Annotated in this window: 50 protein-coding genes (2 of these 50 cut by a window edge); 24 read left to right on the forward strand and 26 right to left on the reverse strand. The window is 67.6% G+C overall.

What is annotated here, in order from left to right:
- On the forward strand, positions 1–30 hold the 3' end of the coding sequence (locus tag AC4LGL_RS32150) for a suppressor of fused domain protein (protein ID WP_491842287.1). 582 nt of this gene lie to the left of the window's left edge; 30 of the gene's 612 nt are visible here — the last part of the coding sequence; the start codon falls outside the window, past its left edge; it ends in the stop codon at positions 28–30.
- Here AC4LGL_RS32150 and corA read toward each other — a convergent pair.
- The gene (corA, locus tag AC4LGL_RS32155; RefSeq protein WP_491842288.1) at positions 27–1130 is read right to left on the reverse strand and encodes a magnesium/cobalt transporter CorA; all 1104 of its coding nucleotides are present in this window, start codon (positions 1128–1130) and stop codon (positions 27–29) included. The two genes, AC4LGL_RS32150 and corA, sit on opposite strands and share 4 nt — an antisense overlap.
- A gap of 134 nt (positions 1131–1264) precedes the next feature.
- On the opposite strand from corA, the gene AC4LGL_RS32160 reads away from it, so the two are divergent.
- Entirely contained in the window at positions 1265–2476 is a 1212-nt protein-coding gene (locus AC4LGL_RS32160; protein WP_491842289.1) for an NAD(P)-dependent malic enzyme, read from the forward strand.
- Positions 2477–2484: 8 nt separating this feature from the next.
- Positions 2485–3327 carry a glycine betaine ABC transporter substrate-binding protein gene (locus tag AC4LGL_RS32165; RefSeq protein WP_491842290.1) on the forward strand — a complete coding sequence of 281 codons (843 nt, stop codon included), beginning with the start codon at positions 2485–2487 and terminating at the stop codon, positions 3325–3327.
- A gap of 20 nt (positions 3328–3347) precedes the next feature.
- Here the strand turns inward: AC4LGL_RS32165 and AC4LGL_RS32170 are convergent, their stop codons facing one another.
- Genes AC4LGL_RS32170 through AC4LGL_RS32180 form a run of 3 tightly spaced genes read right to left on the reverse strand, consistent with a single transcriptional unit; the run spans position 3348 to position 5278 of the window.
- Complete coding sequence (locus AC4LGL_RS32170) at positions 3348–4172, reverse strand: SDR family NAD(P)-dependent oxidoreductase (protein WP_064960400.1); 825 nt, start codon at positions 4170–4172, stop codon at positions 3348–3350.
- 36 nt (positions 4173–4208) lie between these two features.
- Complete coding sequence (locus tag AC4LGL_RS32175; RefSeq protein WP_491842291.1) at positions 4209–4979, reverse strand: class I SAM-dependent methyltransferase; 771 nt, start codon at positions 4977–4979, stop codon at positions 4209–4211.
- A gap of 38 nt (positions 4980–5017) precedes the next feature.
- Positions 5018–5278 (reverse strand): helix-turn-helix domain-containing protein, encoded by a 261-nt coding sequence (locus AC4LGL_RS32180; RefSeq protein ID WP_491842292.1) that lies wholly within the window; start codon positions 5276–5278, stop codon positions 5018–5020.
- Positions 5279–5347: 69 nt separating this feature from the next.
- On the opposite strand from AC4LGL_RS32180, the gene map reads away from it, so the two are divergent.
- The gene (map, locus tag AC4LGL_RS32185; protein WP_491842293.1) at positions 5348–6109 is read left to right on the forward strand and encodes a type I methionyl aminopeptidase; all 762 of its coding nucleotides are present in this window, start codon (positions 5348–5350) and stop codon (positions 6107–6109) included.
- An 18-nt stretch (positions 6110–6127) separates the two neighbouring features.
- On the opposite strand, the gene AC4LGL_RS32190 is transcribed toward map, so the two are convergent.
- The 3 genes from AC4LGL_RS32190 to AC4LGL_RS32200 all read right to left on the reverse strand — a co-directional run bounded on the left by AC4LGL_RS32190 (position 6128) and on the right by AC4LGL_RS32200 (position 12138).
- Positions 6128–7438: an MFS transporter gene (locus AC4LGL_RS32190; RefSeq protein WP_491842294.1), complete on the reverse strand. Its 1311-nt coding sequence runs from the start codon at positions 7436–7438 to the stop codon at positions 6128–6130.
- Between the two features lie 66 nt (positions 7439–7504).
- On the reverse strand, positions 7505–11227 hold the full coding sequence (locus AC4LGL_RS32195; protein WP_491842295.1) for a multifunctional oxoglutarate decarboxylase/oxoglutarate dehydrogenase thiamine pyrophosphate-binding subunit/dihydrolipoyllysine-residue succinyltransferase subunit: 3723 nt from the start codon (positions 11225–11227) through the stop codon (positions 7505–7507).
- A gap of 143 nt (positions 11228–11370) precedes the next feature.
- Complete coding sequence (locus AC4LGL_RS32200) at positions 11371–12138, reverse strand: hypothetical protein (RefSeq protein WP_491842296.1); 768 nt, start codon at positions 12136–12138, stop codon at positions 11371–11373.
- 122 nt (positions 12139–12260) lie between these two features.
- Here AC4LGL_RS32200 and AC4LGL_RS32205 point away from each other — a divergent pair, with 122 nt between their 5' ends.
- Together AC4LGL_RS32205 and AC4LGL_RS32210 are read left to right on the forward strand one after the other, a co-directional pair.
- Complete coding sequence (locus tag AC4LGL_RS32205; RefSeq protein WP_491842297.1) at positions 12261–13544, forward strand: multidrug effflux MFS transporter; 1284 nt, start codon at positions 12261–12263, stop codon at positions 13542–13544.
- 78 nt (positions 13545–13622) lie between these two features.
- Complete coding sequence (locus AC4LGL_RS32210) at positions 13623–15311, forward strand: DHA2 family efflux MFS transporter permease subunit (RefSeq protein WP_491842298.1); 1689 nt, start codon at positions 13623–13625, stop codon at positions 15309–15311.
- On the opposite strand, the gene AC4LGL_RS32215 is transcribed toward AC4LGL_RS32210, so the two are convergent.
- A complete protein-coding gene (locus tag AC4LGL_RS32215) occupies positions 15289–16656 on the reverse strand; it encodes an FAD-binding oxidoreductase (RefSeq protein ID WP_491842299.1) in 1368 nt (455 codons plus the stop codon). The two genes, AC4LGL_RS32210 and AC4LGL_RS32215, sit on opposite strands and share 23 nt — an antisense overlap.
- Before the next feature lie 225 nt (positions 16657–16881).
- Here AC4LGL_RS32215 and AC4LGL_RS32220 point away from each other — a divergent pair, with 225 nt between their 5' ends.
- The gene (locus AC4LGL_RS32220) at positions 16882–17859 is read left to right on the forward strand and encodes an amidohydrolase family protein (protein WP_491842300.1); all 978 of its coding nucleotides are present in this window, start codon (positions 16882–16884) and stop codon (positions 17857–17859) included.
- A gap of 3 nt (positions 17860–17862) precedes the next feature.
- Here AC4LGL_RS32220 and AC4LGL_RS32225 read toward each other — a convergent pair whose 3' ends face one another.
- On the reverse strand, positions 17863–21264 hold the full coding sequence (locus AC4LGL_RS32225) for a TM0106 family RecB-like putative nuclease (RefSeq protein WP_491842301.1): 3402 nt from the start codon (positions 21262–21264) through the stop codon (positions 17863–17865).
- 40 nt (positions 21265–21304) lie between these two features.
- On the reverse strand, positions 21305–21841 hold the full coding sequence (locus AC4LGL_RS32230) for an LppP/LprE family lipoprotein (RefSeq protein ID WP_491842481.1): 537 nt from the start codon (positions 21839–21841) through the stop codon (positions 21305–21307).
- A gap of 111 nt (positions 21842–21952) precedes the next feature.
- Here AC4LGL_RS32230 and AC4LGL_RS32235 point away from each other — a divergent pair, with 111 nt between their 5' ends.
- The 3 genes from AC4LGL_RS32235 to AC4LGL_RS32245 are packed head-to-tail and all read left to right on the forward strand — an operon-like array spanning position 21953 to position 25656.
- Positions 21953–23728, forward strand: coding sequence for a DEAD/DEAH box helicase (locus AC4LGL_RS32235; protein WP_491842302.1), 1776 nt, complete (start codon positions 21953–21955; stop codon positions 23726–23728).
- A complete protein-coding gene (locus AC4LGL_RS32240) occupies positions 23725–24894 on the forward strand; it encodes an acyltransferase family protein (protein WP_491842303.1) in 1170 nt (389 codons plus the stop codon). The genes AC4LGL_RS32235 and AC4LGL_RS32240 overlap by 4 nt, the downstream gene beginning before the upstream one ends.
- Before the next feature lie 51 nt (positions 24895–24945).
- Positions 24946–25656, forward strand: coding sequence for a siderophore-interacting protein (locus AC4LGL_RS32245; RefSeq protein ID WP_491842304.1), 711 nt, complete (start codon positions 24946–24948; stop codon positions 25654–25656).
- Positions 25657–25663: 7 nt separating this feature from the next.
- Here the strand turns inward: AC4LGL_RS32245 and AC4LGL_RS32250 are convergent, their stop codons facing one another.
- Genes AC4LGL_RS32250 through AC4LGL_RS32260 form a run of 3 tightly spaced genes read right to left on the reverse strand, consistent with a single transcriptional unit; the run spans position 25664 to position 28374 of the window.
- Positions 25664–26500 (reverse strand): DUF5995 family protein, encoded by an 837-nt coding sequence (locus tag AC4LGL_RS32250; RefSeq protein WP_491842305.1) that lies wholly within the window; start codon positions 26498–26500, stop codon positions 25664–25666.
- 45 nt (positions 26501–26545) lie between these two features.
- Positions 26546–27136 (reverse strand): TetR/AcrR family transcriptional regulator, encoded by a 591-nt coding sequence (locus tag AC4LGL_RS32255; protein ID WP_491842306.1) that lies wholly within the window; start codon positions 27134–27136, stop codon positions 26546–26548.
- Positions 27136–28374, reverse strand: coding sequence for a cytochrome P450 (locus AC4LGL_RS32260; RefSeq protein ID WP_491842307.1), 1239 nt, complete (start codon positions 28372–28374; stop codon positions 27136–27138). The genes AC4LGL_RS32255 and AC4LGL_RS32260 overlap by 1 nt, the downstream gene beginning before the upstream one ends.
- A 65-nt stretch (positions 28375–28439) precedes the next feature.
- Here AC4LGL_RS32260 and AC4LGL_RS32265 point away from each other — a divergent pair, with 65 nt between their 5' ends.
- Positions 28440–29315: a rhomboid family intramembrane serine protease gene (locus AC4LGL_RS32265; protein WP_491842308.1), complete on the forward strand. Its 876-nt coding sequence runs from the start codon at positions 28440–28442 to the stop codon at positions 29313–29315.
- A 7-nt stretch (positions 29316–29322) separates the two neighbouring features.
- Here AC4LGL_RS32265 and AC4LGL_RS32270 read toward each other — a convergent pair whose 3' ends face one another.
- Both AC4LGL_RS32270 and tap read right to left on the reverse strand, forming a co-directional pair.
- Positions 29323–30687, reverse strand: coding sequence for an FAD-binding oxidoreductase (locus AC4LGL_RS32270; RefSeq protein ID WP_491842309.1), 1365 nt, complete (start codon positions 30685–30687; stop codon positions 29323–29325).
- A gap of 77 nt (positions 30688–30764) precedes the next feature.
- Positions 30765–31994, reverse strand: a complete 1230-nt coding sequence (tap, locus tag AC4LGL_RS32275; protein ID WP_491842310.1) for a multidrug efflux MFS transporter Tap — start codon at positions 31992–31994, stop codon at positions 30765–30767.
- Positions 31995–32063: 69 nt separating this feature from the next.
- Between tap and AC4LGL_RS32280 the strand changes: the two genes are divergently transcribed.
- The gene (locus AC4LGL_RS32280) at positions 32064–32912 is read left to right on the forward strand and encodes a uracil-DNA glycosylase (RefSeq protein WP_491842311.1); all 849 of its coding nucleotides are present in this window, start codon (positions 32064–32066) and stop codon (positions 32910–32912) included.
- 13 nt (positions 32913–32925) lie between these two features.
- Positions 32926–33975, forward strand: a complete 1050-nt coding sequence (locus AC4LGL_RS32285; RefSeq protein ID WP_491842312.1) for an LLM class flavin-dependent oxidoreductase — start codon at positions 32926–32928, stop codon at positions 33973–33975.
- Positions 33976–33998: 23 nt separating this feature from the next.
- Here the strand turns inward: AC4LGL_RS32285 and AC4LGL_RS32290 are convergent, their stop codons facing one another.
- The 3 genes from AC4LGL_RS32290 to AC4LGL_RS32300 are packed head-to-tail and all read right to left on the reverse strand — an operon-like array spanning position 33999 to position 35370.
- The gene (locus tag AC4LGL_RS32290; protein ID WP_491842482.1) at positions 33999–34442 is read right to left on the reverse strand and encodes a nitroreductase family deazaflavin-dependent oxidoreductase; all 444 of its coding nucleotides are present in this window, start codon (positions 34440–34442) and stop codon (positions 33999–34001) included.
- A 10-nt stretch (positions 34443–34452) separates the two neighbouring features.
- Positions 34453–34890 carry an HIT family protein gene (locus AC4LGL_RS32295; protein WP_491842313.1) on the reverse strand — a complete coding sequence of 146 codons (438 nt, stop codon included), beginning with the start codon at positions 34888–34890 and terminating at the stop codon, positions 34453–34455.
- Positions 34891–34899: 9 nt separating this feature from the next.
- Positions 34900–35370 carry a VOC family protein gene (locus tag AC4LGL_RS32300; RefSeq protein WP_491842314.1) on the reverse strand — a complete coding sequence of 157 codons (471 nt, stop codon included), beginning with the start codon at positions 35368–35370 and terminating at the stop codon, positions 34900–34902.
- 27 nt (positions 35371–35397) lie between these two features.
- Between AC4LGL_RS32300 and AC4LGL_RS32305 the strand changes: the two genes are divergently transcribed.
- Positions 35398–36210 carry an AraC family transcriptional regulator gene (locus tag AC4LGL_RS32305; protein ID WP_491842315.1) on the forward strand — a complete coding sequence of 271 codons (813 nt, stop codon included), beginning with the start codon at positions 35398–35400 and terminating at the stop codon, positions 36208–36210.
- Positions 36211–36249: 39 nt separating this feature from the next.
- On the opposite strand, the gene AC4LGL_RS32310 is transcribed toward AC4LGL_RS32305, so the two are convergent.
- The 5 genes from AC4LGL_RS32310 to AC4LGL_RS32330 form a co-directional block, all read right to left on the reverse strand.
- Complete coding sequence (locus AC4LGL_RS32310; RefSeq protein ID WP_491842316.1) at positions 36250–37812, reverse strand: HNH endonuclease signature motif containing protein; 1563 nt, start codon at positions 37810–37812, stop codon at positions 36250–36252.
- 107 nt (positions 37813–37919) lie between these two features.
- Complete coding sequence (locus tag AC4LGL_RS32315) at positions 37920–41087, reverse strand: ATP-binding protein (RefSeq protein WP_491842317.1); 3168 nt, start codon at positions 41085–41087, stop codon at positions 37920–37922.
- A 150-nt stretch (positions 41088–41237) separates the two neighbouring features.
- Positions 41238–42086 (reverse strand): sensor domain-containing protein, encoded by an 849-nt coding sequence (locus AC4LGL_RS32320; protein WP_491842318.1) that lies wholly within the window; start codon positions 42084–42086, stop codon positions 41238–41240.
- Between the two features lie 58 nt (positions 42087–42144).
- Complete coding sequence (locus tag AC4LGL_RS32325; protein WP_491842319.1) at positions 42145–42636, reverse strand: DNA-deoxyinosine glycosylase; 492 nt, start codon at positions 42634–42636, stop codon at positions 42145–42147.
- 82 nt (positions 42637–42718) lie between these two features.
- Entirely contained in the window at positions 42719–44548 is a 1830-nt protein-coding gene (locus AC4LGL_RS32330) for a flavin-containing monooxygenase (protein ID WP_491842320.1), read from the reverse strand.
- 153 nt (positions 44549–44701) lie between these two features.
- On the opposite strand from AC4LGL_RS32330, the gene AC4LGL_RS32335 reads away from it, so the two are divergent.
- The 4 genes from AC4LGL_RS32335 (at position 44702) to AC4LGL_RS32350 (ending at position 49013) form a co-directional block, all read left to right on the forward strand.
- Positions 44702–45757, forward strand: a complete 1056-nt coding sequence (locus tag AC4LGL_RS32335; protein ID WP_491842321.1) for a 2,3-butanediol dehydrogenase — start codon at positions 44702–44704, stop codon at positions 45755–45757.
- Between the two features lie 150 nt (positions 45758–45907).
- A complete protein-coding gene (locus AC4LGL_RS32340) occupies positions 45908–47188 on the forward strand; it encodes a GAF domain-containing protein (RefSeq protein ID WP_491842322.1) in 1281 nt (426 codons plus the stop codon).
- A 4-nt stretch (positions 47189–47192) separates the two neighbouring features.
- Positions 47193–48290 (forward strand): adenylate/guanylate cyclase domain-containing protein, encoded by a 1098-nt coding sequence (locus AC4LGL_RS32345; RefSeq protein ID WP_491842323.1) that lies wholly within the window; start codon positions 47193–47195, stop codon positions 48288–48290.
- Positions 48291–48353: 63 nt separating this feature from the next.
- A complete protein-coding gene (locus AC4LGL_RS32350) occupies positions 48354–49013 on the forward strand; it encodes a DUF305 domain-containing protein (RefSeq protein ID WP_491842324.1) in 660 nt (219 codons plus the stop codon).
- On the opposite strand, the gene AC4LGL_RS32355 is transcribed toward AC4LGL_RS32350, so the two are convergent.
- Both AC4LGL_RS32355 and AC4LGL_RS32360 read right to left on the reverse strand, forming a co-directional pair.
- Complete coding sequence (locus AC4LGL_RS32355) at positions 49010–50113, reverse strand: HAMP domain-containing sensor histidine kinase (RefSeq protein WP_491842325.1); 1104 nt, start codon at positions 50111–50113, stop codon at positions 49010–49012. The genes AC4LGL_RS32350 and AC4LGL_RS32355 overlap by 4 nt on opposite strands.
- Positions 50110–50826, reverse strand: a complete 717-nt coding sequence (locus AC4LGL_RS32360; RefSeq protein WP_491842326.1) for a response regulator — start codon at positions 50824–50826, stop codon at positions 50110–50112. Before AC4LGL_RS32360 ends, AC4LGL_RS32355 begins: the two co-directional genes overlap by 4 nt.
- 98 nt (positions 50827–50924) lie before the next feature.
- On the opposite strand from AC4LGL_RS32360, the gene AC4LGL_RS32365 reads away from it, so the two are divergent.
- From AC4LGL_RS32365 to AC4LGL_RS32390, 6 genes are all read left to right on the forward strand, one after another.
- On the forward strand, positions 50925–51131 hold the full coding sequence (locus AC4LGL_RS32365) for a heavy-metal-associated domain-containing protein (protein WP_491842327.1): 207 nt from the start codon (positions 50925–50927) through the stop codon (positions 51129–51131).
- A gap of 14 nt (positions 51132–51145) precedes the next feature.
- Entirely contained in the window at positions 51146–51961 is an 816-nt protein-coding gene (locus tag AC4LGL_RS32370; protein ID WP_491842328.1) for a DUF8832 domain-containing protein, read from the forward strand.
- Positions 51958–54174, forward strand: a complete 2217-nt coding sequence (locus AC4LGL_RS32375; RefSeq protein WP_491842329.1) for a heavy metal translocating P-type ATPase — start codon at positions 51958–51960, stop codon at positions 54172–54174. The genes AC4LGL_RS32370 and AC4LGL_RS32375 overlap by 4 nt, the downstream gene beginning before the upstream one ends.
- Positions 54171–54554, forward strand: a complete 384-nt coding sequence (lpqS, locus tag AC4LGL_RS32380; protein ID WP_491842330.1) for a putative copper homeostasis (lipo)protein LpqS — start codon at positions 54171–54173, stop codon at positions 54552–54554. The genes AC4LGL_RS32375 and lpqS overlap by 4 nt, the downstream gene beginning before the upstream one ends.
- Positions 54555–54625: 71 nt before the next feature.
- Positions 54626–55714 (forward strand): PLP-dependent cysteine synthase family protein, encoded by a 1089-nt coding sequence (locus AC4LGL_RS32385; protein WP_491842331.1) that lies wholly within the window; start codon positions 54626–54628, stop codon positions 55712–55714.
- On the forward strand, positions 55711–56970 hold the full coding sequence (locus AC4LGL_RS32390; RefSeq protein ID WP_491842332.1) for an MFS transporter: 1260 nt from the start codon (positions 55711–55713) through the stop codon (positions 56968–56970). Before AC4LGL_RS32385 ends, AC4LGL_RS32390 begins: the two co-directional genes overlap by 4 nt.
- On the opposite strand, the gene AC4LGL_RS32395 is transcribed toward AC4LGL_RS32390, so the two are convergent.
- Positions 56951–57128, reverse strand: the 3' portion of a protein-coding gene (locus tag AC4LGL_RS32395; RefSeq protein ID WP_491842333.1) for an AIM24 family protein. It continues 707 nt past the right edge of the window; the window shows 178 of its 885 coding nt (coding positions 708–885); the start codon falls outside the window, past its right edge; the stop codon is at positions 56951–56953. The genes AC4LGL_RS32390 and AC4LGL_RS32395 overlap by 20 nt on opposite strands.

Genomic DNA, 57128 nt, shown 5'->3' on the forward strand with positions numbered 1-57128 from the left:
CCGACCAGGAGGGCAGCAAGCCCCAGCTAGAGCCAGTCGTTGTGGCGGAACGTGCGATACAACGCGAAGCAGATCAGCGCCATGGCCAGTAGCACGGCGGGATAGCCCCAGGTCCACTGCAATTCGGGCATGTGCTCGAAGTTCATCCCGTAGATCCCGGCCATCGCGGTCGGCACCGCGGCGATCGCCACCCACGCGGAGATCTTGCGCATGTCCACGTTCTGCTGCATGGCCACCTTGCCGAGCGCGGCCTGCACCAGCGAGCTGAGCATCTCGTCGTAGCTCGTGACGCGATCGGAGGCCTGCACATTGTGGTCGTGAACGTCGCGCATGTACCGGCGCACCTCGACCGAGATCAGGTCGTTGTGGTCGGTGAGCAGGCGGGCCAGGGCCAGGGTCAACGGGGCCACCGCGCGGCGCATCTCGACGACTTCCCGCTTGAGCAGGTAGATGCTTTCGATGTTGGTGTGCGTGCCGGGGGAGAAGATGTCCTCCTCCATCGCGTCGATGTCGGTTTCCATCAGATCGGTCACGTCGAGGTAGCTGTCCACCACATGGTCGGCGATCGCGTGCATGACCGCGAACGGTCCGAGTTTCAGGGTGGCAGGCGAGGATTCGAGCCGCTTACGTACGCCGGCCAGTCCGCCGTGCTCGCCGTGGCGGACGGTGACGACGAAGTCCGGCCCGACGAAGATCATGATCTCGCCGGTCTCGACGATCTCGCGGGCCAGCGCGACCGACTCGTGCTCGACATAGTTGATGGTCTTGAGCACCAGGAACAAGGTCTTGTCGTACCGCTCGAGCTTGGGGCGCTGGTGGGCGTGCACCGCGTCCTCGACCGCCAGCTCGTGCAATCCGAAAACGTCTGCGACCGACTGCATCTGGAATTGGTCGGGTTCGTGCAGCCCGATCCAGACGAATGCCTTCTGACCCGCGTTCTGCAACTCGCGGACCTTGTTCAGCGCTGCGGCGTGGGTGTACTTGCCGGGCAGCCGGTCACCGCCGCAGTAGACACCGCAGTCCACCATCGCCCGGGCCACCGGGACATGGATCGTCTTGGCGTCGGGATCGGCGGGGCGGGTCCTTGCGGTCGCGCGCAGGGCCGGCGGCAAGGCGCGGAATGAGGGCATGATCTGCGACCTTCCTGCGCGGTGTTGCGGCAACCTGATCAGCACACCGAATGCTACGCGCAGTTACTGTTAAGTAACGCTCACCAGCGGGGAACCGGGCCCTGTGAGATTTGGCATTGAAGTACCCTTGCGCCGTGTCGGAAAGTACAGTCGCCTCCTCGTCCGAGCGCTCGTCAGCGGAGCGCACCCCGCAAGTTGTCATCGAAGACGCCGAGATCTTCGATGCTCATGAAGGCGGAAAGCTCTCGGTCGAGTTGAAGGAGCCGCTGGACACCCAGCGTGCACTGTCGATCGCCTATACCCCCGGTGTCGCCCAGGTGAGCCGGGCGATCGCCACGGATCACACGCTCGCCGCCAAGTACACCTGGGCCAACCGCCTGGTCGCGGTGGTCAGCGACGGCACCGCGGTGCTGGGTCTCGGCGATATCGGCCCCGCCGCGTCGCTGCCGGTCATGGAGGGCAAGAGCGCGCTGTTCAAGTCCTTCGGCGGGCTGAACTCGATCCCGATCGTGCTGGACACCAAGGATCCCGACGAGATCGTCGAGACCCTGATCCGGCTGCGTCCGACCTTCGGCGCGGTGAACCTGGAGGACATCTCGGCGCCGCGGTGCTTCGAGATCGAGCGCCGGGTCATCGAGGCGCTGGACTGCCCGGTCATGCACGACGACCAGCACGGCACCGCCATCGTGGTGCTGGCCGCGCTGCTGGGCGCCACCAAGGTCCTCGAGCGTGACATCCATGCACTGCGCGTGGTCATCTCGGGCGCCGGTGCAGCGGGTGTGGCGTGTGCCAACATCCTGCTGAACAAGGGCATCACCGACGTCGTCGTGCTCGATTCGCAGGGCATCGTGCACTCGGGCCGGGACAACCTCAATTCCTTCAAGGCCGAGCTGGCCGGGCGCACCAACCCGCGCAAGCTCACCGGCGGGGTCGCCGAGGCGCTCGAGGGCGCCGACGTGTTCCTCGGGGTGTCGGCCGGCGTCGTGCCCGAGGAGCTCATCGCGACGATGGCCCCCAACTCCATCGTCTTCGCGCTGTCCAACCCGGACCCGGAGATCCACCCGGACGCGGCCCGCAAGTACGCCGCAGTGGTGGCGACCGGACGCAGCGACTTCCCGAACCAGATCAACAACGTGTTGGCCTTCCCGGGCGTGTTCCGCGGGGCGCTCGACGCCGGGGCCCGCCGGATCACCGAGAAGATGAAGGTGGCGGCTGCCGAGGCGATCTTCTCGGTCGTGGGCGACGATCTCGCGGTCGACCACATCGTGCCCAGTGCGCTCGATCCGCGGGTCGGTCCCGCGGTTGCGGCCGCGGTCGCGGCGGCGGCTGACACCGCAGAATCCTGAGTTCGCGAATGCGCCGCACGTGGGCGTTGGCGCTGTTGGTGCTGTTCGTTTTGGTGTCTGCCGGTTGCGGTGGCCACTCGGCCCCGGCCGCTCTCACGGTCGGGGCGGGGCCGGCGCCCGAGTCTGCACTGCTCGGTCATCTGTACGCCGCGGCACTGCGCTATTACGGCACGCCGGCCGTGGTCACCGAGACCGACGGCACCCCCGGGGTGTTGGATTCGGGATCGGTGACCGTGCAGCCGGGGTTCACCGGCCGGTTCCTGACGCGGCTGGATCCGGCCGCCACCGCCCGCGCGGATGAGCAGGTCTACCGGGACCTGGTCTCGGCGCTGCCCGAAGGCGTCGCGGCCGGCGACTACACCATGTCGGCACAGGACAAGCCCGCGCTGGTGGTCACCGAGGCCACCGCCACGGCGTGGGGCGGGACCGATCTGAGCGCGTTGCGCCGTAATTGCGTCCAGGCCCGGCCGGGTGCGGTGGGCAAGGGGCAGGTGCCCAAGGCCGTCGGCACGTGCACGCTGCCCAAGGCCGTCACATTCCCCGACGACAAGAGCCTGTTCGCGGCACTGCGCGACGGGAAGGTCAATGCGGCGTGGTCGACGACGGCCGATCCGGCCATCCCGTCGGACCTGACCGTGCTGGCCGACAAGACTTCGCTGATCCGCGGTGAGAACGTGGTGCCGCTGTATCGCCGCAACACACTCAACGAACGCCAGGTCCTGGCGCTCAACGAGATCGCCGGTGTCCTGGACACCGGATCGCTGGCCGACATGCGCAGGCAGGTCGCCGAGGGCAAGGATCCCGGCGCGGTGGCCGACGAATTTCTCCAGTCCAACCCGCTGGGCCACTAGCCCCTCGGCAACCCTCGGCGTCAGCGGGGGAGCATCCGCCCCATCGCGCCTGCGAACAGCTTCTGGTACGCCGAGCCGGTGATCCGCACGATGACGTCGAGGACCTTGGCGTCGGCACCGACGAGCACTCGTGCCCGGTCCTTGCGCACCGCTTCGAGGATGATCGTGGCCGCGCGCTGCGGGGTGGTGTTGGCGAGCTTCCGGTCGAAGGTCTCGGCGAGGGCCTTCTGATCCAGTCCCTCGGCGGCGGTGGCGTTGCGGGCGATGGCGGTCTTGATCCCGCCGGGGTGCACACAGGTCACCTTGACCGGATGCTTGGCCAGGGCCATCTCCTGACGGAGGGCCTCGGTGAAGCCGCGCACCGCGAACTTGGCCGAGTTGTAGGCGGCCTGACCCGGAACCGAGAAGATGCCGAACAGGCTGGAGACGTTGATGACGTGTCCGTCGCCGGACTCGATCAGGTGCGGCAGGAAGGCCTTGGTGCCGTTGACGACGCCCCAGAAGTCCACGTCCATCACCCGCTCGATGTCCTTGAACTGACTGATCTCGACGTCGCCGGTGAACGCGATGCCTGCGTTGTTGTAGATCTGGTTGACCTTGCCGAAGTGTTCCTTGACCGCGTCGGCGTAGAGCAGGAAGGCCTCGCGCTCGGTGACGTCGATCCGGTCGGTCTTCACCTCGGCGCCGATCGCCTTGAGGCGCTCCTCCGTGACCGCGAGGCCCTCGGTATCGACGTCGCAGATCGCCACCTTGGCCCCGGAACGTCCGAGTTCGATGGCCAGCGCCTGTCCGATGCCTGATCCGGCGCCGGTCACGACGGCGACCTTTCCGGCGAAGCCCTCCATAGAACACTCCCTTGTGTCGTTCGACTTGCGTCGAGATTACCCGGTACCCGCGGTCCCGGTTGTGTCGGCCGGCTTGGTCGCTGTCACCAGGTGGGTTCCGACGTAGGGGCCGCCCCACCACATCCGCCAGCCGAGATTCTGTCGCTGCACATGCTGCCAGCCCTTGGCGCGCAGACGCTCGGAATGGCGCCGAGTTTCCCAGATATCGGCGATGGCCAGCCGCCCGCCCGGGCGCAGCACCCTGGCGGCTTCGTCGAGGGCGCGGGACCGCCCGGCCCGATCGGGGATGTTGTGGATGGCCAGGCTGCTGACGATGACGTCGACACTGGCATCGTCGAAGGGCAGGGCGGTCATGTCACCGGTGTGCACCTCGACCCGATCGGCGACGCCCTCGGCCGCGGCGTTGGCCAGCGTCTGTTCCGGCGAGTTGCCGGTCTGATCGGCGCGCCACAGATCGACGCCGAGGGCGCGTCCCCGTGGCAGTCGTTTGGCCGCGGCATGCAGCACCGCGCCGCGGCCGCAGCCGAGATCGAGCAGCGTCTCATCGCCGCGCAGGGCCAGGCCATCGAGGATGTCGCGCCACACTGCGAACTTGCCGCGACGGGTGGTGTGCACGAACGACGAAACGGTGCTCGCCAGAAGTGCAGCGGAAGCGCCTGTGACACAGGCGGTTCGGCGTCGACCACGGGCGATGTTGACGATCGTCGTGACCAGCAGGGCGGTGAATGCACCGCCGGCGATCGCGGCCTGGGCGGGCGCGGACACCGCGTTGTAATCGCCGTCGAATCCGTAGTCGGGGGAGTCCATTTCTCCCACGGTAGCCAGGTCGGCTGGGAGTGGGTGGGCTACGACGCGGCCGCGCGCACCGGCCGCCAGACTTCCGCCAGGGCTTCCAGCGGAATTCCCAGGGCATCGCTCAGTCCGACGACCGTGCCGAACGCCGGGGAGGGTAGCCGGCCGGTCTCGATCTTGCGCAACGTCTCCGGGGAGATGCCGGCGTGCGTGGCGACCTCGTCGAGCGGGCGGGCGCCCCGGGCGGTACGCAGGGTCTCGCCGAGCCGGCGACCGGCTGCGATCTGTGCGGGGGTGAGCGGGGTGCGGACCACGCCACCACGGTAGCGCCGGTATTTATATACCGCTAGTGTTGGTATTTAAATACCGAGGAGAGTGTGGACATGATCGAGCTGAAGACCGCCGCCGAGATCGAGAAGATGCGCGTCACCGGACGGTTCGTGGCCCAGGTGCTCGCCGAGTTGAGCGGGCTCGCGGATATCGGGGTCAACCTGCTCGACCTCGAGCTGCACGCCCGCGACATGGTCAAGCGCCGCGGTGCCGAATCGTGTTACTGGGACTACGACCCGTCATTCGGTCGCGGCCCGTTTCGCAACGTCATCTGCCTCTCGGTCAACGATGCTGTGCTGCACGGGCTTCCGCATGACTACCGGCTGGCCGACGGCGACGTGCTCACCATGGACTTCGCGGTGTCCATCGACGGCTGGGTCGCCGACGCGGCCCGCACCGTGATCGTCGGGACTCCGGCAGCAGCCGATGCACGGTTGGTTCGGGCCACCGAGGAGGCGCTGGAGGCCGGCACCGCCGCTGCGCGTCCAGGGAATCGGCTCGGTGACATCTCGTCCGCCATCGGCGCCGTCGCCGCCGATTACGGATATCCGGTCAACCTCGAATTCGGTGGGCACGGGCTGGGCCGGACCATGCACGAGGACCCGCATGTCCCGAACCGCGGCAAGCCCGGCCGCGGCATGAAGCTGCGGGCGGGAATGACGCTGGCGCTGGAGCCGTGGCTCGCCGCGGGCACCGACCGCATCGTCTTCGACCGTGACGGCTGGACCATCCGATCCGCCGATGGTTCCCGCACCGCGCATACCGAGAACACCGTGGCGATCACCGAATCGGGCCCGGTGGTACTCACGTGTTGAGTCGTGCTGGCCTCTTGCTCAATGCTGCGGGCGCAACAGCAGCGTGGCGATGACGCTGATCACCGCGGTGGCCACCAGATACCCGCACGCCAGCCAGGGCGCTCCGCCACCGGCGGCGATCAGCGCGGTGAGGATCAGTGGGGTCAGGCCCGAGGAGTAGACGCCGGAGAGCTGATACACCGTCGACAGCCCGGTGTAGCGGGTCCGCGTCGGGAACAACGAGGCGTACAGCGTGCCCTGCGCGCCGTAGAACCACGCGTGAATGACACCGAACGCCAACAACATTCCCACTGCATAGGCCGTGATGCTGCCGGTGTTGAACAGGGCGAACGCCGGGAAGACGACGACGGCGTAGGCGGCGATTCCCGATGCGTAGACCGCTTTCGGACTGAACCGGTCGGCGAGTAGACCCGACACCGGCAGCAGCGCCGCCATCACCAGCGCCGCCGCGGTCACCACGATCAGGACCGGCACCTTGCCGAGATGCAGCGTCGTCGTGGCGTACGCGATGGTGAACACGCCCCAGGTGTTGAACGCGGCGCCCTCGCCCCAGCGCGACAGCAGGCCCAGCACGGTCGAACGCAACACCGGGGGCCGGAAGATCTCCTTCACGGGGACCGCCGAGCGTTCGTCATCGTCGCGCAGCTTCTCGAACGCCGGGGTCTCGGCCACCCGGAACCGCACCACGACACCGAAGATCACCAGCACGACGCTGAACAGGAACGCGATCCGCCAGCCGTAGGTCTGGAACGCCTCGGCAGACAGCCACAACTGCAGCAGCACGAACACCCCGGTGCCCAGTGCCAGCCCCAGAGCCAGTCCGACCTGGGGGATGCTGCCGAACAGTCCGCGGCGATGCCGGGGACTGTGCTCGACGGCCAAGAGCACCGCGCCGGCCCACTCGCCGCCGAGAGCGAATCCCTGGACCACGCGCAACACCAGCAGCAGGATCGGGGCCAGCACACCGATCTGCGCCGCCGTGGGCAGCACTCCCATCAGTGCGGTCGCCGCGCCCATCAGCAGCATGGTCAGGGCGAGCGTCCGTTTGCGGCCGATCCGGTCGCCGATGTGGCCGAACACGAATCCGCCGATGGGCCGGACGACGAACCCGACCGCGAACGTGGCGAATGCCAGCATCGTGCCGACGAACGAGCTCTGGTCCGGGAAGAAGGTGTGGTTGAACACCAGGCTGGCGGCCGTGGCGTAGAGGAAGAAGTCGTACCACTCGATCGTCGTCCCGAGCACACTGGCCAGCACCGCCGTGCGCACCGTGTTTCCCGAGGCGGGCGTCGCCGTGGAGGCGGTGGGCGGGGCGGCTGCGATAGTCACCCTAGTTGTCTAGTGACCGCCCGACGCTCCGCCCACCGTTGCGCGCACCCTGATCGAAACCCGCGCCTACCCGAAGGCCAGGTCGATGATCTCCTGCTGTTCGACGGCATGCACCTTCGACGATCCCGATGACGGAGCCGACATCGCGCGCCGCGAGATCCGGGTGATCGGGTTGAAGTAGTCCGGCAGCACCTCGGGCAGGGTCAGGCCGAGTGACGGCCAGGCGCCCTGGTTGGCCGGCTCCTCCTGTACCCAGAACTTCTCGGTGACATTCGGGTAGCGGTCCAGCGTCTCGGCCAACCGGCGCCGCGGCAGCGGGGCGAGCTGTTCGAGCCGAACGATCGCCACGTCTTCGCGGTTGTCCTTGGCCTTGCGGGCCGCCAGGTCGTAGTAGATCTTGCCGCTGCACAGCAGGACGCGGGTGACCTTGCTGCGGTCGCCCTCGCCGTCGGTGTAGACGGGCTCCTCCAGCACCGAACGGAACTTGTTCTCGGTGAAGTCGCGGATATCGCTGACCGCGGCCTTGTTACGCAGCATCGACTTCGGGGTGAAGACGATCAGCGGACGCTGGATGCCGTCCATGCCGTGCCGGCGCAACAGGTGGAAGTAGTTCGCCGGGGTGGACGGCACCGAGATCGTCATCGAGCCCTCGGCCCACAGCTGCAGGAAGCGCTCGATGCGGCCCGAGGTGTGGTCGGGACCCTGACCCTCGTGGCCGTGCGGCAGCAGCAGCACGACGTCGGAGAGCTGGCCCCACTTGGCCTCACCGGAGCTGATGAACTCGTCGATGATCGATTGGGCGCCGTTGACGAAGTCGCCGAACTGCGCCTCCCACAACACCATTGCGTCGGGATTGCCCACCGAGTAGCCGTACTCGAAGCCCACCGCGGCGTATTCCGACAGCGCAGAGTTGTACACCAGGAACTTGCCGCCGGTGGGGGTGCCGTCGGTGCTGGTGGCCAGCAGCTGCAGCGGGGTGAACTCCTCGCCGGTCTTACGGTCGACGATCACCGAGTGGCGCTGGGTGAACGTGCCGCGCTGGGTGTCCTGGCCGGAGATCCGGACCAGCTTGCCCTCCGAGACCAGCGACCCGAGCGCGAGCAACTCGGCGAACGCCCAGTCGACCTTGCCCTCGTAGGCCATCTCGCGGCGCCGCTCCAGCACCGGCTTGACGCGCGGGTGCACGGTGAACCCGTCCGGCAGGGCCAGATGGGCGTCGCCGATACGGGCGAGCAGGGACTTGTCCACCGCAGTGGCGAGCCGCTGCGGGATCTGCTGGTCGGCCTCGACCGATTCGCTGGGCTCGGCCGCGTGCTTCTCCAGCTCGCGGACCTCGTTGAACACCCGCTCCAGCTGACCCTGGTAGTCGCGCAGGGCGTCCTCGGCCTCTTTCATCGAGATGTCGCCACGGCCGATCAGTGATTCGGTGTAGGCCTTGCGGGAGCCGCGCTTCGTGTCGATGAGGTCGTACATGTACGGCTGAGTCATCGACGGATCGTCGCCCTCGTTGTGTCCGCGGCGGCGGTAGCACAGCATGTCGATGACGACGTCCTTCTTGAACGCCTGGCGGAAGTCCACTGCCAGCCGCGCCACCCAGGCACACGCCTCGGGGTCGTCGCCGTTGACGTGGAAGATCGGTGCGCCGATCATCTTGGCGACGTCGGTGCAGTACTCGCTGGAGCGCGAATCCGTTGGCGCCGTGGTGAACCCGATCTGGTTGTTCACCACGATGTGGATGGTGCCGCCGGTGCGGTAACCGTCCAGCAGGGCCAGGTTCAGCGTCTCGGCGACCACGCCCTGGCCGGCGAACGCGGCGTCGCCGTGCAGCATCAGCGGGACGACGGGGTACTCGCCGGAGACGTCGGCGTCCTTGCTGCCGTCCAGCAGATCCTGCTTGGCCCGTACCAGACCCTCGAGCACCGGGTCGACGGCTTCCAGATGCGAGGGGTTGGCGGTCAGCGACACCTCGATGTCGTTCTCGCCGAACATCTGGATGTAGGTGCCGGTGGCGCCGAGGTGGTACTTCACGTCGCCGGAGCCGTGGGCCTGGCTCGGGTTGAGGTTGCCCTCGAACTCGGTGAAGATCTGGCTGTAGGGCTTGCCGACGATGTTGGCCAGCACGTTGAGGCGGCCGCGGTGCGGCATGCCGATGACCACCTCGTCGAGCGCGTGCTCGGCGCACTGGTCGATCACGGCGTCCATCATCGGGATGACGGTCTCCGCGCCTTCCAGCGAGAAGCGCTTCTGCCCAACGTATTTGGTCTGCAGAAAGGTCTCGAATGCCTCGGCCGCATTGAGCTTGCTCAGGATGTACTTCTGCTCGGCGACGGTGGGCTTGTCGTGCTTGACCTCGACGCGTTCCTGGATCCAGCGTTGCTGCTCGGGTTCGAGGATGTGTGTGTACTCCACGCCGATGTGGCGGCAGTAGGCGTCACGCAGCACCGAGAGCACGTCGCGCAGTTTCATGTACTGCTTGCCGGCGAACCCGTCGACCTTGAACTCGCGGTCCAGGTCCCACAGCGTCAAGCCATGGGTGTTGACGTCGAGATCGGGGTGACTGCGGAAGCGGGTGTTGTCCAGCCGCAGCGGGTCGATGTCGGCCATCAGGTGGCCGCGGTTGCGGTAGGCCGCGATCAGCTCGATGACACGGGCGTTCTTGTCGGCGATCGAGTCCGGGTTGTCGGTGCGCCAGCGCACCGGCTCATACGGGATGCCGAGTTCGCGGAAGATCTCGTCGTAGAACTCGTCGTCGAGCAGCAGGGTGTGGATGGTGCGCAGGAAGTCGCCCGACTCGGCGCCCTGGATGATGCGGTGGTCGTAGGTCGATGTCAGGGTGATCAGCTTGCCGATGCCCAGGTCGGCGATGCGTTCCTCGCTGGCGCCCTGGAACTCGGCCGGGTACTCCATGGCGCCCGCGCCGATGATGGCGCCCTGGCCCTGCATGAGCCGCGGCACCGAGTGCACGGTGCCGATCGTGCCCGGGTTGGTCAGCGAGATGGTCACGCCGGAGAAGTCCTCGGCGGTCAGCTTGCCGTCGCGGGCCCGGCGCACGATGTCCTCGTAGGCGGCGATGAACTGGCCGAAATGCATTGTCTCGCAACGCTTGATCGCAGCAACGACCAGTGACCGGTTGCCATCCTTACCGGGCAGGTCGATGGCCAGGCCGAGGTTGGTGTGGGCCGGGGTGACCGCAGCCGGCTTGCCGTTGGCCTCGGCGAAGTACCGGTTCATGTTCGGGAACTTCTTGACCGCCTGCACGATCGCGTAGCCGAGCAGATGGGTGAAGCTGACCTTGCCGCCACGGGTGCGCTTGAGGTGGTTGTTGATGACGATGCGGTTGTCGATCATCGCCTTGGCCGGGATGGCCCGCACGCTGGTCGCGGTGGGCACCTCCAGCGACGCGTTCATGTTCTTGACCACGGCCGCCGCGGCGCCACGCAGCACCTGGGACTCGTCGCCCTCGGCGGGGGTGGGGCCCGGCTTCGCCGGCTTGGCCGGTGCAGCAGCCTTGGCCGGTGCGGCCTTGGCGGGCGCCGCTGCCGGAGCGGGTGCCGCAGGCGGAGCGGGTGCCGCAGGCGCGGCGGGAGTTGCTGGCGGTGCGGCGGCAGGCGCTGCCTGCGCCGCCGGCTGACCGTTGGCGACGGTGTTGTCGGTGGTGGGTTCAGGGGAGTAGTCGACCAGAAATTCGTGCCAACTCGGATCCACCGAAGAGGGATCCTCGCGGAACTTGCGATACATCTCCTCGACCAACCACTCGTTCTGCCCGAATGGTGAAGGTGAACTGCTCACGGCAGACACTCGCCTCGATTCTTGTGTCCGGCTAGCCGTCACATGCAGGCTTGCCGCTTGTGTTCTTCTGTGGGCGGTCGACCCCTCTGGACCGCCGCATAAAGGCTATCGCCTTTCAGCGCCGCCTGAGGTCAGCATGGTCCTCAGGGGTTGGCGGACGGCAGCACATGCAACGTTGCGGGCCACCGCGGCGGGGGTGCGCCGAACGCCTGGCGGGCGTTGGCGACGATCTTCTTACCCATCAGCCGGTTGCCGACCCCGCCGATGACAGCGCCGATGCCCACCGGCAGCATCTTGCCGAAAGCCATCGCGCCGCGCTTGAGCGTATACCGCTTGACGAAGTACTTGACCAGCCGGGAGTTGAGCTGAGAGACCGCGGGCAACGGCAGCGTCGCCGCACCGTCGGACAGCCACGCACCGCTGGTCCGTCCGGTGCCCAGCAGGTCGGCCATGGCGTGCTTGCTGTCTTCGCCGACGAGGACCGAAAGCACCAGTGCACGGCGCCGTTCGCGATGGTCGGCCGGGATGCCGTGCACCTCGGCGACGGCGAGGACGAACACCGACGTGGCTTCCAGGAACACGACCGTCTCGCCGGCGACGGCCGACAGCGCCGCCAGGGTTCCGATGCCCGGGAAGGCGGCGGCCGAACCGACGGCGGCGCCGCTGGCCATCACCGCGGCCAGGTAGTGCTTCTCCAGCCGGGTCACGATCTCGGCCGGGGTGGCATCGGGCTGATGGCTGCGCAACCGGTCCACGTAGGCCTTGACGGCCGGGGCCTGGACGCGCGAGCTGCGCTCGATGATGGCCGAGAGCACCTTCGCCGCCGTGCTGGGATCTTCGGTCTCTTCGATCTTCGCAGGCAGGGCTTTGGACCGCGCACGCACTTCGGGGCCTCCCAGGTGTGAACCCATCGTTGACTGCCAGGCTATCGCTTGACCTGACGTCGGGAGAACGAACGGCCACCCGTTGCCGGTGCCCGAGGGTGACAGCGGTCACGGGAACAAAAAACTGAAATGCGGGGCTGTTCACCTTCATGGCATCATCGCCCGACGTGGACCAGACGACATTGCCGGCCGCGCCGAGCCGAATCCGGATGATTCTCGTCCTGGGTGCCCTGGTGGCGCTGGGTCCACTGACCATCGACATGTATCTGCCGGCCCTACCTCGGATCGCCGAGGAACTCTCGGTCTCGTCCTCGGTGTCGCAGTTGACGCTCACCGGAACCCTGGCCGGTCTGGCCCTCGGCCAGCTGATCGTCGGCCCGCTGTCGGATTCGCTGGGACGCAGGCGCCCGTTGATGGCGGGCATCGTGCTGCACATGGTGGCCTCGGTGCTGTGCGTGCTGGCACCCAACATCACCGTCCTCGGGCTGGCGCGCGGTCTGCAGGGCATGGGTGCGGCGGCGGCCTCGGTGGTGGCCATCGCCGTGGTCGGCGACCTGTTCAGCGGCACGGTGGCGGCCACGGTGATGTCGCGCTTGATGCTGGTGCTGGGAGTGGCCCCGGTGCTGGCCCCGTCCTTGGGGGCGGCCGTGCTGTTGCACGGGTCCTGGCACTGGGTCTTCGTCGCGCTGGTGGTGGTGGCCGGGGGATTGTTGGCGATGGCCGCGCTCGCCCTGCCCGAGACGCTGCCGGTCGCCCACCGGCGCCCGCTCGCGGTGAGCGGCATCGTCAGCACGTATATCGAGCTGCTGCGTGACTCCCGATTCGTGATCCTGGTGCTGGTCGCCGCGCTGGGTATGTCCGGGTTGTTCGCCTATATCTCGGCGGCGCCGTTCGTCCTGCAGGGCCACTACGGTCTCGACCAGCAGGCCTTCGCGCTGGTGTTCGCCGCGGGCGCGATCGCGCTGATCGGCTCCACCCAGTTCAACGTCGTGCTGCTGCGCCGGTTCTCGCCGCAGGCCATCACGGTGGCGGCGTTGAGTTGGTCGACGCTTGCCGGGGTGGTGTTCGTGGTGCTGACCGTCGCGCACGTCGGTGGGCTGTCCGCGTTCGTGGCGCCGGTACTGGCGATCCTGGCCGGTATGGGCCTGGTGCTGCCCAACGCCCCGGCCCTCGCACTGTCGCGGCATCCCGACGCTGCCGGAACCGCGGCCGCGCTGCTGGGCGCGGCGCAGTTCGGGCTCGGCGCCGCGGTGGCGCCCGCGATCGGGGCCCTTGGCAACGGTGCGCTGGCGTTGTCGTGGGTGATGACGGCCGGCATGGCGATCGCCCTGACGGCGCTGCTGCTGGTCGGTCGGCGTAACGACGATGCCGGGCCGAGCGAATACCCGGGCGACACGCTCGTCGTTTCCGAGGCGGTTGTCGAGCCCGTCTGACGCGCTCCCGGGTAGCGTCGGCTGGGCCCGCCAACAACCCAACTGAGCCGGACCCGAGGCCCAACACACCGCATCGCCATGTCTCCAGCGCTGAACGCCCGCACCCCGAGCCCGCAGGGCACGGCGCCCGCGCGTGCGGACAACCCGTGGAACGCACTGTGGGCCATGATGGTCGGCTTCTTCATGATCCTGGTCGACGCCACGATCGTCGCAGTCGCCAATCCGACCATCATGGAAGAGCTCGGCGCCGATTACGACGGCGTGATCTGGGTGACCAGTGCTTACCTGTTGGCCTACGCTGTGCCGCTGCTCGTCGCGGGCCGGTTGGGCGATGTCTACGGCCCCAAGAACCTCTACCTCGCCGGCCTCGCCGTGTTCACCGCGGCCTCGCTGTGGTGCGGTCTGGCCGGCAGCATCGGGATGCTGATCGCGGCCCGTGTGGTGCAGGGCATCGGGGCGGCCCTGCTGACGCCGCAGACGTTGTCCACGATCACCCGCATCTTCCCGCCCGAGCGGCGCGGCGTGGCAATGAGTGTGTGGGGCGCGACGGCCGGGGTGGCCACGCTGGTCGGTCCGCTGGCCGGTGGCGTGCTGGTCGGGGGACTGGGCTGGCAGTGGATCTTCTTCGTCAACGTGCCGATCGGGGTTGTGGGCTTCGCCCTGGCGGTCTGGCTGGTGCCCGTGCTGCCCACCCAGGCCCACCGGTTCGACGTGCTGGGCGTGGTGTTGTCCGGTGTCGGCATGTTCCTGATCGTGTTCGCACTGCAGGAGGGGCAGTCGCGCGACTGGGCGCCGTGGGTGTGGGCCACCGGCGCGGTCGGCATTGCCGTGATGGTCGCGTTCGTGTGCTGGCAGGCGGTCAACACCGCCGAGCCGCTGATCCCGCTACGGATCTTCAAAGATCGCGACTTCAGCCTGGCCAACGTCGGCGTCGCCACGATCGGGTTCGCGGTGACCGCGATGATCCTGCCGTTGATGTTCTACGCCCAGACGGTGTGCGGACTGTCGCCGATCCGGTCGGCACTCTTGACCGCTCCGACGGCGATCGCCAGCGGTGTGCTGGCGCCGGTCGTCGGCCGCATCGTCGACCGGGCGCATCCGACGCCGGTGATCGGTTTCGGTTTCTCGGCCATGGCGATCGGGCTGACCTGGCTGGCGATGGAGATGACCCCGACGACGCCGATCTGGCGGCTGCTGCTGCCGCAGTTGGTGATGGGCGTCGGCATGGCGTTCATCTGGTCCCCGTTGGCAGCGACCGCGACGCGCAACCTGCCGCCGGATCTGGCCGGGGCCGGATCCGGCGTGTACAACGCCACCCGCCAGGTCGGTTCGGTGCTGGGCAGCGCGGGGATCGCGGCGTACATGACGTCGCGCATCGGCGCCGAGATGCCGGGGGCGGCCGCTGCGGCGCCCCGCGGTGAGGGCGCGGTCGCCGAGTTGCCGGAGTTCCTGCACGCGCCGTTCGCCGCGGCGATGTCGCAGTCCATGCTCCTGCCGGCGTTCATCGCGCTGTTCGGGGTGGTGGCGGCGCTCTTCCTGCTCGGCTTCGATGCCGAGCCGGTCTTCGCGTCCGACCCGGATCCCTACCTGGACCCCCGCGACGACGATGACGACGACTACGTCGAGTTCACGGTGAGCCATCACCACAACGATGGAGACGGCGCGGCGGACGCGGTGACCGACTCGTTCCGGGTGCTGCCGCTGGCCGAGGACCCCGAGAAATGGGAGAACATCTACGCCGAGTTCATGGCCGAGCGCGAGGATTGAACAGCACGGCGCGATTGAGGTATCCGTCCGGATCGAATGCGGCCTTGATCGTGTGCATGGCCGCGATGTCGGCCTCGGTGCGTGACATCGCCACATAGTCGCGCTTACGCGATCCGACGCCGTGCTCGGAGCTGACGTTGCCGCCGCAGTCGGCGATCAACGTCATCATCGCGGCATACAACCCCGCTTCGGCGTGGGTGGAGCACCGCAGCACGTTCAGGTGCAGATTGCCCTCCCCGATGTGGCCGAACAGCACCGGAATGGCGTCCGCGGTATGGCTGGCGATCAGTTCGGTGGCGTCGGCAGCGAAGTCCTGGATCGCCGAAAGCGGCAGCGAGACATCGAATTTCAATGGCGGTCCGAACAATCCGAGCACCTCGGCCACCGACTCCCGTACCTGCCACAGCCGCTGCTGGGCGGTTGTGTCGATGCCGACGGCCGGCTCACCACAGAGGTCGGCCCCGTCCAGCGCGTCGGCCAGCCGTTCGGTCTGGTCGCTGTCGCCGGCCAGTTCGATCAGCAACTGCCAGGCGCCGTCGACCGGGGCGGGGACGCCGAGATGCTCGGCGGTCAGCGCACTGGCCCGGGCGTCGATCAGCTCCAGGGCCGCGATGCCATCGAGGTCGCGGAAGAGGCGGCCGGTGCGGGTCAGCGCTTCCAGATCGGCGAACCCACAGATCGCGGTGACCCGGTGGGTGGGGGTGGGATGCAGGCGCAGATCCAGCGCGGTGATCACGCCGAGCGTCCCCTCGGCGCCGACGAACAGCGAGGCCAGGTCGTAGCCGGTGTTGTCGCGGCGGACCTGACTGTGCCGGTGTACCACCGAACCGTCGGGCAGTGCGATGTCCAGGCCCAGCACCTGCTCGCCCATGTTGCCGTAACGAACGGTGCGCAGACCGCCGGCGTTGGTGGAGGCCATCCCGCCGACAGTGGCCGATTCGCGCGCGGCCAGGTCCACCCCGAACACCAATCCGGCTGCGGTGGCGGCGCGTTGCACCGCTGCCAGGGGAGTCCCGGCGCCGGCGCTGACACGGCGCTCGACGGTGTCGACGACGCCGATCTCGGTGAGGCGCTCGGTCGACAGCAGGATGTCGTCGTTCTCGGGCACCGTCCCTGCCACCAGCGAGGTGCGGCCGCCTTGCACCGTGACACACGCTCCCGCATCGCGGCAGGCGCGCAGCACCGCGGCTACTTCGTTGGCGGTGCCGGGCCGGACCAGAGCTGCCGCTTGTCCGCGATACCGCCCGGTGTGGTCGACGCACCGGCCGTCCAGCACGTCGGGATCGGTGGTGACGTAGCCGGCACCGACGATTCCGGCAAGGGTTCCGGTAAGCGTTTCAGTCACCGGTTGGGTGTATCACATCCGATGCGCCGGCCGTTCCGGCGCGGCGTGCGGGCAGCGGGTTCGGTCGTGCTGGCTACCATCGCAGCCATGGCCGTCAACGAGACATCGATCTGATTGTCGATCAACCGGAGGGGTCTGCTCGTCGGGTCGGCGGCAACGGTCGTCGGTGCCGGCCTGGTGAGCTCGGCATGTGGTTCCGCGGCTCGGGAAGGAGCTGGACAGGAGATGACAGATCCCTCGGCGCCGGGTGCCAACCGCGCCGTCGATACTCATGCGCACGTGTACCCGGCATCGATCCTGGACCGGCTGGAGTCCATCGGGGTGGATCCGCAGTCGACCGAGATCGCCCGCGGGATAAGGGCGAGCGACTCGGACGCGGACATGGCGGCTCGCCTCAAGATGATGGACGATGCGGGCGTGGCTACCCAGATCCTTTCCGCCACACCGCAAGTACCGATGGTCGATGACGTTCGGGCCGCTGCCGCGGTGGCCCGCGAACTCAACACCATCTACCGCAATCTGCTGCAGCGGTATCCCGGGCGCTTCGCAGCATATGGGACGGCGGTGCTTCCGCACGTCACGGAGTCCATCGCCGAAACCGCCTACTGTCTCGATGAACTCGGATTCGTCGGCATGGCGGTGAACACGTTCCTGCCCGGCGGCCGCTCGTTGGCGGACCCGCAGTTCGACCCGTTCTACGCCGAGCTGGATCGGCGCGGCGCGATCCTCTACATCCACCCGACCGGCTGCGGCGCCTTCAGCCGCCCGATCAACGACCATGGCCTGGCCTGGGTCAACGGCGCACCGGTGGAGGACGCGACCGCTGTCCTGCAACTGATGAAGGCCGATATCCCGCACCGCTTTCCGAACATCATCTGGCATGTCGCGCACCTCGGTGGCGACCTGCCCTTCCTCGCCCGCCGTATCGAGGACAACTTCGAGGACTGGCACGCGTTTGCGCACAGCCCTATGGAGATCATGCGATCGATGTACTTCGACGCGGCGAACTTCCACGAACCGTCACTGCGTCTGGCCGTGGAAACTTTCGGTGCTTCTCAGATCATGTGTGGCAGCGACTACCCGTACTTCCAGGACGCCAAATACACCCGCGCGGTGAGCTACATTCGCGACTCGTCGCTCGACCAGCAGGACAAGGATGCGATCCTGAGTTCCAACGCGCGGCGGCTGTTCGGTCTGGATTGACCGTCATTCGGTCAGGGCCAGGAATGCGCCCAGCGCGATCAGACTGTCCGGCTGACCGGGCAGATAGTCGGTGAGCTGTGGTGAACGCACGATGAAGGCGACGTATTTGGCCCGGCTGATCGCCACGTTGAGCCGGTTGCGGTTCAACAGGAATCCGATGCCCCGGGGCACGTCGGCGGCCGAGGACGCCGTCATCGACACGAACACCACGGGCGCCTGTCTGCCCTGGAATTTGTCCACCGTGCCGGCCTGCACCTCGGTGAGTCCCGCTGCGTCGAGGGCGCACCGCACCATGGTCACCTGGGCGTTGTAGGGCGTGACGACCAGGAAGTGCTCCTGCCCCAGCGGGGTGCTGCCGTTCTCGTCGGTCCAGGTGGTGCCCAGCAGGCCGGTGATGGCGGTGACGATCGCGGCGGACTCTTCCGGACTGTCGGTCGAATTGCCGAGGTGCGCCACCTCGAGCGTCCGGACGCCGGGTTCGATACCGTCGAGTCTGCGTGCGGCACTGACCTTTTCGTGCGACTGCAGCCTGCCGTCATAGGACAGTCGCGACACCGGGCCGCACACCGCCGGATGCATCCGGAAAGAGTGATCCAGGAAGTAGCCGCGCTCGGCCGGCAGCGTATGCGCCCCGTCGACGAGCCATCCCAGCGCGGAATCGTCCACCGGTGCCGGGTGCGTTCCCTGACAGACCTGGGGGAGCTGTTGCGGGTCGCCGAGCAGCAGCAGATTCCGCGCGGCGGGGGCCACCGCGATGGTGTTGGCGAGGTTGAACTGCCCGGCCTCCTCGATCACGAGCAGATCGAGGCATTGCCGTGGCACCCGCGTCTCGTTCGCGAAATCCCATGCCGTGCCGCCGATCACGCAGCCGGGGTGGTCGGCGATGAACGACGCGTAGTGGTTCTCGCCGATCTCGGTCCACCGCGGGTCGGCGCCCTTGCGCTTCTTGGCCACCTGCGCCGCGTCCACTCCGGCGTCGAGTACCTGCTCGAGCAGATGCTCGATCACCGCATGCGACTGCGCGACAATCCCGATGCGCCAACCGTGTTGGTTGACCAGTCCGGCGATGATCCGCGCCGAGGTGTGGGTTTTCCCGGTGCCGGGCGGTCCGTGCACCGCGATGTACGAGCAGTCCAGATCCAACAGAGCCGCGCTGACGTCGGCGGCGGTGTCACCGTTGCGGGGTAGCGGACGGCCGCTGACGGTGCGTGGCGGACGACGTAACAGGACATCGGTCATCGCATCCGCGGGCAGGTTCGGCAGACCGGCGGCGACGGTGATGGCGGTGCTGTCGATGGATGCCTGCAGGGGCTTGGTGTTGATCGGCGGGCCAGGGGTGAGTGCGAACGGCACCTGGGTGAACGCTTCACCGTCCTTGGGTTGGCGTTCGGTGATCAGCACTTCGGTGGGTGCCTCCGGGTTGTCGCAGTTGACGACGGTCGCGCTGCCGAAGCCGCGCCGGTCTGGGTCGTCGGACAGGCCCGCCGGAGCGGGCGGGCTGTACAGCGCATACACCTCGGTGCCCAGCTCACCGGCATCGATGGCGCCGGTCAGCAGGACCTGTCGTTGCGGTTTGCGGGCGCGTGGCGGGGTGTGCCAGTCGGCGACCACCTGTGCTTTTTCGGCGACGAAAACACCTGTGCCGTCGGCCCATTCGTCGACCGGATTGTTGAGCCGGTCGAAATGGCTCCACCAGAACGGCTTGGCCTCACGCTTGTGGAAACCCCGGGCTGCCGCGATCATCGCGACCGCCTGCTGCTCGTCGGAGCGCGGGTCGACCCCGTCGCCGGCGAACTTCAGCAGCTTGCGGTCGGTGGCGTCGGCCTTCTCGATCGGCCCTCCGTCACGCACCGGTTGCGGACCGCGCGGTGGAACCTCGGCTTCGAACGCCCGGTTGATCAACCAGTCCCGCAGCCGGTGGGTGGATCGGCAGTCGTACCGGTTGTAGTCCTCGATCTCCTTGAGCACCGTGGCAGCCTCGTCGTGCTCACCGGCCTCCCGCAGTGCGCAGTAGCGCGCGTACTCGGTGATCGAATCGGTGGCCTTGGTGACCTCACCGTCGCGAAGCTCGTTGCCCATGTAGAGCGGCTCCAGCGACTTGATGCTGTAGTTCTCGGTGCCGACGCGAATGCTCTTGCGGACCATCGGCAGAAGGTCGACGAGGATGCCGTTGCGCAGCAGGTCGTCGACGTCGTTCTCGCCGACTCCGTAGCGGCCGGCCAGCCGCAGCAGGGTACTGCGCTCGTACGGCGCGTAGTGGTAGATGTGCATCTTGGGAAAACGCTTGCGGCGCTTGCGGACCAGGTCCAGGAAGTCGATGAGCACCTGACGTTCGCTGGCCCGGTCATGGGCCCAGAGCGGTTGGAAGTTGCCCTCCGCGCCGAGAACGCCCCACAGGTATTCCAGGCCCCACTCGTGACCGTTGACCGTCCACAGCGGGTCGCCCTCGTAGTCGAAGAACAGGTCACCTTTGTCCGGGTCGGGCAGCAGCATCAGCGGTTGCGGATCGACGACCTCGTACGGCGGCTTGGCGTCCACCCGCGGCGCCACCTGCAACCGGGCCTGGCCGGTCAGCGCCGTCACCACCCGCTGGGCCAGCCCGGGCACGGCGCCGGTGTGCCCGGCCAGCTGATGCGTGGTGGTGATGCCCGCGTCGATGAGACGAGCGCGCTGGGTCGCCCGCATTCCGGCGACCAGGAAGAGGTCGTCGGTGGTGCGGATCTGCTGCTGGCATTCATCGCAGCCGAAGCAGGCCCGCACCGTCTCGTCGGACCACGACACCGCGGTGCCGGCGGTAAGGTGGCCGTCGAGCAGTGTCTGCAACGCACCGCGCCGTGGCCGGTACACCGCCAGCAGTTCGTCGACGCGGTAGCTGGATACCGCGCCGTCGCCCAGGATCAGGTCGACCTCGTCGGCCACCGGCACGCCGGCGCGGGCCAGCACATCGGCGTAGGCGGCCAGCTGCAGCAAGGCCTCCACCTTCACCGAGCGCGAGAGCTTGGTGTCCCGCAGGCGGTACCGGTCGCCGTCCCAGATCAGGAAGTCGGCGAACCCGGCGAACCGCCCGTCGAACATCGCGGCCTGGTAGATCACCGGGGCCCGGCGTTGCACTGCTTCGAGAGTGGCCTGGGCGGCCGTCGTCAGCCCGGCCACCGTGTAGGCAGGCCGGCCGATCACCGTCACCTCAGAGTTGGCGCGCAGTTCGTCGAGGTGGCGCTGCTCGTGCTCGTCGCCGAGTTCTGCTGTGCGGGCCAGCAATTCGTCGTCGGACGACACCGCCGGGCCGCGGCCCAACCGCGCGTCGAACGAGCGCAGCAGGGCATATTCACAGCGGGCGGCCGCAGCCAGGTCCGACGCGCTGTAGATGACCGTCGGCCCCGACGCGCCTTCGTCGGTGACGAACACGCTGCCACTGTAGGTGAGCGCACCGACATCGGGCCGGAGGCTAGGTGTTGCCCATCAACTCCACGCCGCCGCCGTTCCAGCGGAACTTCACGGTGCTGGCCAGTCCGTGGAATCCGCCGGAGTATTGCAGCGCCACGGTGTCACCGGTGCTGGCCGTCTTGTCGATGGCGTTGAAGCCGTAGGTGTCGGGCACGCCGGTCGGGATGAACTTGCCGAGGTGGAACAGCACGGCCCGGGTGTTGGGGTGTTCGGAGTTGGTGTTGGCTTTGACGATCACCGCCGACAGCTGAGCGCACTCGTTGTAGTTGCCCGCCACCGGCTCGGGGCTCCAGGCCTGGTTGCTGCGCGGGTCACGGGGTAATTCGGAGACGGCCTTCGCGATCTCGGGGGCGGCCAGGTTGACCGAGCACGGGTCGGTCTGCGGCGCCGCCGGTGTGGGGGCGGCCTTGGGGGCCGGTTTCGACGCCGGGGCCGGTGCCGGATTGGCGCTGGCCTCGGGGGTTTTCGAGACCGTGGAATCCCCCGATCCGCACCCCGCGAGCGTGAGCACGGCCGCCACGACGACCCCGGGGGCCATGGCGAACACTGCGACCCGTTTCACAGTTGGGCAACCTACCGTGACCCCGCTGCGGGGTTGTGCAGGCGCGCGGCCGGGAATCCGGCCGATTGGCACTAGACTTCTGAACCGATGACCTCGCCAGACCCGGATTCGGGGGATACCGCCCCAACGTTTGCCGACCTGCAGATCGACCCTGCGGTGTTGAAGGCTGTTACTGATGTCGGCTACGAGTCGCCTTCGGCGATCCAGGCCGCGACCATTCCGGCGATGCTCGCCGGCTCCGACGTGGTCGGGCTGGCTCAGACCGGCACCGGCAAGACGGCTGCCTTCGCCATCCCGATCCTGTCCAAGATCGACACCACGAGCCGCAACACCCAGGCGCTGGTGCTGGCACCGACCCGTGAGCTGGCCCTGCAGGTCGCCGAGGCGTTCGGCCGCTACGGCGCGCACCTGCCCCAGATCAACGTGCTGCCGATCTACGGCGGTGCGTCCTACACCGTCCAGCTGTCCGGACTGCGCCGCGGCGCCCAGGTGGTGGTGGGCACCCCGGGCCGCGTGATCGACCACCTCGAGCGCGGCACGCTGGATCTGTCCAACCTGGACTACCTGGTGCTCGACGAGGCCGACGAGATGCTCACGATGGGCTTCGCCGAAGAGGTCGAGCGGATCCTCGCCGACACCCCGGAGTACAAGCAGGTGGCGCTGTTCTCGGCCACCATGCCGCCGGCCATCCGCAAGATCACCACCAAGTACCTGCACGATCCGGTCGAGGTCACGGTCAAGGCCAAGACCGCCACCGCCGAGAACATCACCCAGCGGTTCATCCAGGTGGCGGGTGCGCGCAAGCTGGATGCGCTGACGCGGGTGCTCGAGGTCGAAGAGGGCGACGCGATGATCGTGTTCGTCCGCACCAAGCAGGCCACCGAGGAGGTCGCCGAGCGGCTCAAGGCCCGCGGTTTCGCCGCTGCCGCCATCAACGGTGACATCAACCAGGCCCAGCGCGAACGCACCATCACCGCGCTCAAGGACGGCACGATCGACATCCTGGTCGCCACCGATGTCGCCGCGCGCGGTCTGGACGTCGAGCGCATCTCCCATGTCGTCAACTACGACATCCCGCATGACACCGAGTCGTACGTGCACCGCATCGGCCGCACCGGCCGGGCCGGCCGCTCGGGGCACGCCCTGTTGTTCGTCACCCCGCGCGAACGGCACCTGCTCAAGTCGATCGAGAAGCACACCCGGTCGAAGGTCATCGAGGCCGAGCTGCCCAGTGTCGACGACGTCAACGCGCAGCGCGTGGCCAAGTTCCGCGACTCGATCACCGACTCGCTCAACGGCGACGGCCTCGAACTGTTCCGCAGGCTGATCGAGGACTACGAGCGCGAGAACGACGTGCCGATGGCCGATATCGCCGCGGCGCTGGCACTGCAGTCACGCAACGGCGAAGAGTTCCTGATGACCGAGCCTCCGCCGGAGAAGCGGCGGGAGCGCGACCGCGATCGGGACGATCGGGGCGAGCGGTCCCCGCGCAAGGAGCGTCCGCCGCGCGAAGGCCTTGCGACCTACCGGATCTCGGTGGGCAAGCGCCACAAGGTGGGCCCCGGCCACATCGTCGGCGCGATCGCCAACGAGGGCGGCCTGCACCGCAACGAGTTCGGCCACATCACCATCCGCGGCGACTACTCGCTGGTGGAACTGCCGGAGAAGCTGCCGAGCAAGACGCTCAAAGCCCTGGAGAACACCCGGATCTCGGGCATGCTCATCAATCTGGAGCGGGAGCATGGTGAGCGCGCCGACCGGGGTGACCGCGGGCCGCGCCGCGAATACAAGGGCCGTTCGGAGTACAAGGGCCGATCCGAGAACAAAGACCGCTCGGGGAAGCCGCACCGGAAGAGCAAGTGACGGTCTCCAGAAGCGTGGAGGGGCCGTCGGATCAGGGTGGTCTCGAGTCGGTAGACACGGTGGTCTCCGGCGCTTCTGGGTCCACGCGGGTGGCGTCGCTGACCGGAATCCGGGCGGTGGCCGCCATTCTGGTGGTGCTGACGCACGCGGCGTACACCACCGGCAAGTACGGGCAGGGCTATCTCGGGCTGGTGTATTCGCGGGCCGAGATCGGTGTGCCGATCTTCTTCGTGCTCAGTGGTTTCCTGCTGTTCCGGCCTTGGGTGAAGGCTGCTGCGACGGAGGGACGCGCGCCGTCGGTGCGGCGCTACGCCTGGCACCGGGTGCGACGGATCATGCCGGCCTACGTGGTCACGGTGCTGATCGCTTACCTGCTCTACCACTTCCGTACTGCGGGACCGAATCCCGGCCACACGTGGATGGGCCTGTTCCGCAATCTGACGCTGTCCCAGATCTATACCGACAACTACCTGTTCTCCTATCTGCATCAGGGGTTGACCCAGATGTGGAGCCTGGCGGTGGAGGCGGCGTTCTACGTCGTGTTGCCGCTGGTCGCCTATCTGCTGCTGGTGGTGTTGTGCCGACGGCGCTGGCGGCCGGGGTTGTTGTTCTTCGGCCTGGCGGTGCTGGCCGCGGTCTCGCCGCTGTGGCTGACGATCGTGCACGATTCCACGGGCCTGCCCGACGGTGCGCGGTTGTGGCTGCCCACATACATGGCCTGGTTCGTGGCGGGTATGGCGCTGACCGTGCTGGGCCAGCTCAAGGTGCGGGGCTATGGCATGGTGTGCGTGCCGTTGGCGGTGGTGTGTTACTTCATCGCGTCGACGCCGCTGGCGGGGGAGCCCACCACCTCGCCGGCCAAGTTGAGCGAGGCGTTGGTCAAGACGTTCTCCTATGCGGTGATCGCGGCTCTGCTGGTGGCGCCGCCGGCCCTGGGCGACCGCGGTTGGTACAGCCGGTTCCTGGCGTCGCGCCCGATGGTCTTCCTCGGTGAGATCTCCTATGAGATCTTCCTGATCCACCTGATGATCATGGAGTTGGTGATGGTCGAGGTGATGCGCGATCCGGTCTACACGGGGTCGATGTTCAACCTGTTCGTGCTCACGATGGTGTTCACCATCCCGGCCGCTTGGCTGCTGCACCGGTTCACGCGCGTCCGCTCCTGATCTTTTAGTTAGGGTACGCTTACCTAACAAGAAGGTTCACGGGAGGTACGCATGGCCGAGCAGAAGGCGTCGCGCGGGCTCGAGGGAGCCCTGGTCAAACTCTGGCGGGGCGGTGACTACGAGCTGACGGTCTCGGGCCGAACCGAGCTCACGCCGAACTACCTGCGGCTTCACTTCAAAGCGGACAAACTGCTCGCCGAACACCGGGTACACCCGACGATGTGGGTGCGGGGTTGGTTTCCCGACGACGGCAAGGCCCATCAGCGGGGCTACACCCTGGTCAACGCCGATCCGCAGGCCGGCACCGTGGACATCGATTTCGCCATGCACGACGGCATCGCCACCCGCTGGGCCCGTGCGGCCCAGCCTGGCGACGTCCTGGACGTGACGGTCCTCGGCAGCAACTTCACGCTGCCCGAGCCGGCACCGGCCGGCTATGTGATCGTCGGTGACACCGCGTCGCTTCCGGCCATCAACTCACTGCTGGACGCGATCGGGGATACCCCGGCCTGGGTCTTCCTGGAGGCCGGGTACGACGACGACCGCGAGCTCCCGGTCACCGGCGGCGCGGAGATCATCTGGGTGGACCGGGCGGAAGAGGATCTGCTGGCGACCGTCAGCGCATCGGCCTTCGACGCCTCGGACCATTTCGGTTGGGTCGCATGCAACAACCGCACCACCCGGGCCGTGGCACGGGTCTTCCGCGAGGAGTACGGGATCCCGCGCAAGTCCATCAAGGCGCAGGCCTACTGGGTGGCCTGACGCCGCTTTACAACGCCGTCTGGATCGGTGCGGGCGTCTCGGCGATCTGGTCGAGCACCCGAACATTGTGGGCCACATCGCGACTCTCGCGTGCGGCGATCTCCTTGATCGCCAGATCGAAGGCGCCGACCAGGCTGGGTGGGTCGAACACCGCCTGCGCCTGCCGGCTCACCTGCAGGTCTCGTGCCCAGATCGTCGGTGGCCGGGCGAATCCGGGTTCCAACGCCAGCACCGTGGCGAACCGCCATGCGCTGTCACGCAGGGAGCGGATCGCCTCGTTCAGGACGAAGATCTGATGCTGTTGGAGCACGGCATAGATGTCGGCCAGCGCCGGTGACAGCTCGTTGATGTCGTTGACCACCCCGGCGATCTGGCTCGCCAGCACGGCGTTGATGGTGTCGAAATCCTTGTGCAGCGAAGGCAGCCGGCCCGCGCCCACGAGACCCTGCACCGCGATGCCGAGGTCCAGGACGATGTGGGCGGTGACGCCGGCGAGCATGTGCTGCACCAGGATCGGTGCGGGTTTGTCGGCCCACTCGAAGCTGGCCCGCCAGGACCGGGTGGGTTTCGGGTACCGGTCCGGGTGGAAGTAGCCGTTGAGCGCATCGAAGTAGCGCTGTGCGAACGCCGAGTCGAGCCGGTCCATCCGCGGACCGTCCTCGAATGCGCCGGCCTCGACCGCGGTACCTACGGCGATGGTGATCCGCTTGTACAGGGCGGCGAAATAGCCCAGGCGACTTGATGTTTCCACGGCCCAGTCGGTGACCGTGTCGATGACCGAGACAACCTCGGCAATGCTGGTGACCGCCGGGAGCGGCGGCAGTGGCGTCGGGTCGCTGGCCATACTCGAAAGTATGGGGCAGGTTCGCCCTGCGCGCCCGGCAATTGGCTACTGTGCGCGCAGCTTTGCCGGGATCACCAGCGGGGCGACGAACTCGGCCAGCATGGTCCGCTCGTCCGCCTCGTCGACGCCGGGGAAGACCAGCAGCGACACCATGACGCGCACCAGCCATCTGGCGCGGCGGCCCACGGCGTCGTCGCTCTGCCCCGTTTCGCCGGCAAGCGAACGCACGAAGCCTTCCACCAACGCGCGGATCACCTCGGAGTGTTCGGCCATCTCGCCGCCGATCGGCGGTTGAGCGGTGGCGAACCACGACGACAGTGCCGGGCTGACACGCACCGCCCGCAGCGCGGTGATCACGCCCTCGATCAGGCGTTGCGCCGGATCGGTGACCGTGGCCACCTGTTCGCTGACCTCTTCGTACAGTCGACGTGCCTCGCGGTGCACGTAGGCGGTGTAGAGCGCCTCGCGGTTCTCGAAATAGCGGTACAGCGTGGCGCGGGAACAACCTGCGGCGGCGGCGATCTCGTGCATACCGACGGTCGCCGCGTTCTGCTGGGTGAACAGCGAGTCGGCGGCGTCGAGGATGTGGTCGGCGGCCACTTCGGACCGCCGGGCCGACAACCAGTCGCGGGGCATCAGGCCCCGGCTCGGAACGGCACGGAGAACGGCCGTCGCACATAGCTGCCGCCGGCCCAGGTCACCGAATCCAGATCGACCTCGAAATCGGGGTAGCGCGAGAGCAATTCGGTCAGTGCCACCCGGGACTGCATCCGGGCGGCGGCCGCGCCCAGGCAGAAGTGCGCACCGTGACTGAAGGTCAGGATGTTGCGCGGCGCGCGTCGCACATCGAGTTCGGCTGCGTTGTCGCCGAATTCACGCTCGTCGCGGTTGCCCGAGCCGTACAGCAGCAGCGTCTTGCGCCCGGCCGGGATGGTGGTGTCGCCGATGGTGACGTCGCGGGTGGTGGTGCGGGCCAGGCCCTGCACCGGGGAGGTCAGCCGCAGGAACTCGTCGACCGCTTCCGGGATCAGCTCGGGGTCGTCGATCAGAAGTTGACGCTGATCAGGCCGTTGCTGTAGGAGTTGCACTGCGCCGCCCAACATTCCGGTGGTGGTGTCGTTACCGCCGGTGACCATGGTGAACGTAAAGGCCAGGATCGACAGCACGCCGGCGATGTCGCCGTCGGCGCCGACACCCGCGGCTACCAGGTGCGAGATCGTGTCGTCGCCGGGCTCGCGGCGGCGACGTTCGATGAGCTCGGAGAAGTAGCCCATCATCGAGGCCACTGCAGCACCGGCGGTGCCCATCGCCGCCGTGATACCGCCGGCCGAGCTGTTGGCCGCGACGATGGCGTCTGTCCAGCCGTCGAACTGGTCCCGGTCGGCCTCGGGCACCCCGAGGTAGTGCGCGACGACCATCGAGGGCAGCGGCTTGAACAACTCGGCGGCGATATCCCCGCCGCCATTCGAGCGCAACCCCTCGAGGCGCTCGACGACGAATTCCCGCACCTTCGGCTCCACCGCTTCCACCTGGCGCGGGGTGAACCCGCGCGAGACCAGCTTGCGGAACTCGGTGTGCACCGGTGGGTCCTGCATGACGAACGGCGGGTTGTCGGCCAGCCCGATCATGTCCAGCTCTCCGTAGGTGACCGTCAGGCCCTGCGCCGAGGAGAAGGTCTCGTGGTCCCGTGCGGCCGCCCAGATGTCGGCGTGCCGGGAGAGCACGTAGTAGTCGTGCTCCGGCGACTCCTCGGGCACGACGTGGTGCACCGGGTCGTGGTCGCGCAGAGCGGCGTACATCGGCCACGGATTGGGCCAGGTGTCGGCGTCGGCGGGAACGAACCGGGCGGAGCTGTGAGACAAAGTCGCTGCCATGTCTTATTCGTACGACAGTCGTGGCATCTGTGTCAATAGTCGGACCGGCATTAGGCTCGGGCGTGATGAACACCCCTGGCACGCCGCAGCTACCTGCCCAGACGCCGACGTGTTACCGGCATCCGGACCGTCCCACCTATGTGAGCTGCACGCGTTGTGGGCGTCCCGTCTGCCCCGAGTGCATGCGCTCGGCGGCCGTCGGCCATCAATGTGTGGAGTGCGTCAACGAGGGCGCCAGGTCGGTGCGGGCCGAGCGCACGCAGTTCGGCGGGGTAGCCCGTAGCGGGGCGCCGATCCTGACCTACGCGCTGATCGCGGTGAATGTCGTGATGTTCGTGCTGCAGATGGCCTCGGGGGACCGGGTGACCGAGGAGCTGACGTTGTGGGCCCCTGGGATCGCGGCGTACGACCAGTACTACCGCCTCGTGACTTCGGCCTTTCTGCACTACGGCCTCATGCACCTGTTGTTCAACATGTGGGCGCTCTACGTGGTGGGTCCGCCGCTCGAACAGTGGCTGGGCCGGCTGCGATTCGGGGCGTTGTATGCGCTGAGCGCCGTGGGCGGTTCGGTGTTGGTGTATCTGCTCACGCCGGTCAACGTCCCGACCGCCGGCGCATCCGGGGCGATCTTCGGTCTGTTCGGTGCGATCTTCGTCGTCGCCCGCAAACTCAATCTCGACGTCCGGATGATCGCCGCGGTCGTCGTCATCAACCTGGTGTTCACGTTCGCCGGGCCCGCACTGGGAACCGGGGCGATCAGCTGGCAGGGTCACGTCGGCGGCCTGATCACCGGCGCGGGGATCGCTGCGGCCTACGTGTATGCCCCGAGCGCGCGTCGAAATGCCGTCCAGGCCGGCGTCTCGGTGGCGGTGCTACTGGTATTCCTTGCGTTGATCGCCTGGCGCACAAGCCATCTGCTGACCATGTTCGCAGCGGCCTGAGTCCGGGCTAGATCGCTGCGCCCGGGTTGAGGATGTTGTGTGGGTCCAGGGCCCGCTTGATCCGGTGATTGAGTTCCACGGCGTCCGGGCCGATCTGGCCGGCCAGCCACGGCTGTTTGAGCCGGCCCACGCCGTGCTCGCCGGTGATGGTGCCGCCCAGGCCGACGGCGAGGTCCATGATCTCGCCGAAGGCAAGTTGGGCACGTTGCGCCTCATCCGTGTCGGAGGGGTCGAACACGATCAGCGGATGGGTGTTCCCGTCACCGGCATGGGCGATCACCGAGATGAGCAGTTGCCGCTGGTCGGCGATCTTCGCCACCCCCGTCACCAACTCGGCCAGCGCGGGTAGCGGGACCCCGACATCCTCTAGCAACAATGACCCTTTGGCCTCCACCGCCGGGATGGCGAAGCGGCGGGCTGCCACGAACGCTTCACCCTCGTCCGGGTCAGACGTGGAAAACACCTCGGTGGCACCGCATTCGGTGAACACCTCGGCCATGAACGCCACGTCGTCGGCACCCGCGGCGCCGCGATCGTCAGAGGCGGCCACCATCATCGCCGCGGCGTTGCGATCCAGGCCCATCTTCAGCTTGTCCTCGACAGCGTTGATGGCCACCGAGTCCATGAACTCCAGCATGGACGGCCGGATCCTGCCGGTGATCTTGACGACCGAATTCGAGGCAGCCTCCACCGAATCGAACGTGGCCACCACGGTGCACGGCGCGTGCTGGGGTGGCAGCAACCGGAGTGTTGCTTCGGTGACCACGCCCAGGGTGCCCTCGCTGCCGACGAACAGTTTGGTCAGGCTCAGTCCTGCAACGTCTTTCAACCGTGGGCCGCCGAGGCGTACCGCGGTTCCGTCGGCCAGCACCACCTGGAGGCCCAGCACGTAGTCGGTGGTCACGCCGTACTTGACGCAGCACAGCCCGCCCGCGTTGGTGGCGACATTGCCGCCGATGCTGCAGATCTCGAACGACGACGGGTCGGGCGGGTACCACAGTCCATGTGCGGCAACGGCTTTCTTCACCTCGGCGTTGAGCAGTCCGGGCTGCACGACGGCGGTGCGGGTGACCGGGTCGACGGTGATGTCGCGCATCTTCTCGGTGGACAGCACGATGCCGCCGTCGAGTGCCGTCGCTCCGCCGGACAGGCCGGTGCCCGCGCCGCGTGGCACGACGGCCACCCGGTGCTCGCCGGCCCAGCGCAGCACGGTCTGGACTTCCTCGGTGCGGGTCGGCCGAACCACCGCCAGCGGGGTACCTGCCGCTGGATCGGTTGCCCGGTCCTGGCGGTAGGAGGCCAGGATGTCGGGGTCGGTGACCACGACCCCCTCGGGCAGTTCGGCGATCAACCTCGACAGCGCGGATTCCACACCGGAATCGTAGTTCGGACCGTTGACTCTGCGGCGAGGGCGCTGATCACCCGCAGTTTCTCACCGTGGGCGCGGAGTCAGTGCTGACGAGCGGAGTCCAAGGCGCGCAGCGCCGGCAGGAAGACCGCGACGAGGCCCAGCACCAGCATCGGCAGGGACAGGGCTAGGAACGTCGCGTGCAGGCCGGCGGCGTCGGCCAGCGGCCCGGCCAGGATCAGCCCGAGCGGGCCGGCGGCGTAGGCCAGTGAACCCATCACGCCGACCACGCGGCCGCGCAGGTGCTGCGGGGCGGTGGTCTGCATGACGTAGTTGTAGATGGGCGCGATCGGACCGTAGACGAACCCGACGATCGCGCACAGCACCAGGATCAGTGGAAGCGGTGGCAGGAACGCGATGACCGTCATCGCCACGCCGAGCGTGATCACCGCGGTCAGCATGGTGGCCCGTCGGCTCATGTACTTCGACATCACCGCGTAGCCCAGCGCGCCCAGCAGCCCGCCGATGCTCAGCGCCATCAGCACCCAGCCCAGCTCGGCCGGCTCGTTGCGGTCGGTGAAGTATTTCGGGAAAAGGACCGACTCCATCGGCATGTACAGCCCGGTGGCCACCAGGTCGACGATCGCCAGGGTGCGCAATACCGGTGTGCGCCAGACGAATCGAAGCCCTTCGATGATGCCGGCGACGACGCCGTCGGTCAGCATGGAGCGGTCCGGGGTGCCCGCGCCTTCGAGTCGCAGGATCGAGATGGCCAGGATCGAACAGCAGAACGCCCCGGCGGTCACCCACATGGTGTTGATCCCGCCGAGGGTGGCGATCAACAGGCCGCCGATGCCCGGGCCGACGATGTAGGCCAGGTTGAACACCGCCTCGTACACGGAGTTGGCGTGGTCCAACGTCCACCCCGCGCGGCCGGCGGCCTCGGGCAGCATGGTCTCGCGGGCCGTCATCCCGGCCGGATCGAAGAAGGCACCCAGGCCGGCCAGAGCTGCCAGCACCGCGACATTCACCGCGTCCACCCCGAAGGTCAGGGCCAGCGTCGGAACCGCCGCCACGGACAGGGCCGACAGGAGATCGGAGATCATCGAGACCCGTCGACGGCCCAGATAGTCCACGGCGGCCCCGGCGATCAGCGTGGCGACCAGCAACGGCAGGGTCCCGGCCATCGCGACGATCGATGCGTCGAGCGCGGAACCGTTGCGCTGCAACACCAGCCAGGGGAACGCGACGATCGTGATGCCATTGCCCGCCCCGGCCATCAGCGCGGCGAACAGGATCAGCAGCAGTGGGCCGCGCTTGGTGTCGGTCATGGGCTATCGCGGCCGAATCTAGCAGCGTGCCCGCACCCGTCGCGACGGAATTTCGGGCACAGTGAGTTGATGGAGCTCGCTCATCCAAGGACCGGAGAACTGTTCACGTCCCCGGTACCGCCAGGCTCGGGCTGGCCCGGTGATCCGGCCACCCCTTCCACTCCGGTGGCGAAGACCGCCGCGCAGGTGCGGCGGCTGGCGGCCGGGGCCGGGTCGATGGACGAGTTGGACGCGCTGATCTCCGTGTGCCGGGCCTGCCCCAGATTGGTCACCTGGCGCGAAGAGGTGGCGATCGCCAAACGGAAATCCTTTGCCGATCAACCTTATTGGGGTCGGCCGGCGACGGGGTTCGGTTCGGAGCAGCCGCGGATCTTCATCGTCGGCCTGGCGCCGGCCGCGCAGGGCGCCAACCGCACCGGCCGCGTGTTCACGGGCGACCGTTCGGGGGATTTCCTGTTCGCCGCGCTGCACCGGACAGGATTGGCGAACCAGGCCGAGAGTGTCGACGCGGCCGACGGCCTGCAGTTGGCCGGCACCCGGATGGCGGCCGCGGTGCGCTGCGCTCCTCCGGCGAACGCGCCCACTCCGGCCGAGCGGGCCACCTGCGCGCCATGGCTGCAGGCCGAATGGCGGCTGGCCGGACCGTCGGTCCGCGTGGTCATCGCATTGGGAGGCTTTGCCTGGCGGGCGGCGCTGGAGTTGATCGGGGACCGCCCCAAACCCGCCCCGAAGTTCGGCCATGGTGCAACGGCGTCGCTGACCTCGGCGTACGGCCCGATCACGCTGCTCGGGTGCTTCCACCCCAGCCAGCAGAACACCTTCACCGGCCGGCTCACGCCTGCCATGCTCGACGACATCTTCGTCACAGCCGAGCACCTGGTGACCGAGGCGGACGGGAACGAACCGGGCCGCTCGTGACGTTGACGCTGTCATGCGGCTTTCTGTCCTCGACCTCGTCCCGGTTCGCACCGACCAGTCCACCGCCGATGCCCTGACGGCCACGACACACCTGGCGCAGACCGCTGACCGGCTCGGATACACCCGCTACTGGCTCGCGGAGCACCACAACATGCCCGCCGTGGCCGCCACCAGCCCGCCGGTGCTGATCGCGCATCTCGCCGCACACACCACGCAGCTGCGGCTGGGGTCTGGCGGGGTGATGCTGCCCAACCACGCCCCGCTGGCGGTGGCCGAACAGTTCGCGCTGCTGGAGGCCGCCAATCCGGGCCGCATCGACCTCGGCATCGGACGCGCGCCGGGATCGGACCCGGTCACCTCGCTGGCGCTGCGCGGCGCCGCCGGGCGCGACGATCGCGACATCGAGGCGTTCCCGCAGTACCTCGACGACGTGGTGGCCTTGATGGGTACGCGCGGTGTCCGGGTGCCGTTGCCGCGCGACCTGATGCGGGAGAATTACGTGCTCAAGGCGACGCCCGCCGCGGTCACCGAACCGCGGATGTGGCTGCTCGGCTCGTCGATGTACTCAGCGCACCTGGCCGCGGCCAAGGGGCTGCCGTACGTCTTCGCCCACCATTTCTCCGGGCACGGCACCGCCGAGGCGCTGGCCGTCTACCGCGACGAGTTCCAGCCCAGCGATCTGGCGTCCGAGCCGGTGACCTTCCTGACCGTCAACGCCTCGGTGGCCGAGACGAGCGAAGAGGCCAGGGCCCTGCTTCTCCCGCAGTTGCAGATGATGGGCCGGCTCCGCACCGGCCAGCCGCTCGGCGCCCTCGATCTCGTCGAGGATGCCGAGGCGACGACCATGACCCCGCAGGCGCAGGCCGTTGTGGCCTCCGGGCTTGCGCGCGCCGTGGTCGGTTCACCTACCGAGGCGGCAGAGCAGGTCCGGGCCTTGGCCGAGGAATTCGACGTCGACGAGGTGATGGTCAACCCCGTGGGCTCGGCTCGCCGCGGCGCCGATCCGGCGACCGCGACTGCCCGTGACACAACCCTGGAACTGCTGGCCAAGGAGTTGTTCTAGACGCCGCTGAGGCGTCAGCGCGACTAGGGCGTCAGCACGACCACCGGAATCGGGCGCGTCGTCCGCTTCTGGTAGCCGATGTAGCGGTTCTTGTTGCCCTTCATGTCGTTCACGATGTCCCACAGACGCGGGTAGTCGGGGTCGCCGGGCAACACAGGTTTGGCGGTGACGCCGAATCGCTTGGGGCCGACGTTGATCTCGACCTGCGGTTTGGCCTTCAGGTTGTGGTACCAGCCCGGAGCCGTGGGCTCGCCGCCTTTGGATGCCACCACGAGGTAGTCGGCGCCGTCCTTCGCATAGGCCAGCGAATTCGCGCGCTGCTGGCCGGTTTTGGCTCCGACGGTATGCAGGATCAGCGTCGACGGGCCACCCGGAATCGTGTGCCCGATCCGGCCGTCGGTGGCTTTGTAGATCTTGTCGTGCAACATCAACATCGGGAGGCCGATGTACCGCTCCCACCAGGGCATGCTCATGGGCTCAATCCTGCGCGGATTCGTCGAGCTCCGCCAGCGCCGCACGTAACAGGCGTCCCGACTCCTCGCGGTCCGGGTCGCGGCGCACCATCATGCCCTTGACGAAGGACAGCTTGTCGCCGGTTTGGCGCGGCACGACGTGCAGATGGATGTGGAAGACGCTCTGGAAGGCGGCTTTGCCGTCATTGATCACGATGTTGTTGCCGTCGGCGTGCAGCCCGGATCGGCGGGCTGCACGCGCGATGCGTTGACCGATGCGGGCCATCTCAGCCACGGTCTCGGCCGGCGTATCGGTCAGGTCGACGCTGTGGCGCTTCGGGATCACCAGGGTGTGTCCGCGGGTGAACGGCCTGATGTCGAGGATGCCCAGGTAGTCGTCGTCCTCGTAGATGCGGATGGCGGGGGCATCACCTGCGACGATGGCGCAGAACACGCAAGACATCCCGCCACGTTAGCCGCCGGCGGTGGCCGCCCATTCGGCGACGCGTCGTTCGCGTTCGGCCGGCGTGAGGTTTTCGACGCGGGTCATGACGGTCCAGCGCAGACCGAACGGGTCGAGGACCGACGCGAACCGGTCACCGGTGACGAACGTCTGCGCAGGCTCGCGAATGGTCGCCCCGGCCTTCTCTGCGCGGGCCACCACCTCGTCGACGTCGGGGCAGTACAGCCCCATCGAATACGTCGCTGGGGCACCCTGCGGGGGAGCGGCGATCTGAAACGCCTCCTGTGGGTCGCCGAGTTGCAGCCGGCCGTTGCCGAAATCCAGTTCGGCGTGCGAAACGGTGCCGTCAGCGCCGTCCATCCGCTCGATGACCGTGGCACCGAACACGTTCTGGTAGAACGCGATCGCGTCGGCAGCGCCGTCGACGCAGATGAACGGGGTCAGGCTGGTGTAGCCCTCGGGAATCGGTGTGACACTCATGTCGACCAGTTTCGTAGGCTGGGGTTGATGCCGGCTTGGAAAAACGCGTCACAGCAGAACGCGCCGATGCGCGGCGTGGTCGGCCGTGCGGGCAGTGCCTCGGCATTCGACCTCCAGCGTTGGGCGCCATCGGAGGCGGCCGCCCGCTTCGTCGAGCACTTCTGGTCGGTGACTTGGGACCGGCATGAGGCAGGTCCGTTCGAGAGCACGGTGATCACCTTCCCTGCCATGCATCTCACCCGCGAGTGGGGCGATGATGTTGTGCGTCATGGTCATCGGCTGCCCGCCACGTTGTTGCACGGGGTGGTACCCGAGGTTTTCCGCATCACGATCAGCGGTCGGGGCGGCGTGGTGGGGGCGCGATTTCGTCCCGGTGGTTTCGTTGGCCGTTTCGGTGGGGATGCTGCCGCGATGACCGGCCGCGTGGTGCCGGTGGACGACGGATTGTTGGGCGCACCGGATCTCGACGAGGCGATCGGTGCGATGGCCGGTGAGCCAGACCCGACCTATCGCGCGCTCTGCCCGCTGATCGACCGGATGCGTGACGACGCGACATTGCAGCGCGTGGAGCAGGTCATGGAGCTCTCGCCGTGGAGTACGCGAACCACGCAGCGGGTGTTCCGGCGCTATGTAGGGGTGACGATCAAATGGGTACTGTGCCGATATCGGTTGCAGCAGGCGGCTTTGGAGATCGAGACCGTGCCCGGAGTCGACTTCGCTGATCTCGCAGTGCGACTCGGCTGGTATGACCAGGCCCATTTCATCAACGACTTCCGGTCCATGCTCGGCAGCACACCGGGGGAGTACGCCGCCCGGCACACACATGTCGCAGATGAGTGACAGTGGCCCCTGCGCCAACAAGGACAGAGCGCATCCCGCTCAGAAGGGTGGGGGTGGTCCGTATTCTTCGGCGAGCCAGGCTTGGTAGGCGCGTTCGTTTTCGAGGTCCTTGTTGAATTCGGCGCGTAGCGCTCGTTCTTCGGCGATGCGGTCTTGGCGGTCTTGTTCGCGGGTTTGTGTGCGTTTGGGCATCCTCGCCGCCCGGTTGGGGCTCGATTTCGGGTGCGGATCCTGAGGTTCGGGAAGATTCAGGTCCCCGGTCGGCCGGCCCAGGTCCGGGAACATTCCGGCGCCGTGGGGTTCGGTGGTGTAGGTGTGCCCGGCCGGTGTGGTGATTTCGACTGTGCCATCGGGGAATTGACGATCCGACCACCCCGGGCAAAACGTCTTCACCAAATGGTGTGCCCTGCAATACAATTTGGTGTTCGACGGGTGCGTGGGGCCGGCGGGCCAGGGTGCGCTGTGGTCGATATCGCAGCGATCCACCGGCGCATCACAACCTGGGAACCGACAGGTCAGGTCACGCCAGCGGATGAACTCCGAGAGCGCCACCGACGGGCGATAACCCGGCTCGCCAGTGTTGGCCGTGTCGGTCGTGGCCTCCGCGCCGGCAGGGTCCTCGCCTTCCACATCCCCGGCAGCGTCAGTGCTGGCCGTCGCTGCGGTGCCCGTCGCTTCAGTGTCCGAGGTGTCGGCGGTGTTCTCCGGCGTCGGCACCACCACCGGCTTGATCTTCGCCGAACCCGCCAAGTCCCGCACACTCTCGGCGGGCAGGATCCCGTACCCGGGCATATACCCCGGATCATTCGACGTGCCATCCACAGTGGCTCGATTGGCCAACACATGAAGCACCGCCGCATCGGCAGCCGCCCGATTCTGCCCGGCCGGGCAATCCTCGCGCCCGCACCGGCAGGCCAGTTGGGCTTCCAGCCGCGCCAGCGGTCCCACCGCATCGGCGCGGCGCTGGTCGTGGGTGCGGGGATCGTGCTCGCACACCGTCGCGGCCAGCGCATCCAGGCGTTGATCCAGGGCCGCGGCATCGCAGGCATCGACGTTGGCCCACACCGTGGCTTTACCTGGGCTGCCTGGTTCGATCTGCACAAACCGTTCCTCGGTCAGATCCGGCGGCACCCGCTCCCCGTTCGGATCCAGTTTGGCGACCCACTGATCGATCCGATCCCGCAACTGGCGCTCGGAGAACCGCATCCACCGATCCGCCCGGGCGGCCAGTTCGGCATCCAAACCCACCCACACCGACGGATCCACGATCTCGGTGCGGGCGATGATCATCCGCACCACCCGGTAGTCGATGTCCCCGACCGCGAACCGCGCCGCCACCTGGGGCAGTTTGTCGCGCAACACCCGGGCGTGATGCACCTGAGTACCGGCGCGGCCACGACTGATCCGCATCGCCGCCGACACCTCGGCGCACACCTCCTCGAACGGATCGGTGCGCCACAAAATGCTGTCGATCAGTTCTTGTTCACGCAGGGTGTCCAACGCCCCGATCGCGGCTAGACGTGTCGCGATCGCCACCGACTCCGCCCGCGTGGCAGCACCGACCTTGTCGATCAGCGCCGCGTCGGAATTATCGTCGAACACATGTTCGATGATACTCCGACCCGCCGACGCGGGCAGAGGTTATCCACAGCGCACGATCCGTCCACAGGCAGAGGCACGCGACGGCGAATCCGCCGAGTGCCGCGCAGTCAGGGCAGTGCCGCGGCCTGTGCCATATGCCCCTGGAAGCCGAGCCGGGTCGCCATATCGCGGTACTCGTCGCGGTATGTGCGGTAGCTCGCGTCGTCGCTCTTGGCGCGGGCGATGAGCGCCCGGACCCGCAGCAGCATGATGTCGCGAATGATCAGGCCGTCCTCGGCCGGGGCCGCGGCCAGTCTCGCGATCGCCGCCTCGGCCTCGGCCACATCGCCCTCGGCGCCCCGATCCAGCAGGGCCTCGGCGAGGATTCCGGTCGCCAAGATGTTGTACGGGAGCTGCCCGCTGTGGAAGAGGTCGTCGATCGCTTCGCGCAGCACCCGGATGGCCCCGGCCCGATCTCCGCGCTTGGCCCGTTCGCGCGCGGTGTAGACATCGATGCCGACCAGCTCGGACATATAGAACCGTCCGCTGACGCACATCTGGCGAACCTGGCCGAGGATGGTCAATCCTCGCTCGCGGTCGGCCGGTGAATCTCGGTTCAGCAAGGCGTATCCCATGGTCACGCGCGCCAGGCCGAGCGCGATGTCGTCGCCGGCCCCCTCGGTGATCTGCAGGGCACCGTCGATGTCGCGCATCGCGTCATCGCTGGCGAGCAGTACTCCGCAGGACACCGTGGTGAAGTACGTCCAGGTGATGACGAGAGCGTGGGTGAACCTGTCGGTGTTGCGTGCCATGGCGAGCGCATGATCGAGGTCAGCGCGCCAACCATCAAGGCCCAGAGCCCATTTGGCGATGCTTCGCGCGGCGAACGCCGCTGCCAGCGGTGAGCCGACGATGAAATTGCCCTTGGTGGCGTCGCCGTCGGCCATATCGATGGCCATCTGTGACCAGCGCAGCACCTCACCCATTTCGCCGCTCTCGATCTTGAGCGAGATCGGGGTCGCCGACAAGCCGACCGTGAGCGCCGGGTCGCCGATGGATTCGATCAGGGACATGTGCTCGGACACCTGCTGTGACGCTTCGCGCACCCGCCCCTGCAGCATCAGTTCGCCGGTGAGCCCGGCCATGCCGACCGCCAGTGAGGCTTTGTCTCCGGCCGCCTCGCACAGCTCCCGCAGCTCTTCGAACCGAGCGCCCGAGACCCCCACCTTGCTACGGAAGCCATTACCGCACACCAGAGTGCGCGGAGCTATCCGCATCGCAGCCCGATCGGGATCATCGGAGGGCAGCAGGTCGGCGATCTGGCGGGCACGCTCCCAACACAGCTGGGCCGCAGCGGAATCCCGGTTGTTCGCCCACGCTCCGGCGCGCATGTGCCAGCTGTATGCGGCATGCAGGTCGCCGGCAGCTTCCAGGTGTTCGGCGATCAACGCAGCGTTCTCGTCGGCCAATTCGGGTTCGCGTGCGGCTATGGTTTCGGCGAGGCGCCGATGCAGTTCAGCGCGATCGGATTTCAGCTGTGATTCGTAGGCGACGGTCCGCACCATCGGGTGGTGGAATGCGAACTCCGCGTACGGCGTGTACTGCACCTGATCGATCAGCTCGGCCTCGATCAGATCCTCGAAGATGGGTTCGGTGTCCAGGCAGGCCAACAGACCCGCGCTGAACCGGGACCCGATCACCGCAGCAGCGCTCAGCGTTCGCTTGGCCGCCGGGGCCAGCCGGTCGATCCGCGCGGCGATGGTGGCCTGCAGCGTGGCAGGCACGCTCACGCGACCCTGTCCGTCGGACAGCACGTAGGCGCCGCGTTCGCCGCGGAGCAGGCCCCGTTCGGCCAGGTCGCGCACGATCTCGAGGGCGAAGAACGGGTTCCCGGCAGCCCGCCCGGCGATGGTGTCGGTCAGGTCGGCGACCCCGTCGCCGGTTCCCAGCATTTCCTTGATCAAGGCCGAGGTCTCGGAATCATCCAGTGGTGAAAGCACTATCGTCTGCGCGCCATGGACATGGCTGAGCGCGCCGTGGTATTCGGGGCGGTAGGTGATCACGACCAGCGACGGCGTCTGCGGTGTCACCGACAGGAAGTCCGCCAGCATCGATTCGCTGACCCCGTCGATCCAGTGGGCATCCTCGACGACATAGACCGCCGGGGCGCTCCGCGCCAGCGACGCGGCGTTGACGAGGGTGGTGAGCCGCCGCCGCCGGGCATCGGGGTCGATCGTCGGCAGAACGACGTCGGGGTCGCCGATGCCGAGCAGGTCGTCGAGTAGCTCCAGGCTCTCTGTGGTGTCGTCGGGAACCTGGTCTCGAAGCTTCGCGCGGGCCGCTTCACGGTCGAGGTGCGTCACGCCGAATCCCGCCCGCAGCAGGCCGGTGATGGCATGAAAGGGGATTTCACTGGTGTGGGACTCGCAGAATGTGGAGTGCACCGGCACCCCTCGTGCGGTGGCCTTTGCCGCGAGTTCGCTGACCAGCCGGCTCTTGCCGATACCGGGTCCGCCCACCAGCAGGACGATGCTGCCGTGCCCCTGCATCGAACGCTCGAGGATGCCCTCGACGGCGGACAATTCCCAGCCCCGGCCGACCAGGGTCGATTCTCCGACATTGAGCAGGTTGTGTGCGGAATTGAGCTGGAGCAGCCGGCGGGCTCGGATCGGCTGCTCGGCACCCTTGACCTGGACCATCTCAGCCTCGCCCAGCATCATGGTGTCCGCGACCAGGCGTGCGGTCGACTCGGTGAGCATCACTCCACCGGGCGGCGCGACCGATTCCATGCGCTGCGCCATGCCTACGTGCTCACCGATTGCGGTGTAGCTCATCGTGTCGGTGCCGACTTCCCCGGTGATGACCTGACCAGAGCTCAGACCGATGCGAAGCTGCAGATCGAGGCCGTCGCGGGCCGTCACCTGCACCGCCAGCAGGGCGGTCTCCTGCTGGATTTCGAGTGCGGCCAGGCACGAGCGAAAAGCATGGTCTTCCAACGCAACCGGTGCGCCGAAGATGGCCATGATGCCGTCACCTGTGAATTTGTCGACGGTGCCGCCGTATCGGCGGACCACGGCGGCGGAGTGGTTGAACAGGTCGCTCATGATCTCGCGGAGCCGTTCGGCGCCCAGGGTCGCTGCGATGTCCATGGACCGGACGACGTCGGCGAACAAGACGGTGACCTGCTTGTATTCGGCGCCCGGAGTGGACGTGACGGGTGCGCCGCACGCGTCGCAGTACCGGGCGTCGGCCCGCGGCTCGGTGCCACACGCGCGGCACGTCGCAGTTTCCGTCATTCGAAGCCCCCGCCATCGGAGAACCTGCTGCATCGAGAATAGAACGCAGCAACGCCGAAGGGGCGGGGATGGCCCACCGCCACGATGGGCCTTTTCCGCAGCAACGACGAATCGAGCAACGACCTGCGTCGACGCCGGACCGGTGGGCGCCTAGTGGTGCCGTCCGAATCGGAAATGGCGATGACGCGATTTGTTCGATTCCGCGACGGTGTCAACCTTCTGGCTCATCTTCGCCACCAGTTGTTCGATGAAATCGGCGTTGGCCGTAGTGCCGCACACCTGGGTCTGGACCACCACGTTGTGTCGCGGTGCCATGCCGAAGTGGCATACCCAGCCGTTGGCGTCATCGCTGAGGTCCGTTGCGTACGACACGACCACGCCATCGCTCTCCGAGACGTCACCGATATGCCAGGGCCACGGATCTTCGTCTGGAAAGGTCTGGGTCACGTCCTGGCCCACGCATTGCTGCCATTTGCCTCGAATGTCCTCGACTACCTTGCGCGCGGTCTCGGTGTCGGGATAAGCGATCACCGCCTGGTCGAACAACACTTCCTGCCCGGCCTCGTTCCCTTCGGGGGCTTGCAGGAACTGCCGGCGTACCGCCGTCGAACCGGTGTCCTGGTACCAGCCCGCCGTGGCCGGATCGCCGATCACGCACGGATCGTTCCCGCGCTCGGTGTCCCAGGTGGACTGAACGGCGCCGTCGTCGTAATTGGGGTCGCCCACGAGCGACGGGGTTCCCAAGATGTTGCCTGCTTCGGCAGGCGTCAGCAGGGTGCGCTGCAGAGCGGAATCCTTGACCGTCTTGGTCTGCTCCCCGGTGCCGAGGAAGTACATGAGTCCCGCCACGAGTAGGGCACACACCACCACTCCCAAGATGACCCAGGCGACGGTCTTGTTGCCACGCCGCGGTGCGGGTGCGGGTGCGGCCGGGGGCATGGGCGCGGGCGGCCAGGGCGGCGGCTGAGGCGGCCACGGGCTTTGCGGTGGATACGTCATGGTGGCCGAAGCGTAACGGTCGACGGGGCCCGCAATGAGCGTCAACCGCCGGATACGCTCAGATTGTCTCCAGTGCCGACCGCCAGGCAGCCAGTTTGCCCTCGAAGCGCATGGTCTGGGCGGGACTGGTCGAGGGAGCCCGCAGGCTGGGCAACGGGGGAGTGCCGACCAGGCGCCGGTAGTTGGTCTCCGCGGCAGCGCCGTTGAATACCAACCGTTCAACGGTGGGGTGGGCGGCGAAGAATGCCGCAAAGTCGTTGGGCACCATGCTGTCCCGCTCGACGGCCGAGTCGAGGCTGCCGACTCGACGGCAGGACCGGAGCACATCCCAGACCGCGACGCGGTGCGCGCACAGTGCACTCACCCGGTCCGGATACGGAGCAGCGGCATCGAACCCGAACAGCGCCCCGGCGATTCGCCAGAACGCGTTGCGTGGATTGCCGTAGTACTGGCCCGAGGCCAACGACATCACGCTCGGCATGTTGCCGAGGATCAGCACTCGGGGCAGCTGCCCGACGAGGGGGTCCAGCCCGTGCAGGAGCTCCGACACCCTCGCATGTATACCCCGCGCACACGCGGGCGCCCCGAACGGCGTGGGGGGAGTCACGTTCGGGGCGCCATGTCGTAAGTCGTCAGCTCAGGTGATGGACCTCCTGCAGTCCGTACACCGGCGTGTCCAGGCCTTCGTAGCGGGCCTTGAGCTGCAACGCCAGATACAGCGAATAGTGCCGGGATTGGTGCAGATTGCCGCCGTGCAGCCACAGGTTGGGCTGTTGGGTGGGCTTCCACATGTTGCGTTGTTCGCCTTCCCATGGACCGGGGTCCTTGGTGGTGCCGGAGCCCAGACCCCACACCTTGCCGATCCGGTCGGCGACTTCCTGGCTGATCAGGTCTGCCGCCCAGCCGTTCATCGATCCGAACCCGGTGGCGTACACCACGACATCGGCGGGAAGTTCGGTGCCGTCGGCCAGGATCACCGAGTCTTCGGTCAGCCGGTCGACCTCACCGTGGGCGAGTTTGATGCTGCCGTCGGCGACCAGTTCGCAGGCGCCGACGTCGATGTAGTAGCCCGAGCCGCGGCGGAGGTATTTCATGAACAGGCCGGAGTCGTCGTCGCCGAAGTCCAGGTCGAACCCGGCGGCCTCCAGTCGCGCGTAGAAGTCCTTGTCGCGCTGGCGGATCGCGTCGTAGATAGGCCGCTGGAAGTCGGCCATGATGGCATACGGCAGCGATGCGAAGGTCAGATCCGCTTTTTCGGTGGTCATTCCGGCAGCCACTGCGCGTTCCGAGTACAGGGCGCCCAGACCCAGCTCCATGAGCGACTCCGACTTGACGATGTGGGTAGAGGATCGCTGGACCATCGTCACGTCGACGTCGTTCTCGTACAACGCCTTACAGATGTCGTGGGCGGAGTTGTTGGCGCCGATCACCACGGCGCGCTTGCCGACGTATCGGTCCGGGCCGGGGTGGTGGCTGGAATGGTGCTGCTCGCCCAGGAACACTTCCTGGCCCGCCAGCGTGGGGATGTTGGGCTTGCCCGACATCCCGGTTGCCAGCACGAGCTGCACGGGCCGCAGGGTCACCGCTTCGCCGTTGCGATTGACCTCGACGGTCCATCGCTTTTCGGCTTCGTCGTAGGTGGCGGACAGGCAGGTGGTCGAGCTCCAGTAGGGCACTTCCATCACCCGGGTGTAGAACTCCAGCCAGTCGCCGATCTTGTCCTTGGGGGCGAACACCGGCCAGTTCGTCGGGAAGGGCAGATACGGCAGGTGGTCGTACCAGACCGGGTCGTGCAGGCACAGCGACTTGTAGCGTTTGCGCCACTGATCGCCGGGGCGTTCGTGTTGATCGACCACGATGGCGGGCACACCGAGTTGGCGCAGCCTGGCGCCGAGGGCGATGCCGCCCTGCCCACCGCCGATGACCAGGGTGTACGGCTGTTCGGAGTAGCCCAGGGTCAGCTCCTCGTCGAGACGCTTCTCGGACCACGAACGGGTGTCGGGATCTGAGCCGTGTGTTGCGCCCAACGGCCGGTTGGTGCCTTTGCGTTCCTCGTGGCCCTTGAGTTCCTGCAGCGTGGTCAGCAGGGTCCAGCCCAGTTCGTCGCGCAGCCGCAGGTGGCCCTTGCCGCGACCCGCCGAGGTCTCGAATTCGATGAATGCCGAGGTGATGACGTGCTCGCCGTCGAAGTCCTCGGTGGGGGTTTCCGCCGTCCGGAATCCCGAGGGGTCGGTGTCGTTCAACCGCGCGGCCAGCATTTCTGTGATGCCCTCGTGGCCCTCGAAGGTCTTGAGGTTCCAGGTGAATGCGACCAGATCCCGCCAGAAGCTGTCGGTCGCGAACTTCCCCACGACGCGTTCGATGTCCCGGTCAGCGAGCGCGGACTCGAAGTCGGCCAGCCAGGTGTCAACCCGTTCCTGGGGTGACAGTGTGGTCAGCGGTGCGGCGGTGGTCTGTGTCATGTGGCCCAGCCCACACCGTGTCAAAGACCGCAACAAGGGTTGCACGGGGTTGCATCCGCACAGGCATTTGCGTGCGAAAAGACCTGCGGGAAGACATCGCAACGCCTTGCAACCCTTACGACATGCAGGGGCATGGGCCTAGAAACATCCACCATGAAAGCAGCCGTGTACTACGGGCCGAACAAGGTCGAGATCGCCGATGTCCCGGAGCCCGACCCCACCCCCGGCACCGTCAAGATCAAAGTCGGTTTCAATGGAATCTGTGGCACTGACCTGCACGAATATTATGCGGGCCCGATTTTTGTGCCCACCGAACCGCATCCGTTGACCGGCAGGCAGTTGCCGCTGACCATGGGGCACGAGTTCTCCGGAACCATCACCGAGGTGGGCGCCGGTGTCACCGGGTATGCACCCGGCGACCGGGTAGCGATCGAGCCCATTTACCGATGCGGCAATTGCGCGCCGTGCCGGGCCGGCACCTACAACATCTGCCAGCAGATCGGTTTCCACGGACTGATGTCCGACGGAGGCATGGCCGAGTACACCGTCGTTCCGGCCGACATGTTGCACCGACTGCCCGACAACGTGTCGCTCGAGCTGGGCGCGTTGGTCGAACCGATGTCGGTGGCCTACCACGCCGCAACCCTCGGGGAGGTCGGTCCGCTGCACACCGCCGTGATCTTCGGGGCCGGACCGATCGGCATCGGGCTCTGGTTTGCGCTGCGCGGCAAGGGGCTCGACGAGGTGTTCGTGGTGGAGCCGTCGCCCACCCGGCGTGCGGCGATCGAGACGCTCGGGGCGAGGACCCTGGATCCGACCGCCACCGATGTTCCCGCGTTCATCGCCGATCGCACCGACGGCCGGGGTGCCGACGCGGCGTACGACGCCGCCGGGGTCGCGCCGGCGATCGCCGCGGCGACAGCATGCGTGGGGGCGCGCAGGCCGACGATCAGTGTTGCGATCTACGAGAAACCGCTTGCGACACCGCTGCTCAACCTGGTGATGAACGAATCCCGGATCCAGGGCTCACTGTGCTACACCTCGGCCGACTTCGAGGCGGTCATCGATCTCATGGCGCAGGGGCTGTACGACCCGAAGGGGTGGGTTACTCCCATTGCCATCGACGACGTGATCGACGAGGGATTCGAGGCTCTGCACGCAGGTAAGAAGATGAAGGTTCTGGTCGACCCGAGCGCAGGCGCATCGTGACATCGCAGGGCAGGGTGGCCTGAAATAGCTGACAAAGCAAAAACATTCGAGCGTGTAGCCGATCCTCGGGTGGATTTGACGTGACGGTTAGTTTGTGGATCGGTGGGTTGTCGTGGCGTCATGTTGTGATGTGGAGCACAATCGGCGGTGATGGCTGGTTCGTCGGTACCTGAGCCCGCGGTTTCCTCCGGTGAGGACCCGCGGCGTTACGCGATGCTGTTGTCGGCCGTCTACGACGCGACCATGTCAGGTGACCGGGCGCCCGCGCGTCCGCGCTCGGTGATCGAAGATTCCTGGAACCGGTTGCGGGCCAAGGGGATCAACCCCGACCATCACATCCCGCCTCGCGTCGAGACCACCGGACTGGACTTGCTCAGGCAACAGTCGGGACTGATGTCGGTACTCGACGAGGTCACGCGCGGGCTCGAATCGGTGATCGAAGAGGGCGACAACATCCTGGTCATCGCCGATGCCCGCGGTCGGGTGCTGTGGCGGTCCGGATCGCCGCGGGTGCTGGGCCTCGCCGACCGGCTGGGTTTCATCGAGGGTGCGTCGTGGAGTGAGAACGCGGTGGGCACCAACGGTATCGGCACCGCGCTGGCCTCACATCGTGCGGTGCAGATCTTCTCGGCCGAGCACTTCCTGCGCAGTCACCACCCGTGGACGTGCGCCGGCGCCCCGATCCGCGATCCGCGCACCGGGCAGGTGATCGGGGTGGTCGACGTGTCGGGCCCGGCTCCGACGGTGCACCCGACGACGGTGGCCCTGGTGGATCTGGTGGCGCGGCTGGCCGAATCCCAGCTCCGCGAAGCGCACGACCGAACGTTGAACCAGCTGCGCACCGTCGCCGCGCCGATGCTGGCCAGGGTGGGGGGTCCGGCGCTGGCGGTCGACGCCGAGGGATGGGTGGCGGCGGTCGCGTCATTACCCATGCACAATCGGATCCTGTTACCCGAGAACGGTTTACCCGGCCGTGTGTGGATCCCGCCACTGGGCATGTGCGATGTGGAATCGTTGCCGGGCGGGTGGCTGGTCCGGGTGGCGGACGACGCCGAGTCCACTGCGGCGCCATCGAAGGTCATCCTCGACCTGCGCGACGGGGAGCCGTCGCTGGAGATGGCCGGCCAGTTCGGCAATTGGCGGCGCAGCATCTCCAGCCGTCATGCCGAGATCCTGCTGGTTCTGGCGACCAGCGAGCAGGGCCGGTCGGCACCCGAACTCGCCGAGGATCTCTACGGTGACCGGTCGCGAGTGGTGACCGTGCGTGCCGAAATGTCGCGTCTGCGTAAGCAGTTCGCCGGCCTCGTGGCGGGTAGGCCCTACCGGTTCGGGGATTCGGTGGTCGTGGACGTTCGGTACCCACAGGACATGTCGATGCTGCTCACCGCGTCGACGGCTCCGGCGGTTCATGCGGTGCGCGGTATACCTTGACCTGATGACGGCCGACCCCACACTCCTGGACGGACTCGACGGCGAGGCCGGCGCGCAGCGTGCCGAGCTGGTCGAATGGCTTCTGGCTCGGGGCATCAGCGCCGACCAGATCCGCCAGGCCGGCACCCCGATGCTGCTGGCCTCGCGCCGGGTGGCCGGAGATGACGGCACCTATGTGTCGACCCGCGAGATCAGCGAGCAGACGGGACTGGACGTCGAGCTGGTGCAGCGGTTGCAACGGGCGATGGGGCTGGCGACGGTAGAGGATCCGGACGCTGCCGTGCTGTTGCGGGCCGACGCAGAGGCGGTGGGCTTCGCCGAGCGCTTCCTGGAACTGGGTATCGACCCGGATCAGATCGTGCAGATCACGCGGGTGCTCTCCGAGGGGCTCAGCCGGGCCGCCGAGGTGATGCGCTACGCCGCGCTGGCGGCAGTATTGACACCGGCGGCGACGGAATTGGAAACCGCCAAGGCCAGTGAGGCGTTGGTGGCCGAGGCGGCCCCGCTGATCGGTCCGATGATCTCCGACATGCTGTTCGTGCAGCTGCGTCATGCGATGGAGACCGAGGCGGTCAGCGCATCCGAGCGGGCCGAGGGGGTTCCGCTGCCTGGTGCTCGGCTGGTCACCATCGCGTTCGCCGACATCGTGGGGTTCACCCGGCTGGGCGAGGTGGTGCAGCCCGAAGACCTTGAGCGGCTGGCGAATCGGCTGGCTGAAGCGGCCCACGAGGTGGCGGTCGGACCGGTGCGGTTGATCAAGACGATCGGCGATGCGGTGATGCTCGTCAGTACCGACGCGGCGGCGCTTCTGGATGCGGCGCTGCGGTTGGTGGCGGTCACCGAAACCGACGAGGAGTTCCCGCGGCTGCGCGTCGGGCTGGCGACCGGACCTGCGGTGAGCCGGGCCGGTGACTGGTTCGGTGGTTCGGTGAATCTGGCCAGCCGGGTGACCGGAGCGGCGCGGCCCGGGACCGTGCTCGTGGCGGAGTCCACCCGGACCGCGGTTGGCGAGGGGGACCGGTTCAGCTGGTCGTTCGCCGGAGCCCGCCATCTCAAGGGCGTCAAGAACGACGTCAAGCTGTTTCGGGCCCGGATCGCGTAGACCTTTATCGAATCTTCATCGAACGACTAGGACAGCCACATCGAGCCTGGGGAACCTTGAGGCATGACGAAACTGATGATGCTGGGCGCCGGCGCGGTGGTGGCGGCGGCCCTGGTGGCCGGGTGTAGCAATCAGTCCACCGACGGGGCGGCCGATGCGACCACCGCCACCTCGGCGACGGCGGCGAGCCCACAAGTGCCGGGTGAAGCGGACAATTCGGCGCACAACGACGCCGATGTGATGTTCGCCCAGCACATGATTCCGCACCATCAGCAGGCGGTCGAGATGAGCGACGTGCTGCTCGCCAAGCAGGGCATCGACGCGCGGGTGACCGAACTGGCCACCCAGATCAAGGGCGCTCAGGCTCCCGAGATCGCGCAGATGCAGGGCTGGTTGACGCAATGGGGGAACCCCCCGATGCCGCCGATGCCGCAGCAGGGTCACGGCGACATGGGCCACGGCAACATGGGGCAGGGCGACATGCCCGCGATGCAGGGCATGGTGTCGGAGGCCGACATGACCGCGCTGCGCAACGCCCAGGGCGCCGAGGCCGCCAAGCTGTACCTGACGCACATGATCGCCCACCACGAGGGCGCGATCACCATGGCTCAGGATGAGATCAAGGACGGTCAGTATCCCGCTGCGGTCGAGATGGCCCACACCATCGTGAAGACGCAGCAGCGGGAGATCGACACCATGCGCCAGATTCTGGGTTCGCTTTAGCTGGTCGGCAGGATGATCGTGAAGGTGGTCCCGGTACCCGACCCGGTCGCCGGGCTGGTCACCTCGATCCGTCCGCGGTGCCCTTCGACCAGGGCCTTCACGATCGCCAGCCCGATGCCAGACCCGCCGTGGTCGCGGTCGCGTGCGGTGTCGGCCCGGTAGAAGCGTTCGAAGACATGGGGCAGGTGCTCGGCGGGGATGCCCTCGCCGGTATCTGTCACGGTCAGCCTGACGGTGCCGCTCTCGGGGCCGGTGGTGGCGCCGATCGTCACCTGTCCTCCGGCCGGGGTGTGTCGCAGCGCGTTGTCGAGCAGGTTGCCCAGAATCTGGGCCAGCCGGTGGGGATCGGCCCACAGCGCCGGCAGGTTCTCGGCGACCTGGGACCGCAACGTCACGCCCTTGTCGTCGAACCGGTCCTGCGCTGCGGCGACGGCGGCGGCCACCACGGTGTGTGTCGCCACCGGTACCGGGGTGATGGTGGCCGGGCTCTCCTCGGCCTTGGCCAGGGCGGCGGCGTCGCCGGCGAACCGGACCAGTCGGTGGGTCTGCTGGCGCAGCATCATGACGGTCTCGGGGTCGAGGGTTCTCACGCCGTCCTCGATGGCCTCGAAGTAGGCCTCCAATACCGAAACCGGGGTGCGGATCTCATGAGCAAGATCGCTGAACAGCCGGCGGCGGCCGGCGTCGACAGCCTCGAGTCGTCCGGCCATCTGGTTGAAAGAGCTGGCCAGGGAGTCGAATTCGTCACCGAGATGTGCCGGTGGCACCCGCGAGTCGTAGTGGCCGTCGGCGATGGCCGTCGCAGCCCGGGTCACCTCGGTCAGGGATCGCTGCAGCCGCCTGCCGACATACCAGGTGACGATCAGCGCCGCCAGTATCGCGACGCAGGACGCGACCGCGATCGAGATGGCCGTGGCGTAGACGTAGGCCTCCTCGGCGTGCATCTGCTCGGCCGAGTCGCCGGAAACCCCTGCGCGGTGCAGATGTTCGCGGAACAGCGGCGGCCCGACGATGGCGGCCACCAGTCCGGTGGTGCCGGCGCCCGCAACCAGTACCAGGGCCTGGGCCGACAGCAGCCGGGTGCGCAGGCCGACGGTCATCGCTGGCCGTCCTGCCCGGTGCCCATGCGGTATCCGACGCCGCGCACCGTGATCACGTACAGCGGGTCGGCCGGGTCGTCGCCGAGTTTGCGGCGGAGGTGACCGATATGGACGTCGACGAGGTGTTCGTTACCGACATAGGTGGTTTCCCATACGGATTCGAGGAGTTGACGACGGCTCAGTGCCACTCCGGGTCGGGCCGACAGGGCGGCAAGCACGTCGAATTCGGTGCGCGTCAGCATGATCGGTTCGTCGTCGAGGAAAACCTGGCGGCCGTCGACGTCGATGCGCAGGGCGCCGAACACCCGGCCGTCGACCGCCGCGGGGGAGGAGACGCGGGGCCGGCGCAGCATGGCCCGCACTCTGGCCACGAGTTCCCGCGGGCTGAACGGTTTGGTCATGTAGTCGTCGGCGCCCACCGACAGACCGACGATGGTGTCCATCTCGGTGTCGCGGGCGGTCAGCATCACCACGTAGGCGTCGGAGAACGTACGCAATTGCCGGCAGACTTCCACGCCGTCGATGCCGGGCAGGCCGAGGTCCAGGATCACCACGTCGGGGTCGACCTCACGGGCCAGGCGCAGCGCCTCGGCCCCTTCGTGGGCGACGGTGACCTCGAATTGGTCGCGGGTCAGATAGCTGGCGATGACCTCGGCGAGCGGGGCTTCGTCGTCGACCACCAGGGCCCGGTAGCCACCCGGTATGTGCTGCATCAGCCCATAGTGCAGGAGTGGGGCGGGGGCCATGGGAAATTAATACCCTAGGGGGGTATAGTATGAGGCGACTGCCAAGCTGGTTCAGGAGGAAATTGATGAATACCCAGACTGTCACCGTCACCGGCATGACTTGCGGGCACTGCGTCACGTCGGTGCGTGAAGAGGTCGGCGGCATTCCCGGCGTGCGCACCGTCGAGGTCGATCTGTCTACTGGGCTGGTCACCATCGACAGCGACAACCAGCTCGATCCGTCCGCCATCAGCGATGCGGTCGCCGAGGCCGGCTACGCCGTCGCAGGCTGAAACTGCCGTCGATCATGAGTGCGCCGCAGAAGCTCATCGGGTTCGTCGTCGGACTCGTCGTGGTGTTCGTCGTATCGTTCGGGATCGGCTCGGCGGTCACGCCGAGCAGTGCCCCGGCCGCCGGCCACGACGCCGGTCACAACGAGGCGTACACGCTTCAACTCGATGAGGCTGCGCTCCCGTCCGGTGCTGCGGTGCCGCTGCGGTTCCGGATCGTCGACGGCGCAGGCGCGCCGATGACCGAGTACGTCGAGAGCCACGAAAAGTTGCTGCATCTGATCGTGGTGCGGCGCGACCTCACCGGCTATCAGCATGTGCATCCGGTGCTCGACGAATCGGGCACGTGGAGTGTTCCGCTGGATCTGGCCGAGCCCGGGGACTACCGGGTGTTCGCCGACTTCGTGCCGGGTGACGGTCGTGCGGTCAATCTCGGCGCGGACCTGACCGTCGCCGGTAGGTACCAGCCGCAACCGCTGCCCGCGCCTGCCGACAGCGCCACGGTCGACGGGTATACGGTCACCCTTGCCGGGGTGGCCAAGGCCGGGCAGCCCTCGGAGCTGACCCTGTCGGTCAGCCGGGACGGTAAGCCGGTCACCGACCTGCAGCCGTACCTGGGCGCCTACGGGCACCTGGTTGCGCTACGCGCGTCGGATCTGGAGTACCTGCACGTCCACCCGATGAGTGATGCCGCAGACCCGGCCACTGCGCCTGGCCCCCAGATCGCCTTCCACGCCACACTTCCCAGTGCCGGTGAGTACCGGTTGTTCCTGGACTTCAAGCACCGCGACGCGGTGCACACCGCCGAATTCACCGTTGAGGGGGCACCGTGAGCACCGCCACCGGCCACGTCGTACTGGAGATCGGTGGGATGACGTGTGCCTCATGTGCCGGACGCATCGAGCGGAAGCTCAACAACCTCGACGGCGTCACCGCGACGGTCAACTTCGCCACCGAGAAGGCCACCGTCGACGTCGCGGGTGAGGTGACGCCGGAACAGCTGATCGAAGCCGTCGAAACCGCAGGCTACACAGCACAATTGCCGGCTACAGAGTCGGGAGAGCACCATCCCGAGGACGATCCGACCGCGGCGCTGCGCACCCGGCTGATGGTTTCGGCGGCGCTGACCATCCCGGTGGTGGCCATGGCGATGGTCCCGGCGCTGCAGTTCACCAACTGGCAGTGGCTCTCGCTGACCCTGGCCGCGCCGGTCGTGGTGTGGGGCGCGCTGCCGTTCCACCGGGCGGCGTGGACGAATCTGCGGCACGGCACCGCCACCATGGACACGCTCATCTCGATGGGCACCATCGCGGCATTCGGCTGGTCGCTGTACGCGCTGTTCTGGGGTACCGCGGGGATGCCGGGCATGACGCATCCGTTCTCGCTGGCCATTTCGCAGACCGACGGCACCGGCAACATCTACCTGGAGGTCGCCGCAGGCGTCACCACCTTCATTCTGGCCGGGCGGTACTTCGAGGCGCGTTCCAAGCGGCGTGCCGGCGCGGCCCTGCGCGCATTGCTGGAGCTGGGCGCCAAGGACGTCGCGGTTCTCCGAGACGGTGCGGAACAACGCATTCCCATCGAGTCACTGTCTGTGGGCGACGAATTCGTAGTCCGGCCCGGCGAGAAGATCGCCACCGACGGTGAGGTGGTCGAGGGCTCGTCGGCGGTGGATGCCTCGATGCTCACCGGCGAATCGGTTCCGGTCGAAGTGGGAGCCGGCGACCAGGTGGTCGGTGCCACGGTCAACGTCGGCGGCCGGCTCGTGGTGCGCGCCAAGCGGATCGGATCCGACACCCAGCTGGCCCAGATGGCGCAGCTGGTCGAGGATGCGCAATCCGGAAAAGCGCAGGCGCAACGCCTGGCGGACCGGGTGTCCGCGGTCTTCGTGCCGATCGTCATCGCGCTCGCGGTGGGCACGCTCGGGTTCTGGTTGGGCACCGGCGGATCGGTCGCCGCGGCGTTCACCGCCGCGGTGGCGGTGCTGATCATCGCCTGCCCGTGCGCGCTGGGCCTGGCCACCCCGACCGCGCTCCTGGTCGGTACCGGCCGTGGCGCCCAACTCGGCATCCTGATCAAGGGGCCCGAGGTTCTCGAGTCGACCCGCCACGTGGACACCGTGGTGCTGGACAAGACCGGGACGGTGACCACCGGGGCGATGACACTGCTCGACGTGATCACCACCGCCGGTGAAGATCCCGCAGAGGTGCTGCGGCTGGCCGGCGCGGTCGAGGACGGCTCCGAGCACCCGATCGCGCGGGCCATCGCCAAGGGCGCCCGTGACAAGCTGGGCGAGCTGCCCTCGGTCGAGGATTTCGCCAACGTGGCGGGCCTCGGGGTGCAAGGTGTCGTCGATGGCCACGCCCTCGTGGTCGGGCGACGTCAACTGCTCGCCGACTGGGGACAGCAGTTGCCCTCGGACCTGGACACCGCGATGCGCGAGGCGCAGGGTCAGGGCCGCACGGCCATTGCCGTGGGGTGGGACGGACAGGCGCGCGCCGTGCTGGTGGTGGCCGACGCGGTGAAGCCCACCTCAAAGGAGGCGATCGAGCAGCTGCGCACCCTCGGCCTTGAGCCGATCATGCTGACCGGCGACAACGAGGCGGCAGCGCATGCGATCGCCGAACAGGTTGGCGTACATGAGGTTTACGCGGAGGTACTGCCGCAGGACAAGGTCGACGTCATCAAACGGCTGCAGGACGAGGGTCGGGTGGTGGCCATGGTCGGCGACGGTGTCAACGATGCCGCGGCGCTGGCCCAGGCGGACCTCGGCCTGGCCATGGGGACCGGCACCGATGTGGCGATCGAGGCCAGTGACCTGACCCTGGTCCGCGGTGATCTGCGGGCCGCCGCCGATGCCATCCGGCTGGCCCGGCGCACGCTGGCCACCATCAAGGGGAATCTGTTCTGGGCCTTCGCCTACAACGTCGCGGCGTTGCCGCTGGCAGCGGCCGGACTGCTCAACCCCATGCTTGCCGGTGCGGCGATGGCGTTCTCTTCGGTGTTCGTGGTCAGTAACAGCCTGCGGTTGAGACGTTTCCGATGAAGTGGCTCGCAGCCTTGATGGGGATCGTCCTGTGGGCGGCCGCCTTTGCCGGGCTGGTCCAGATCACGAATCACGATCACCCGGCGCATCTGCCGCACCCGGTCGCTGCGGCAATCGGTGTCGACGGCGGTGAGTTGACGTTCGACCATCCTCATATCGGCGACGATGCCGCTTCGCATATGCCGGACGGATTCACCGCCGCCGTGCTTCCGAGGAATTACCTTGCCGTGGCGGCATTCTCGATGGTTGTTCTCATCGTCGGCTGCGCGGTGCTGTGCGGGTGTGCCGCCGTGCGGGCGCCGCGGGGCCCACCTGACCGTCATCGGATCCCACTCGCCGGGCAAGCACTTCTGCTGCGGATCTGTATCGCACGCCGCTGACAGACAGCGTCTTGACGCTGTCCAGGTCAGTCGCCGCGCTCTGCGCGGTCCGATACAGAATCGACGAATCCATGAACCATGCCCTGTCCACCCGTTCATTCCACGTTCTGCGCCGAAACCGTGGGCCCAACACCATGGTCGGCCACACTCCTACCCTGTGGGTGTCCACTCCGTTCGCCGATCCCGGGCGCGGATTCTGGGCCAAGCTCGAAGGCTTCAACCCCGGCGGGATGAAGGACCGCCCTGCCATGCACATGGTGGAGCAGGCCCGGGCTCGAGGTGACCTGCAACCCGGTGGCCGCATCATCGAATCAACCAGTGGCACATTGGGGCTGGGGCTTGCCTTCGCGGGAACGATCTATCACCATCCGGTGACCCTGGTGACCGATCCGGGCCTGGAGCCCATCATCGAGCGCATGTTGACCGCGTACGGTGCCGAGGTTTCAACCGTCACCGAACCACATCCCACCGGGGGCTGGCAGCAGGCCCGGCGGGACCGGGTGGCCGAACTGCTGGCCGCCGACGACACTGCCTGGTACCCGGACCAATACAACAACCCGGACAACGTCGAGGCCTACCGGCCGCTCGCGTTGGAACTGAACGCCCAGATCGGCCGGGTCGACGTGCTGGTCTGCTCGGTCGGTACGGGCGGGCATTCGGCCGGCGTGGCGCGGGTGCTGCGGGAATTCAACCCGGACCTGCGCCTGATCGGGGTGGACACGATCGGCTCGACCATCTTCGGGCAGCCTGCCGCAACCCGCGTCATGCGCGGCCTCGGCTCGAGCATCTATCCCCGCAATGTGGACTACGGCGCGTTCGACGAGGTCCACTGGGTGGCTCCGGCCGACGCGGTGTGGGCTGCCCGGACGCTGGCGTCGACGTACTACGCCAGCGGGGGATGGAGCGTCGGGGCAGTCGGTCTGGTGGCCGGCTGGGCGGCGCGAAACCATCCGCCGGCCACCACGATCGCTGCGGTGTTCCCCGACGGTCCGCAGCGGTACTTCGACACGGTGTACAACGACGACTACTGCCGCGATCTCGGCCTGCTCGATCACCAACCGGCCGATGAACCCGAGACGATCGACACTCCAGGCGATCGCGTGGTGCAGTCCTGGACCCGCTGCGAGACGGTCACGGACCCGACGGCGGTGGCGCAGTGAGGGGACTCATCACACAGTTCCGCAGTTTCGACCTGCCGAGTCGGCTGTTGATGGTCAACCAGTTCGGCATCAACCTGGGCTTCTACATGCTCATGCCGTACCTGGCCGGTTATCTGGCCGGGCCGCTCGGCCTGGCCGCGTGGGCGGTGGGGCTGGTGCTGGGCGTGCGGAATTTCTCTCAGCAGGGCATGTTCATCGTCGGCGGCACGCTGGCCGACCGGCTGGGATACAAGCCGCTGATCGTCGCGGGGTGTCTGTTGCGCACCGGGGGGTTCGGGCTGCTCGTCGTCGCGGACTCGCTGCCGGCGATGCTCATCGCCTCGGCGGCAACAGGTTTCGCCGGAGCCCTGTTCAACCCCGCCGTGCGGGCGTATCTGGCCGCCGACGCCGGTGACCGGCGGGTCGAGGCCTTCGCCACCTTCAACGTGTTCTACCAGGCCGGAATCCTCTTGGGTCCGCTGGCCGGAATGGCGTTGCTGGCCTTCGATTTCCGGCTGACGGCCGGGGTTGCGGCCGGGGTGTTCGCGGTGCTGACCGTGGCTCAGTTGCTGGCCCTGCCGCGGCACCGTGCGGCGCCTGTAGAGCAGCGGAGTTCGGTGTGGGAGGACTGGCGCAGCGTCGTCGCCAACCGCGGGTTCGTGATGTTCGCAGTGGCGATGATCGGCTCTTACGTGCTGTCGTTCCAGGTGTATCTGGCATTGCCGCTGCAGGCGGCGCAGCTTCGCCCCGGAAACGAGACCGCACTGGTGGCAGCCATATTCGTGGTATCAGGTCTGATCGCGGTGGGTGGCCAGTTACGGATCACGCGGTGGTTCGCCGACCGCTGGGGGCCGCGGCGCAGCCTGGTGGTGGGCCTGCTGGTGCTGGCGGCGGCCTTCGTTCCGATGGCGGTGGTGCCCGACGGTGACCGGTTCGGGCCGGCCGCTGCGGTGGCGGCACTGCTCGTCTCGTCGGCGCTGCTGGCGCTGGGCTCGGCCGCGGTGTTCCCGTTCGAGATGGACACCGTCGTGGCGCTGTCGGGCGATCGACTGGTCGCCACCCACTACGGGTTCTACAACACCGTTGTCGGCGTCGGGATCCTGCTGGGCAACCTGGCCACCGGTTCGCTGATCGGCGCCGCGCGCGCCGCGGACCTGGCCGAGCTGGTGTGGCTGGGCCTCACAGCGATCGGGCTGGTGTCCGCGGCGGCGCTCTACGCGTTGACGAGGGACGGCGGGAGGCTGGCGCCCGCGTCGCTCACTGCATCGGAACGGTGACGCCCTCCGAAGGCTGCACGATCACAAATCCGTTGCCGTGGAACGAGACCTGCACGGCCTCGCCGGAGCCCCGGCCGATCAGCGCACCTGCCTTGAAACTCGTCTTGAGCTGAGTCTGAAGGTGTGCCGACCAGGCCACCACGGCATTGGTGTCGGCG

Source organism: Mycolicibacterium arcueilense (assembly GCF_058536225.1).

Coding starts and splice junctions, on each gene's coding strand:
- AC4LGL_RS32355 (WP_491842325.1), bottom strand. CDS start 50,113: ATGACCGTCGGCCTGCGCACCCGGCTGCTGTCGGCCCAGGCCCTGGTA.
- tap (WP_491842310.1), bottom strand. CDS start 31,994: ATGACCGACACCAAGCGCGGCCCACTGCTGCTGATCCTGTTCGCCGCG.
- AC4LGL_RS32320 (WP_491842318.1), bottom strand. CDS start 42,086: ATGACGTATCCACCGCAAAGCCCGTGGCCGCCTCAGCCGCCGCCCTGG.
- AC4LGL_RS32280 (WP_491842311.1), top strand. CDS start 32,064: ATGGAGCTCGCTCATCCAAGGACCGGAGAACTGTTCACGTCCCCGGTA.
- AC4LGL_RS32385 (WP_491842331.1), top strand. CDS start 54,626: ATGAACCATGCCCTGTCCACCCGTTCATTCCACGTTCTGCGCCGAAAC.
- AC4LGL_RS32365 (WP_491842327.1), top strand. CDS start 50,925: ATGAATACCCAGACTGTCACCGTCACCGGCATGACTTGCGGGCACTGC.
- AC4LGL_RS32265 (WP_491842308.1), top strand. CDS start 28,440: ATGAACACCCCTGGCACGCCGCAGCTACCTGCCCAGACGCCGACGTGT.
- AC4LGL_RS32360 (WP_491842326.1), bottom strand. CDS start 50,826: ATGCAGCACATACCGGGTGGCTACCGGGCCCTGGTGGTCGACGACGAA.
- AC4LGL_RS32250 (WP_491842305.1), bottom strand. CDS start 26,500: ATGGCCAGCGACCCGACGCCACTGCCGCCGCTCCCGGCGGTCACCAGC.
- AC4LGL_RS32290 (WP_491842482.1), bottom strand. CDS start 34,442: ATGCCCTGGTGGGAGCGGTACATCGGCCTCCCGATGTTGATGTTGCAC.
- AC4LGL_RS32165 (WP_491842290.1), top strand. CDS start 2,485: ATGCGCCGCACGTGGGCGTTGGCGCTGTTGGTGCTGTTCGTTTTGGTG.
- lpqS (WP_491842330.1), top strand. CDS start 54,171: ATGAAGTGGCTCGCAGCCTTGATGGGGATCGTCCTGTGGGCGGCCGCC.
- AC4LGL_RS32315 (WP_491842317.1), bottom strand. CDS start 41,087: ATGACGGAAACTGCGACGTGCCGCGCGTGTGGCACCGAGCCGCGGGCC.
- AC4LGL_RS32260 (WP_491842307.1), bottom strand. CDS start 28,374: ATGGCAGCGACTTTGTCTCACAGCTCCGCCCGGTTCGTTCCCGCCGAC.
- AC4LGL_RS32255 (WP_491842306.1), bottom strand. CDS start 27,136: ATGCCCCGCGACTGGTTGTCGGCCCGGCGGTCCGAAGTGGCCGCCGAC.
- AC4LGL_RS32350 (WP_491842324.1), top strand. CDS start 48,354: ATGACGAAACTGATGATGCTGGGCGCCGGCGCGGTGGTGGCGGCGGCC.
- AC4LGL_RS32235 (WP_491842302.1), top strand. CDS start 21,953: ATGACCTCGCCAGACCCGGATTCGGGGGATACCGCCCCAACGTTTGCC.
- AC4LGL_RS32300 (WP_491842314.1), bottom strand. CDS start 35,370: ATGAGTGTCACACCGATTCCCGAGGGCTACACCAGCCTGACCCCGTTC.
- AC4LGL_RS32220 (WP_491842300.1), top strand. CDS start 16,882: ATGACAGATCCCTCGGCGCCGGGTGCCAACCGCGCCGTCGATACTCAT.
- AC4LGL_RS32345 (WP_491842323.1), top strand. CDS start 47,193: ATGACGGCCGACCCCACACTCCTGGACGGACTCGACGGCGAGGCCGGC.
- AC4LGL_RS32305 (WP_491842315.1), top strand. CDS start 35,398: ATGCCGGCTTGGAAAAACGCGTCACAGCAGAACGCGCCGATGCGCGGC.
- AC4LGL_RS32330 (WP_491842320.1), bottom strand. CDS start 44,548: ATGACACAGACCACCGCCGCACCGCTGACCACACTGTCACCCCAGGAA.
- corA (WP_491842288.1), bottom strand. CDS start 1,130: ATGCCCTCATTCCGCGCCTTGCCGCCGGCCCTGCGCGCGACCGCAAGG.
- AC4LGL_RS32200 (WP_491842296.1), bottom strand. CDS start 12,138: ATGGGTTCACACCTGGGAGGCCCCGAAGTGCGTGCGCGGTCCAAAGCC.
- AC4LGL_RS32295 (WP_491842313.1), bottom strand. CDS start 34,890: ATGTCTTGCGTGTTCTGCGCCATCGTCGCAGGTGATGCCCCCGCCATC.
- AC4LGL_RS32370 (WP_491842328.1), top strand. CDS start 51,146: ATGAGTGCGCCGCAGAAGCTCATCGGGTTCGTCGTCGGACTCGTCGTG.
- AC4LGL_RS32335 (WP_491842321.1), top strand. CDS start 44,702: ATGAAAGCAGCCGTGTACTACGGGCCGAACAAGGTCGAGATCGCCGAT.
- AC4LGL_RS32210 (WP_491842298.1), top strand. CDS start 13,623: ATGTCTCCAGCGCTGAACGCCCGCACCCCGAGCCCGCAGGGCACGGCG.
- AC4LGL_RS32230 (WP_491842481.1), bottom strand. CDS start 21,841: ATGGCCCCCGGGGTCGTCGTGGCGGCCGTGCTCACGCTCGCGGGGTGC.
- AC4LGL_RS32170 (WP_064960400.1), bottom strand. CDS start 4,172: ATGGAGGGCTTCGCCGGAAAGGTCGCCGTCGTGACCGGCGCCGGATCA.
- AC4LGL_RS32340 (WP_491842322.1), top strand. CDS start 45,908: ATGGCTGGTTCGTCGGTACCTGAGCCCGCGGTTTCCTCCGGTGAGGAC.
- map (WP_491842293.1), top strand. CDS start 5,348: ATGATCGAGCTGAAGACCGCCGCCGAGATCGAGAAGATGCGCGTCACC.
- AC4LGL_RS32175 (WP_491842291.1), bottom strand. CDS start 4,979: ATGGACTCCCCCGACTACGGATTCGACGGCGATTACAACGCGGTGTCC.
- AC4LGL_RS32205 (WP_491842297.1), top strand. CDS start 12,261: ATGGCATCATCGCCCGACGTGGACCAGACGACATTGCCGGCCGCGCCG.
- AC4LGL_RS32245 (WP_491842304.1), top strand. CDS start 24,946: ATGGCCGAGCAGAAGGCGTCGCGCGGGCTCGAGGGAGCCCTGGTCAAA.
- AC4LGL_RS32285 (WP_491842312.1), top strand. CDS start 32,926: ATGCGGCTTTCTGTCCTCGACCTCGTCCCGGTTCGCACCGACCAGTCC.